This is a genomic window from Kribbella sp. CWNU-51, assembly GCF_054073265.1.
This window is the reverse complement of the sequence record NZ_JBSXMZ010000007.1, coordinates 896,032-950,888: the sequence shown is the minus strand read 5'-3', so window position 1 is coordinate 950,888 and position 54,857 is coordinate 896,032. Positions and strand designations below refer to the sequence as shown.

The following is a 54,857-nucleotide window of genomic DNA, read 5'->3' as shown; positions in this document are numbered from 1 at the left end:
AGTCTCCACGGCCTGTGGATGACGACCGCACGAAACTGCCCTCGCACACGGGAATTCGTCCACAGAGGCCTGTGGACGAAGCTGGGGGCAGACCTGCCCCGACCCCTACTGACATCCTCTTCGGGCCAAGTCCCGCACCTATCGGAATGGGCGCTATGACTGCCGCACAGATCGCCGCGCGGGCCACGTCGGACGAGCTTCAGCGACGACTTCTCGAGACTCCGATCGCCGCCGCCACCGAACGGACCCTGCTGGTGAATGAAGGACGCACGATGGGCCGCGAGTTCCCGCTGCCCGCTGAAACCCGAGTCTTCGTCGTCGCCAACCAGAAGGGCGGCGTCGGCAAGACAACCACCACCGTGAACGTCGCCGCCGGCCTCGCGCTGTACGGCGCCCGGATCCTGGTGATCGACCTCGACCCCCAGGGCAACGCCTCGACCGCCCTCGGGATCGACCACTCGGAGGGAACCCCGGGTGTCTACGAGGCGATCATCGAGAACGAGCCGTTGAGCAAGCTGCTCCAGCCGTGCGCCGAGCACCCGGGCATCATGGTGATCCCGGCGACGATCGACCTGGCCGGTGCCGAGATCGAGCTCGTCAGCATCGTGGCCCGGGAGAGCCGGCTGAAGCGGGTCCTCGACACGCACCTGGCCGAGACCGAGGCCGCGGGGGAGAAGTACGACTACGTCTTCATCGACTGCCCGCCGTCACTCGGCCTCCTGACCGTGAACGCACTGACCGCCGCCCGCGAGGTCCTGGTCCCGATCCAGAGCGAGTACTACGCGCTCGAAGGTCTGTCCCAGCTCCTCCGGCACATCGACATGGTGAAGTCGCACCTGAACCCCGGGCTCGACGTCTCCACCATCCTGCTCACCATGTACGACGCCCGCACCAAGCTGGCCGGTGAAGTCGCCGCCGAGGTCCGTGGCCATTTCCAGGACGCCGTACTGCGGACCGCGGTACCGCGGTCGGTGCGGATCTCGGAGGCGCCGAGCCACGGCCAGACCGTGCTCGCCTACGACCCGGCGTCCGCCGGAGCCCTCTCGTACCTCGAGGCGTCCCGCGAGATCGCGATGCGGAACAACTCCTGATTCGCTTGATCGCTGTGGCACCGTTTCACGTGAAACGAGCGCCCGCGGCGGACGGTGGCAGGTGCGGCAGGTCAGCAGTAGCTCAGCAGGATGTCGAACTCGAGGGAGCGCGATGAACACCCGACTCGGACGCGGACTAGGTGCGCTGATCCCCAGCAACCCGGCTCCCGGCACCAGTACGACGCTCGGCAGCAAGTCCCACTCGATCCCGGGAGCGCCGCCGATCGCGACACCGTCGACTCCCGAGTTGGCCGCCGTACCGGGGGCTGAGTTCGCGGAGATCGACGTCGACAAGATCACTCCGAACCCGAAGCAGCCGCGCAGCGTCTTCGACGAGGACGCGATGGAGGAGCTGGTCCACTCGGTCAAGGAGATCGGGCTGCTGCAGCCGATCGTCGTCCGGCGGCTCGAGAAGGACAAGTACGAACTGGTGATGGGCGAGCGTCGCTGGCGGGCGACGCAGCAGGCCGGCCTCACCACGATCCCCGCGATCGTCCGTGACACCCAGGACGACGTGATGCTCAGGGACGCGTTGCTGGAGAACCTGCACCGCAGTCAGCTGAACCCGCTCGAAGAGGCCGCGGCGTACCAGCAGATGCTCGACGACTTCGGCTGCACCCAGGAGGTGCTCGCCACCCGCATCGGTCGGTCTCGTCCGCAGATCTCCAACACATTGCGGCTGCTGAAGCTCCCGGCGTCGGTCCAGCGCCGCGTGGCGGCCGGCGTGCTGTCCGCCGGTCACGCCCGCGCCCTGCTCGGCCTTCCGAGCGGCGACGCGATCGAGCGACTGGCCCAGCGGATCGTTGCCGAGGGCCTCTCGGTGCGCACGGTCGAAGAGATCGTTGCCCTGGGCGACATGAACGGCGATGACCCGACGCCGGCGCAGCGCCGCCGCAACAAGCCGGTCGCCCCACGCCTCGTCGACCTGGCCGATCGTCTCTCCGACCGCTTCGAAACCCGCGTCAAGGTCGACCTCGGCAAGACCAAGGGGAAGATCACCGTCGAGTTCGCCTCCCTCGATGACCTCGAACGCATCGTCACGCTGATGGACCCCAACAAGCAGGACAGCCACGGCGCTTAGGATCGCGCTGACAGAGGAATCCCAGGGGTCGCGCCCCAGGACCAGGCGGGATTTGTCGACAAAGTTACTTGGTGACTCGCGGCGATGTTTCATGTGAAACATTGCGCGTGGCTTTGATGAGGTAGGTGGCGGGGAGCTGGGCCGCGGCGAGGCCGAGGCCGGGGTACATGTCGGGGGCGGGGGACTCGCGGAAAGCGGCGAGGTGGAGCCCGGCCGACATGAGGCTGGTGATGATGTCGTTCGGCGGCCAGATGAACGCGGTGAAGCCAGGGGCGGTCGGGTTGTCGCGAGCGCCGGTGGGGAGCTTGGCGTTGTCGATGGTGGCGCGGGGTGTGGAGCGGCCGAAGTAGTCGGCAGTGACGTCCAGCTGGCTCCGGCCGCGGACGGCGAGGACTTCCCAGATCGGGTGATGGTCCGCGAGCAGGACCGACCCGCCAGGAGCCAGCCGGTCGGCGACGAGGTGCGCGAAGACGGCCAGGTCAAGGACCCAGCAGATGGCGCCCCAGCTCAAGTAGATGAGATCGAAGCCGGTCAGCTCGGCTGGGAGGTCGAACATGTCCGCTTGGCGGAAGTCGACCGCGAGACCGGTGGCAGCGGCCTTGTCGCGGCCATCGAGACCGCGACCTCGGAGATGTCGACGCCGGTGACCTTGGCGCCCAGCAAGGCCCAGGACAGGGCTTGATCGCCGCAGGAGCAGGCGAGCTGGAGCACCTGCCGGCCGGCAACATCTCCGGCCGCGGCGATCTCGTCGGCCTCGAGAGCGGAGCCTCCGGAGGAGAAGAACGCCGCGGGCTCGCCGGGGCGGGCGTGGTGGATCTGGTTCCAGCTGGCGCGGTTCGACTGCGTGATGTCGTGGAGGCTGGGCACGGACCTGAAGCTAGGTCAGAAGGGCCGAGCCTCCAAGGGGATTACCGGCCGACCAGTTCGTGCGTGGTCTTCCGCTCCGCGTAGAACGAGAGGAACGGGATGGTGCCGGCCAGGGCCGTCATCACGAGGCGGGGGAACGACCAGCGGACCCGGCGATACAGGTCGAACGTGCCGACCAGGTAGACCATGAACAGGAACCCATGGAGCGGACCGATCACGTCCATCGCGCCCTGCTTGTCGGCGAAGTACTTCAGCGGCATCGCGACGAACACAAGCAGCAGCAGCATCACACCGACGACGTACGCGATCACGCGGTACCGGATGAGGGCACCCCGGACGGCCGGGGTCAGCGGCTGCGGGCTGGCGGAAGTGGCGGGATCGGCTGAGGAAGTCACGCTGAAACGGTACCGCTTGGCTCCACAGGCTCCCCGGCCTGGTCGTCCCCGGACTCCGACGCAGTGGAATCGGGATCCGGCTCGTCAGGGGTCCGACGCGCGTCCAGCACCATCCGCCACCACATCCACAACGTGAAGGCCGCGAAAACCCACCACTGGAAGGCATACGCGATGTTCCGCAGTCCGGCGTGGTCCGTCGGCGGCGCAGGTGGTTGTACGACGGCCGGCGCCGGTGAAGGTACGACGCCTGAGTCGACCGACGACTGGATCACGAACGCGTCGTACACCCGATAGTCGACAAGGTGCACGATCGTGGGGATCCGGAGCGATGACAGCACGCGTCCCTTGGCAGCGTCGTCCGAAGAGTCCTCCGCCTCGGAGGCCGTCACAGTGCCCGTGAGCGAAACAGGACCGGACGGCGGAGCGGCGGCCGGATCGGACACGGCCGGCACCCAGCCGCGGACCACCATCACCGCACCGGCAGCCGAGCCGGAGCCGGAGGAGGAGCCGGCGGACGAGACCATCAGCGGAGTCACCACCCAGAAGCCGTCTGCCGAGCCCTGGCGGCGATCGGTGATGAAGAGCTGGTCGGCGGCCGGCGCCCATGTCCCGTTCACCGTGACGCGGCGGCCGACAGCCTTCGACGGCAGACCGTCATCGAGCGAGAACAGCGACTGCATCGCAACCGGCGCGGCATCAGCCCGCTTGGCCGTCGCGGCGTCGGTCTTCGACCGGTACACGTCCAGCTGCCAGACGCCCATTGCCGACATCACCGCGGCGATCGCCAACGCGAGCAGGAGCAGCCCGGACCACCGCGGCGTCAGGATCGTCCGCCACAGCGGTCGCTCAGCCATCAAGACCTCAACGTGCCGCGGCGGCAGCCAGCAGGTCGCGGCACAGCACGCCCAGCTCGATCCCCGCGGCCTCGGCGGCGAGCGGCACCAGCGAGGTCTCCGTCATCCCCGGCGCCACGTTCACCTCGAGGAACCACGGCACACCGGCGGCATCGACCACCAGGTCGGACCGGGACAGATCCCGCAGCCCGAGCGCCTGATGGGCCGCGACAGCCGCGGACGCACACGCGTCCGCCACCGAGGCATCCAACCGAGCCGGTACGACGAACTGCGTCGCGCCGGCCGTGTACCGCGCCTCGTAGTCGTAGAACCCGGAGTCCGGCCGGATCTCCACCGCCGGCAGGGCCTTCGGCCCATCCCCGGTGTCGACCACGGTCACGGCCACCTCGGTCCCGTCGATGTACTGCTCGATCAACGCCACCGGTCCGTACGCGTAGCAGTTCACCATCGCCGACGGCAGCTCCTCGGCCGACCGCACGATCGTCACCCCGAGCGCCGAACCGCCGCGGGCCGGCTTCACCACCAGCGGCAGGTCGATCTGCTTGACGATCGCCTCCATCAGCGAGGCGGCACCGAGCTCGCGGAACGTTTCATGCCCGAGCACCACCGAGGCCGGCGTGTTCAGTCCGGCCGTCCCGACCATCGTGGAGGCCACTGGCTTGTCGAAGGCCGTCCGGCACGCGGCCGCGTCGGCTCCGACGTACGGAACGCCGTACAGGTCGAGGACCTGGCGGAGCGCGCCGTCCTCGCCGGTGACGCCGTGCAGGACCGGGAAGACCGCGTCCGGCGGATCTTCGCGGAGTCGTTCGACCAGATTGGCGTCGACGTCACGCTGCTCGACCTCGACACCCACACTGCGCAGGGCGTCGGCAACCCGCCGGCCGGACCGGAGCGAGACATCCCGCTCGTGTGACAGTCCGCCTGCCAGTACCAGCACTCGACCCAGATCACTCATCACAAATATCCCGATCACTCGTGGGCGACTCCGGCACGGTCGCCGGTCCCGAGGCCCACTGGAACGGTACCGCGACCGTCTCAGGTACCCGCCGGGCGCCCGCAGATCCATTGCGCAACCTTTGCGCAGGACCCCTAGCTAAGCTCCGGCCCAGGGGCGTCGTAGTCCCGCCCCGGACCCGGTGTCAGCGGGCCGAACGTCTCCCGCAGTTCGAGCTCCTCGTGGATCACCGCGGCCAGCCGGCCGACCCCTTCGGTGATCCGCGCGGGCGTCGGATGACAGTACGACAACCGCATGCACTGGGAGCCGAAACCGTCGGCGAAGAAGGCGGTCCCGGGCACGTACGCGACCCGGGCGGTGACCGCCCGCGGCAGCATCGCCTTCGCGTCCAGGCCGTCCGGCAGGGTGAGCCAGACATAGAACCCGCCGCCCGGCCTGGTCCAGGTCGTTGCCGCAGGCATCTTTTCGGTCAGGGCGGCCAGCATCGCGTCGCGGCGCTCCCGGTACATCTCCCGGAACTGCTTCACCTGCCCGAGCCAGTCGTGCCGGGTCAGGTACGACGAGATCGCCAGCTGGCTGAACACCGGCGGGCACAGGGTCGCCGATTCCTGTGCCAGCACAAGCTTTTCGCGGACGGCGTGCGGCGCAACCGCCCAGCCGACCCGGAAGCCCGGCGCGAACGTCTTCGAGAACGAGCCGAGGTAGATGACACCCTCGCGGTCGTCGGCCCGCAACGCACGCTGCGGCTCACCGTCGAAGCCGAGCAGGCCGTACGGGTTGTCCTCCAGCACCAGCAGATCCGCACGCTGACAGATCTCCAGCACTCGCCGCCGGCGCTCCTCGGACAGCGAGACCCCGGCCGGGTTGTGGAAGTTCGGGATCGTGTAGAAGAACTTGATCCGCTTGCCGGCCGCCCGCACCGCGGTGATCGCCTGCTCCAGCGCCTCGGGCACGACACCGTCGTCGTCCATCGCCACATGGACGACCTCGCACTGGTACGCGCGGAACACCCCAAGGGCACCGACGTACGACGGAGCCTCGCAGATCACCACGTCGCCCGGATCGCAGAACACCCGTGTCACCAGATCGACCGCCTGCTGGCTGCCGACCGTGATCACCACATCGTCCGGATGGGCGTCGATCCCCTCGAGCCGCATCACGTCGCAGATCTGGTCGCGGAGGCCCGGATCACCCTGACCAGAGCCGTACTGCATCGCGGTGGCGCCGTTGTCGATCGCCAGGTCCCGGACTGCGCTGCCGACCACGTCCAGCGGCAGGCCGCCGATGTTCGGCATGCCGCCCGCGAGGGAGACCACCTCAGGCCGGCTGGCGACGGAGAAGAGCGCCCTGATCTCCGATGCGGTCATGCCCTTGGTCCGTGCCGCGTACCGGTCGACGTAGTTGTCGAGGCGGGTCTGCCGGACATCGGGCACGTCAGTACTCACGGGGGCCACTCCAACGGTGAATCGAGGGGGAAGTCACCAGGTTACGTCGACCGACCCGAGTTGGGTCCGGGCTGTGGATCGGCGGGACGTCTCACTACCATGCCTTATAGGGGCAGGTTCGACCATGCCGCGATCTGGCTGCTGAGACGGTCGCAGCCGGTGACGCGGGGCGGTGCGGCCTGAGAGGTGGAACCGGAAGGCGGATCGGATGAGCGTGAGCAAGACAGCCGGCGTGGCACTCGGTGGACTGCTGCTGGGCGTGCTGGCCGGGTTCGCGGGCGAACTGTTCAGGCGGCAACCCGCCGCGAAGGTGCAACAGCGGTACGTCGCTCCGGAGGCGGCGGTGACACCTGACGCACGGACTCCGGCGCCGGAGCCGGCCACTCGATGAGTCGTAAAGTGATACCGACCGTGACGAACGTAACAACCAGCACGCCGGCCGACCGGACGCGATGCACCGCGGATCGGACGCGCTGATGGCTCGACGGCTCGAACCGCTCACGCTCGCCAATCTCGACGAGCTACCGATGGCGTGCCGTGACTGTGTGTTCTGGGAGCTCGACCCGGTCGCCGCCCGGCAGGCCGACCGCAACGGCGACACCGGCCTGGAGAAGGAGGCCTGGCTCTCCCAGCTCCTGCTCGACTGGGGTACGGCGGGTGTCGTGCTGTACGTCGACGACGGGCCGGCCGGGTTCGCGGTGTACGCGCCGGCGGCGTACCTGCCGAGGATCCAGGCGTTCCCGACCGCGCCGGTCAGTCCGGATGCCGTCGTCCTCGCGACCGGCCGGATCCAGCCGCGCTACCTGGGGCTCGGGCTGGGGAAGATCCTCGTCCAGGCGGTCGCGAAGGACGTGCTCAAGCGCGGATTCCGGGCCGTCGAGGCGTTCGGCGACTCCCGGTGGGACGGGCCGGGCTGCGTCTGGCCGACCGAGTTCCTCCAAGCGGTCGGGTTCGGCGTCGTCCGCGAGCATCCGCGCAATCCCCGGCTCCGGCTCGACCTGCGCTCGGCGATCACCTGGCGCAGTGAGATGGAGGCCGCGGTGGAGCGGCTGATGGGCGCGATCCGGCCCGAGCACTCACCGCCCGCGCCGGTCACGGTCCGGGACGGCCTCACCCGCGACTCGGCCACCTGACGGCAGGGCCATCATGATCTGGCGCTTCCTCGCCGACGTCGTGATGGTGGTGCACGGCGCCCTGCTGGTGTTCTTCCTGATCGGCGGCTTCCTCGCCTGGCGCTGGCCCAAGGTGATCTGGGCGCACCTGGCCATCGTTGTGTGGAACATCGTCATCGTGCTGGTCGACTTCGGTTGCCCGGTCACCGCGACCGAGAAGTATTTCCGTCGCCGCGGGGGAGAGACGCCGTACCCGGCCGGCTATATCGAGCACTACCTGGACGGGAAGCTGTGGCCGGAGGGCGCGACGCCGACCGTCGAGAAGATCGGCTTCACGATCGTCGTGATCTCCTACATCGGATTCTTCATCCTGCAGCATCGCCGGAAGGCGGCCGGGCAGGCCAACGTCAGGGGAGATTCAGTGGGACCCCGGACGTGATCGGATCCTGGCGGACCCATACTGAGAGGCGTGTCCAGCCGCGTAAGCACCCGCACGCCGGTCGACGAGTACCTGGCCGCGCTGAGCAAGTCGCTCGCCGGCCCGCGTCGCCGGAAGACGGACCTGCTGGCCGAGGCGCGTGACCACCTGACCGATGCGACCGAGGCCTTCGAGGCCGACGGTCTGGATCGCGAGCAGGCCGAGCGGGAGGCTGTGGCCGACTTCGGTGAGCTCTCCGAGGTCGTGCCGGGGTACCGGGCCGAGCTCGCGGTCAGCCAGAGCCGGCGGACCGCGATGCTGCTGTTCCTGGTGCTGATCGCGCAGCCGATCGTCTGGCAGGACGGTGTCTGGAGCTGGAACCAGGAGCCCAGCCGGCCGAACGTGCTGAACGACTTCCTCCAGACGCTGGTCCGGGGCATCGGCATGGTGGCGATCGCCGGTGCGGTCCTGGCAGTGATCGCGGCCGGCGTCGGGCTGCGCTACCCGCTCGTCCGGGATCATGTCAGCCGGGTCACGGCGTTGTTCGCCTTGGCGAGCGCGGTCGTCATCAGTGCGATCGGAGTCGGCATGGCGGCGACCAGCCCGCACCCGCCCGACGTACCAGCCTTCGGCATCGTCTGGAGTTTCGTCGTACTGCCGCTGCTCGCCGTCGGCCTCCAGGCCGGCCGTGTCCTACGCCTGGCCCGGGCGTAGCACCCCTTCCACCACAGCCCGGAAGGTCACCCACTCCTGCTTGCCTGAGGCAAGCATCTTCGTGCCGGCACTGGTGAGCTGATACGTACGGCGCTTCCGGCCGCCGACCGTGCTCCACTCGCTGGACAGGTAGCCGGCCCGCTCCAGCCGCCGCAGCGCGGGATAGAGCGTCCCGGTCGGCAGGTCGAGCTCGCCGCCGCTGCGCTCCAGCAGCGCCTCCATGATCGCGTAGCCGTGCAGGGGCTCGTCCTCGACGACCGCCAGGATCATCGGGTCCAGGTGTCCGCGCAGCGCATCCGCCTTCATGTAGGCAGTCTACTCATATGTCTGTTACTGTCGGGAGGCGACATGTAGCTACTCTACTTATAACGACATGTGAGGAGGCACGGCGATGACCGTGGACACCCCAGTACTACGACTGCCCGGGAAGGACGGTGGACGCTCCGGCCTGCTGCACCGGGTGTCAGGCTGGTCGATGCGGCACGCCGGTCTCGCGTTGGTGCTTTGGGTGGTCGCCCTCGTCGCAGTGACCGCCGCGTCGACCGTGGTCGGCGACCGGTACAAGAACGACACCTCGCTTCCCGGCACCGACTCCCAGCGGGTCACCGACATCTTTCGTGCGCACCAGCCACAGGGGGAGACGGCCTCGGTGCAGGTCGTCCTGCGTGCCGACGGCGGACTGGTGGCCGAGAAGCCGCGGGTCGCCTCGATGCTGGCCGTCGTCCGGGACCTCCCGCACGTAGCCTCGGTCGCCGACCCCTTCACCGCTCCGGGATCACTCTCGCAGGACGGCCGGACGGCGTACTCCACGGTCAGCCTGGACGTTGCCGTCGCGGATATGCCGGTGGAGGACGTGCGGACGATCATCCACCGGGCGCAGGACTTCGCCCGCACTGGATTCCAGGTCGAGGTCGGTGGTGATCTGGCCCGGTCCGCCGCGGACAGTTCGGGTGGCGCCTCCGAGGGTGCCGGCCTCCTGGCCGCGCTGGTGATCCTGGTCTTCCTGTTCGGGTCGTTGCTTGCGGCAACTCTTCCGCTGTTGACCGCGGTGTTCGCGGTCGGCAGCACGCTCGGCCTCTTGGTTCTCGCGTCGCACCTGTTCACCGTGCCCAGCTACACGGCACCGGTGATGATGCTGGTCGGACTCGGCGTGGGCATCGACTACGCGTTGCTGATCTTCTCGCGCTATCGCCATGAGTTGCTCAAGGACGGCACCGATCGGGAGACCGCGTCGATGATCTCTCTGGACACCGCCGGTCGATCGGTGATGTTCGCCGGCTGCACGGTGGTAATCGCGCTGCTCGGTCTGCTCGCACTCGGTCTCGGTTCGCTGCAAGGCGTCGCGCTCGGAGTCACGCTGACCGTGCTGACGACGATGCTGGCCGCGGTGAGCTTGTTGCCGGCGCTGCTGACGCTGTTCGGGAAGCGGATTGAGCGGAGTGTCCGCAAGCACGCCGCGAAGAAGCGCCGTACGCCCGGTGACGGCTGGCGGCGGCTGGCGGCCGCGGTGCAGCGTGGGCCGTGGGTGCCGTTGGTGCTCGGGACGGTCGCACTGATCGCGTTGTCGCTGCCGGCGTTGAACATGCGGCTCGGGTTCGCGGATGCGGGTACGGACGACCCGGCCAAGACGAGCCGGAAGGCGTACGACCTGCTGGCCGACGGCTTCGGGCCCGGCTTCAACGGTCCGCTCGTGGTCGTCTCCGAAGGAGACCAGGCCGCGACTCAGCGACTCGGGCAGACCCTGGCGGCCGATCCGGGCATCGCCGCCGTCACGCCGCCGCAACTGACGCCGGACGGCAAGATCGCGACCGTACTCGCGTTCCCGAAGTCGGCACCGCAGGACGCCGCGACCAGCGATCTCGTGAACCGGCTGCGGGACCAGACCTTGCCAGCCCTCGAGTCGCAGACCAGAGCGACGTACCTGGTCGGTGGTGCGACTGCGGCGGCCGACGACTTCGCGTCGGCGGTGAGCAAGCGGCTGCCTGTCTTCGTGCTCGTGGTGGTCGGATTGTCGGCGCTGCTGCTGATGGCGGTGTTCCGGTCGATCCTGATCCCGTTGAAGGCGGCGTTGCTCAACCTGCTCAGCATCGGTGCTTCGCTGGGAGTGATCACGCTCGTGTTCCAGCAGGGCTGGTTCGGGGCGCAGTCCGGTCCGATCGAGGCGTTCGTGCCGGTGATGATCTTCGCGATCGTCTTCGGGTTGTCGATGGACTACGAGGTCTTCCTCGTCTCGCGGATCCATGAGGAGTGGCGTCGTACCAGGGATGCTCGGGAGGCCGTGCGGGAAGGACTGGCGACCACGGGCAGTGTGATCACAGCGGCGGCCGCGATCATGATCGTGGTGTTCGGCGCGTTCCTGCTCAGCCCAGACCGGATGCTGAAGCAGTTCGGGCTCGGCCTGGCGACGGCGGTCCTGCTGGACGCGCTACTGATCCGGTGCGTCATCGTCCCCGCCGTACTGCGCCTGTTCGGCAACCGCGCCTGGTGGCTGCCGCGCCGGCTCGACCAGGTGCTCCCGAAGATCGCGCTGGAGAAGGAGTACTAGACCGTCAGTTGCCCGAAGCGAAGCATGCCGGTGGCGGCGTCCTGGTCCGGCGGGAGGTACACGCGCTGGATGGCGACGACGATCGCCTCCGCGATGACGTCCCGGAAGGCCGGGTCGGCCAGGCGGGCGGAGTCGTGCGGATTGGTGACGTAGCCGATCTCCAGCCGGACCGCCGGCATCTTGGTGCGCCGCAGCAGATCCCAGGTCTTGGCGTGGGTGCGGCAGTTCAGCAGGTCGGTGCGGGCGACGATCTCGCGTTGCACGAGACCGGCGAACTGCTCACCCACGCTCGACGAGGCGCCGTGCAGGTCATTGCCGTAGTAGTACGTCGCGACGCCCTGGGCCTCCGGGTTCATCGACCCGTCGGTGTGCAGCGAGACACACAGGTTCGCGTCCGTCTCGTTCGCGAACGCGGCCCGGGCCAGCTCGTCCGGCCCCTGATCACGCCCGCGCGACAAATACGCGCGTACGCCGGTCGCACCCAGGCGACCCTCGATCCGGGCGGCGAGGTCGTACGCGACGTCGGACTCGCGCAGGCCGAAGCCCTCCCAGCCGTGGTCGAAACCACCGTGGCCGGGATCGATCACCACGGTCTTCCCGGACAGCCGCGGTCCCGCGGCGCGAACGGCCTCGGAGGCGCGCAGGGCGTCCGGCCGGCCACCGGTCGCCATCGGCCGGATCCGCTGCAGCGCCTTGAACGTCGACGGGCCGCAGGTGCCGTCGCCCGGCAGGCCCATGTTCCGCTGGAAGTCGGTCACCGCGCGCTGGGTGTCCGCGCCGAAGATCCCGTCGATCCGGGCGACCGCGAACCCGAGCTCCTGCAGCTTCGCCTGCAACGCGAGCACGTCGTCACCGGTCAACGGGTGCGACGGCACGTAGGTCAGCAGCCGGTCGCCCAGCCGCCAGCGCGCGTCGTCGATCGCCCGGTACGTCTGCGGGCCGACGATCCCGTCGATCATCAGCCCGCGTTGCTGCTGGAACCCCCGGACAGCGTGCGCGGTCGCTTCGTCGTAGACGTCGTGACCGCCGGCCAGCAGCCCGAGCCGCTGGAGCTTGCCGACGATCTCGGCGACAGCCTCACCGCTGTCGCCGATCCTGTACACGCCGTGGGGGGCTTCCATGAATGGCTCCTTGCCGTGGCGGTCGGAGGTGTCGTACGGATCAGGCCGTGAAGTCTGCCAGTTCCTTCAGCAGCGCGGCCTTCGGCTTGGCGCCGACGATGGACTTGGCGAGCTCACCGTTCACGTAGACGTTGATGGTAGGGATACCGGTGACGCGGTAGTTGCTCGGGGTGACCGGGTTCTCGTCCACGTTCATCTTCAGGAACGTGAGCTTGTCACTGTGGTCCTGCGCCAGCTCCTCCAGGATCGGGGAGACCTGGCGGCACGGCCCGCACCACTCGGCCCAGAAGTCGACCAGCACCGGCTTGTCGCTCTTCAGTACGGTCTGGTCGAACTCGGCGTCGGTGACGGCGTTCATCTTCTCGCCCACGGGCGTAACTCCTTCAGTGGTTGTGAGGTTCAGACGGAGACAGGCTGACTGGCCGCAGCGGCCGCAGCCGTCTCGGCGTCCTCGAGAGTGGCCAGGAAGCGCTCGGCGTCCAGGGCGGCCGCACAGCCGGTGCCGGCCGCGGTGATCGCCTGCCGGTAGGTGTGGTCCACCAGGTCGCCGGCGGCGAACACGCCCGGCAGGTTGGTCTCGGTGCTGCCTTCCTTGACGAGGACGTAGCCCTCCTCGTCCAGGCGCACCTGACCCTTCACCAGCTCGGAGCGCGGGTCGTGCCCGATCGCGATGAACAGGCCGGTCACCGGCAGCTCCCGGGTGTCACCGGTCACGGTGTCCCGCAAGGTGACGCCGGTCAGCTTGTCCTCACCGTGGATCGCGGCGACCTCGGAGTTCCAGGCGAACTCGATCTTGTCGTTCGCGAACGCGCGGTCGGCCATGATCTTCGAGGCGCGCAGCTCGTCGCGGCGGTGCACCAGCGTGACCTTCTTGGCGAACCGGGTCAGGAATGTGGCCTCCTCGATGGCCGAGTCGCCACCACCGACGACGGCGATCTCCTGCTCGCGGAAGAAGAACCCGTCACAGGTCGCACACCAGGACACGCCATGGCCGGACATCCGGTCCTCGTCGGGCAGGCCGAGCTTGCGGTAGCCGGAGCCCATCGCCAGGATCACCGTGTTCGCCCGGTGCTGGATGCCCGCCGAGTCGGTGACGACCTTGATGTCGCCGGTCAGGTCCACGGCCACGATGTCGTCCGGCACCAGCTCGGCGCCGAAGCGCTCAGCCTGGGTGCGCATCTCGTCCATCAGCGCCGGGCCCATGATGCCCTCGGCGAAACCGGGGAAGTTCTCGACCTCGGTGGTGTTCATCAACGCGCCACCCGCGGTCACCGAGCCCTCGAACACCAACGGTTCGAGCCGGGCGCGCGCGGCGTACACGGCGGCCGTGTAACCGGCGGGGCCGGAGCCGACAATGATGACGTTGCGGACTGTGGAGTCGCTCATGCAGGCGTTCCTCGTGTCGTCGAGACTTCTGGTACGTCGTACTCAACGGATCCTAGAGGCCGACCATTCCCACGGTACCCATCACGAGGCCGTGGCACCGCATTGCGGTCTCAGCGATTGCGCAGTGTCACCGTGGTGTCGTAGAACGAGCTGGCGACACCGCCCGGATTGCTACATCCGGTGACCGCGAAGACCTGGATGTCGCGCGCCGATCCGCCCGGCAAACCGATCAGAACCGCGCTCCTGCCGTCGACCTTGGCGGGCTGGACGAGCTGGAGTTGCGGGTTCGGCCGGCCGGACGCGAACACCCGGGCGCAGGCCAGCTCGGTCGCCGAACCGTGCAACACGGGCTCGTTGCTGCTCTCCAGCCAGTGCTGGGCCCTCGGGCCGATGTCGCTCGTGCTCATCGTCGGAACGCCGCTCGGCAGTGCGGTCGGGTTGGTGTTGGCGGCGTTGTCGCCGGCCTGGTCCTTGGTGGTGATCACCACACCGACGCCGATCGCCGCTACCAGCACGACGGCCGCGGCAGCGCCCAGCAGCTTCGGCAGGTGCCGGCGGGGCTGCTCGCGGATCTGCGCCAGCGAGTGCACACCGACGGTTGACGCCCGCAGCACGGACTCCGAGACGATGACCGCGTCCAGGTGCTCGGCGACGTCGGTCGGCATCGGGATGTCCTCCCGGCCCTCGTCGGCAAGATCCTCGGACAGCTGGACCAGAGCGTCGTACGTCTGCTGGCAGTCCGGACAAGCCTTCACGTGTTCACGAGCGCGATGCGCCTCGGGTGCGGGCAGCAGATTCTCGATCAAGTCGGCGATGGTGTCCGTGTCCAGGTGCTCGAGGTGCTCACTGGTCGGAAGACCGGAATCGGTCATCGGGAACTCGCCCCCTCATGGGAGGAACGCGGTGTGATCATCAGAGTGCTCCGGGTAGAGGCATGGAGGCTGAGTCGCAGGTAGGCGACTTCGCTTCGACGGAGTACCCACTCATTCGGTTCCCACCGTTTCCGCGGCGGTTTTCTCCGGCACGTCGTGGGCGCCGGCCCGGGTCGTCTGCCATTGCTTGAGCAGCGGAAGCAGTCGGGCCCGGCCACGGGCACAGCGGGACTTCACCGTGCCGGGGGCGCAGCCGAGGATCGCCGCCGCCTCCTCGATCGAGTAGCCCTCCATGTCAACGAGAACGAGGGCGCTGCGCTGGTCGGAGTTGATCTGCTTCAGCGCGTTCAGCACATCCAGCCGGCGTTCGCGGACCTCGGCCGGGTCGTCCTCGGCCGGTCCGGCCAGCTCGGCGGCGCGGTCCTCGTCCTCCGGCAGCGGGTCGGCGGCCCGCACCTGGCGCCGGCGGATCCGGTCGAGGCACGCGTTCACGACGATCCGGTGCAGCCAGGTGGTCACCTTCGCGTCACCGCGGAACGAGTCGGCCCGGCGGAACGCCGAGATGAACGCGTCCTGCAGTGCGTCCGCGGCCTCCTCGGGCTCGCCGAGGGTGCGGATCGCGACGGCCCACATCCGGTCCCGGTGCCGCTTGACCAGGAACCCGAACGAGTCCGGATTGCCGGCCACGTGCAGCCGCAGCAGCTCGTGGTCGTCGAGCTGGTCGTAGCTCGTCGGCCCAGCGTGCGTGGCAGGCTCGGCCGCGCCGATCCGAGGTACGTCCGACCGGGGCGGCGGCGTGGAACCCGAGTCCAGGTGAGCCGTCATTTCTGGATTGTGACCTCCGAGATCGTGCCCCGGTACTTGCCGCCGTCTTCCTTCGGCAGCTTGGTCAGCCAGACCAGAACGTACTGCGTCTCGGTCGGCGCCGAGGGGGTAAGAGTCACCGTACCCTCGGGCTGGTCCTCTTCGGTGGCGACCGGCTTCCACCCGCTGACCGCGCCCGGCGACGTGCTGGTGTCGTCCTTCGGGATCATCAGCTGCACGCTGGAGCCGTCGCCCTCGAGCGCGACCTCCACCTTGGACACCGCGGTCGGAGCACCCAGGTCGTAGATGATGCCGACGCCCGGCTTCTGGCCACCGAGGTTCGGCCGGCTGTACGACTGGGTGGTCCAGGTCGTGCTCGCCTTGCCGTCGTAGGTGTTGCCCACGTCGTCCGGGTGTTCGCTGCCGTTGCCGTCCGGCAGCGGGTCGAAGTCCTTGGCCTTCACGATCTTGGCCGCCCCGCCCGTCGCCGACGGCGTCGTGCTGGTCTGCGGCGCGTTGGTCGTCTTGTTGTTGCTGTCGCCGCTGCCCTGGTCGTTGTTCATCGCGCCCTTGAGCAGGAACTGCGCCATCGCGACCACCGACAGCAGCGCCAGGACGGCGAGCAGGATCAGGATCCGGCCACCCCAGGAGCCCTTCGGCTTCGGCTCGTCGGCGCGGCGCCGGCCGTTCCCGTTCGACGGGGGCGGCGGCTGGCGCCGGATCGGCCGGGTCTCGGGCGCGGTCGCGTACGCCGAGTGCTGCTGGTGCCCGTTGTCCGACTCGTAGGCCGGTGGGGTCGGGTCGAGCGCCGGCGGCGGCGTCTCGGGGACGACCTGGGTGGCGTCGTCGATGCTGCCGTTCTGCCGGGCGACCTGGACGGTCTCGTCCATCTGGTTCGGCGGCTCGTGTGAGCTGCCGACGACGCCGGACAGTGCCGCGGACAGGCCGGCGGCGCTGGTGATCAGCGGGGCGTGGTGACGTGGCGGGTTGCTCAGCAGCCGGTCGCAGATGTCGTCCAGCGAGCGCGGCACGCCCGCTCGCACCTGGCGGGGACTGAGCAGCCGGCCGTGCTCGACCGGCGCGGGCTGCAGGCCCCAGGCCGGCGCCGGGCCGGGCCAGCGACCGGTGAGCGAGGCGAACAGCAGCTCACCGAGCGCGTGCACGTCCTGCTCGGGCGAACCAGGGCCGGACGACCGCAGCGCCGCCTCGGTGGCGAGGCCGACGACCTTGATCGCGCCCGCGTCCGTGACCACGACGGTCGAGGGGCTGATGGAGCCATGCGCGTGGCCGGTGCGGTGCAGGTTCTCGAGCGCTTCGGAGACCTCGCGGGCCAGCCAGCCCGCTTGCTGCCCGGTCAGCGGGCCGGTGCCGAGCATCCGCTCGAGGGGCCGGCCGCCGGCCCACTCGCGAACGCAGTACGTGACGCCGTCGTGCATGTCACAGTCGAGCACGCGGAGGAAGCGCGGGTCGGCCGCCGCGGCGGCCCGCCGGGCGGCGTCGAAGAGCAGGTTGGTCCTGGGATCGCCGACCGGCAGGACGTCCACGACGACGGCCCGGCTGAGTACCTCGTCCACTGCCCGCCACACCCGCGCACCGTCGATCTCCGCCAGTAACTCGGCGATCCGGTAGCGGCCGGCGAGCAGGGCACCAGGACTGACGGTCTGGTTCGACACGGTGTCTCTCGCCCTCCTCGATGCACTGGTCGGCCTGCGTCTGCCACTCCGGACCCTGTCGGCGGGAGTCCGTTAGCAGCCCCCATGCTAGTGCCCCCCTGACCCGACAAGTGGTGCACGAGTGCACAAGCGCCCCGGTTCAGCGGCGGCCGGGCAGTTTCCGTGTGACCACGGCCACCACGTCGTTCACTTCGTGGATGCGGAGCACCCTCGCCACCCCGGCGTACACCGGCAGCATCACGGCGGCCGCGACGGCCAGTTGGAGGATCGCGCCGATCGGTCCGGACCAGTCGACGGCCAGGCCGAGCAGCCAGAGCGCGATGCGGCCGGCGGCGACGCCGAGCACGGCGGCGATCACCATCGCGAGCAGCGGCAGCCCGATCCCGGCACCCGGAACGCGCGGCACCTTCCGCCGCAGCACCGGCCGGGACATCAGCACGGCGACCAGGTAGGCGAGCGCGAACGCCGCACCCAGGACCACACCGCTGAACCGGAGGTGCTGCGGGTCCAGCAGCACCCGGACCCCGATCAGGGCCGCCGCGATGTTCGTCGCCGCGATCACGCATTGCAGGAAGAACGGCGTCCGGGTGTCTTCGAAGGCGTAGAAGGTGCGGAGCTGGAAGTACTGGATCGTGAACGGGACGATCCCCAGCGCCAGCGTCACCAGCGTGTACGACATCAGCGTCAGGTTGTTCTTGCCGGAGCCGTAGCCGGCGATCACCGTGACGATCGGGTACGCGAACGCGATCATCGCGGCCGCCGCCGGGACGACGATGGCCAGCGTCTGCCGGATCGATCGGGCCGACAGCCGCTCGACCTCGGTCACGTCGCCGTCGGCCGCGAGCGCGGACATTTGCGGCAGCGCGGCCGTCGCCAGCGACACCGTGACGATGCCGTGCGGCACCAGGATGATCAGCATCGCGGTGCTGTACGCGAACAGACCGGCCTTGGCACCCGGGTCGTGCGACGCGCTACCTGCGATCGCGAGCCGGGTGACAACCACCAGGGTCACCTGGTTCACCACGACGAAAAGAACTGTCCAGATGCCCAATCGGGCAGTGTGACCGAGCCCGGTGCTGCGCAGACCGAACTTCGCCCGGTAAGTGTGCCCGCTCGCCCGCAGGTACGGCAGCAGCACCAGCAGCTGTACGGCGATGCCGAACGTGTGCCCGAGTCCGAGCAGCAGCTCCTCGCCGTGGCTGAAGGTGGCCGGCGGATCGCCGGTCCGGTAGATCATCAGGAAGATGACGATCGAGGCGCAGGCGACGACGTTGTTCGCGATCGGCGCCCACATCATCGGGCCGAACCGGCGCCGTGCGTTCAGCACCTGGCCGACGAGCACGAACGCGCCGTAGAAGAAGATCTGCGGCAGGCAGAGCCGGACGAACATCACCATCGCTTCCCGCTCGGGCGCGCGGGACGGGTCCTTCAGCTCTTCCGGCATGTACAGCCCGGCGATCGCAGGTGCCAGCAGCACGCACCCGACCGTCACCACCGCCAGGACGACGAAGCCGAAGGTCAGCAGCCGGTTGGTGAAGTCCTGGCCGCCGTCGTCGTGGTTCTTGATCGCGCGGACCAGTTGCGGGACCAGCACGGTGTTGAAGACACCGCCGGCCAGCAGGATGTAGAGGCTGTTCGGGATGGTGTTCGCGGCGGTGAAGATGTCGCCGCGCAGCGCGGTGCCGATCGCGGCCGCGAGCAGGGCGATCCGGACGAATCCGAGCAGGCGTGACAGCACCGTTCCGGCTGCCATCACCCCCGCGGAGCGCAGGGTGCGGTCAGCCATCCTTCGAACCGACTCCTTCTTTCAGGGACCCACCGGCTGGGGCGTCGGTGGCCGGCGGGTCGAGCGGCTCGGGGTGCAAGGCGTCCGGGGTGGCCTGCTCGTCCACCGCCGCCTCCGACGACGGAGCCGGTGACGGGTGCCGGCGTTCGGTGCGGATCCGCCGGTAGATGCGGACGAACGACGTACCGAAGAGCAGTGCGCAGGCCGCACCGACCAGGATCCAGCCGACGCTGCCGTACTGGCTGGCCTGGATCAGCAGCTCCTGGGACTTGCCGACCGGGCGGCCGGAGGCGGTGATCACCTGGGCGCCGGCCCGGATCAGGCCGTTCTGCTCGGCGCTCGCGTTGATCCGGGGGGTGAACTTCTGCTTCGGCGCCAGGATCCTGGTCTGCTGCGGTTCGATCCGCAGGTCGGTCCGGTTCGTCGGGGAGACCACGATGCCGACCCGGACGGACCAGTCGGTGTCGTTCGTGATGGTCAGCGGGAAGGTGCCCTTGCTGCCGGCGAGGTTGACCTTGATCTCCCTGCGCTCGCCGTTCACCGCGTTGTTGACCAGGTGCACCTTCGACAGCTGCAGGTTCACCGAGCCGAGCTCGATCGCGGCGAAGCGCTTGGCCTCGTCCGGGAATCCGCGCCAGCTGATCGACGCCGAGCGGAGCAACGCCTGCGGCATGGCCTCCGGCAGGTCCTCGACGGGGTTGGTCAGCAGGTCCTTGAACGTGGTGGTGGCCTGGTCGAGCTGCTTGACGCCGTCCAGCTGGTCGGCGCTCATGATCGCGTTGGACCGCGGCGCGGCCGGGGCCTTGATCACCGGCGGTCTCGGTGTGCCCGCCACGACCTGCCCGACGCTGGTGGCGTTGATCCACGGCAGCGCCAGGTCTCCGGCCAGGGCGGCGGTGGCGCGACCGGTGGAGTCCCAGCCACGGGGCGGTACGGCGACCACCGAAGCGCTGCCCTTGCCACTGGCGGCGATCAGCGCGGTCTCGGCCGCGAACCGCTGCCGGACCTGGATCGGGTTCTCGCCGGTGTCCGGATCCGGACCGCCCGCCGTCAGCGCGGAGTCGGCCACCACGGTGCGCACCGTGTCCCGCGGGCCTTCCGGCGTTCGAATGTCGTAGACCGGCGAGGTGGCCGTCAGACCGGCGCGCTCGACGGCCGGCCAGGAGCCGCTACCGACCAGGTTCAGGTCGTCGTCGGACGCTCCGGCGAAGCCCTGAGAGGCGGCCGCGAGGTAGCGGCTGGCGGCGGCGCCGCCCTCCAGCCAGAGACCGTTTGTGAAGCCGGGCGGGAGGCTGAACCTCTCGGTGGTTCTCCGCGCGTCGTAGACCAGCTCCTTGAGCGGGTCGCCGGCGTCCAGCAGGCCGGCGATGTCCGGATCGCCGTACGGGAGCAGGACGACCTGGTTTCCGCGGGCCCGGCTGGTGTCGAACGCTTTCAGCCAGGCGTCCACGACGACCCGGCCGGCACCGGGGGTGGGCTTGCCGCCGTCGCCGACGTCGTACCCGTCCTTGACGATCCTGCGGGCCTCGTCGAGCGTGGCGGGGTCCACCAGCCAGGTGACCCTGCGCTGGTTGCCGAGGGCCAGCAGCCGGCCGAGCCGGCCGGTCGGCGCCATCGACTCGGCCAGCGACTCGTTGGTGAAGCGCTTGCCCCCGAGCTGGGTCGGCCGGTGCTGCAACGGGATGATCAGTGCGGTGTTCACCGCGCGGGTCAGCGGCTGCTCACCGATCACCGGCATCAGAGTGCGGGCGCGACCGACAGTGAGCCGCTCCTGACCCTGCGGCGTACCGCGGACGACGACGCCGACCACATAGACCCCGGTCTGGTGGCTGATGCGCCACTCGTTCCACGGGACCTTGAGGCTGAACTGCAGCGATGCGTTCGGTGCCAGCGGGGCGTCGTACTGCTGGAACACGCCGGTGTCCGGCGTCGTCATCCGGCTGCAGCTGCTCCGGTCGTTCATCGCGACGTCCTGCTCCGCGGAGACGCCGGCGATCTCGGCGGCCGTGGACAGGCGGTGGGTGCGGTCGATACAGGCCAGCGCCTGCGGTGCGTCGAGCGTCTCGGTGCTGGTGTTGCGGACGGTGCCCTTGATCAGCACGTCGTCGCCGGGCTTCGGGGCGACCGGTCCGAAGGAGTCGATGGTGACCTGGACGACCGGGTCGTCGACAGGCGCCGCGACGGTCGGCGGGGTGCCGAGAGTCGCTGCCGTCGCAGCGATCAGCAGGCCCGCACCCGCCGCCGCGGAGAGCCTCAGTCGCCGTCTGAACACGCCGTCACCGTAACCTAGTTCCCCGTGTCACCCTTTGCCGACCAGTCAGCCTCCGCCGGATCGTTGTCCGCCGTCCAGCGGCGAGGCGTCCAGGCGCTCCTGGAGATCGCGCCGGTGGTGGACGAACTCGGGTCCCGATTCGACCGGGCCGGCCACGAGATCGCCTTGGTGGGCGGTCCCGTCCGGGATATTCTGCTCGGCCGGGGGAGCAAGGATCTGGACTTCGCCACGTCAGCCCACCCGGACGTCGTGGAGCGGTTGCTGGCCGGCTGGGCGGACCACGTCTGGGACATCGGCAAGGCGTTCGGCACCATCGGCTGTCGTAAGGGTGAGTGGGTTCTGGAGATCACGACCTACAGGTCGGAGTCCTACGATCCCACGTCGCGCAAGCCGGAGGTGTCGTACGGCGACAGCCTCGAGGGCGACCTGGCCCGGCGCGACTTCGCGATGAACGCGATGGCGGTCCGGCTGCCGTCGCACGAGTTCGTGGATCCGTACGGCGGGATCGCGGACGTCGCGAACCAGCGGATCCGGACCCCCGGCACCCCGGAGGACTCGTTCTCCGACGACCCGCTGCGGATGATGCGGGCGGCCCGGTTCGCCGCGCAGCTCGGCTTCACGCCCGACCCGGCGGTGGTGGCCGCGATGACCGCGATGGCCGACCGGATCACGATCGTGTCGGCCGAACGGGTCCGCGACGAGCTGATCAAGCTGATCTGCGCCGACCACCCGCGGATCGGCCTCGACCTGCTGGTGACCACCGGGCTGGCCGACCATGTGCTGCCCGAGCTGCCCGCGCTCAAGCTGGAGCGAGACGAGCACCACCGGCACAAAGACGTGTACCAGCACTCGCTCACCGTCCTCGATCAGGCCATCGATCTGGAATCCCGTCTATCTGTTCCGACGCCGGATTTCGTCGTTCGGTTCGCTGCATTGATCCACGACATCGGCAAACCGAGGACCCGGCGGTTCGAGGACGCGGGCAAAGTGACCTTCCATCACCACGATGTGGTCGGCGCGAAGCTCGCCCGGAAGCGGATGAAGGCGCTGCGGTTCAGCAACGAGCAGATCGACCAGGTCAGCAAGCTGATCGAGCTCCACCTCCGCTTCCACGGGTACGGCGACGGCGAGTGGACCGATTCCGCCGTACGGCGCTATGTCCGCGACGCCGGCGACCAGCTCGAGCGGCTGCACGTCCTCACCCGAGCCGACTGCACAACGCGCAACAAGCGCAAGGCAGAGATGCTGCGGGCCGCGTACGACGATCTCGAGGAGCGGATCGACCGGCTCCGCGAGCAGGAGGAACTCGACGCGCTGCGCCCCGACCTCGACGGCAACCAGATCATGGAGATCCTCGGCATCCCACCGGGCCGCGAGGTCGGCGAGGCCTACAAGTTCCTGATGAACCTCCGCCTCGACCAGGGCCCCCTCGGCGAGGACCAAGCCCGCGAAGCACTCCAACGCTGGTGGTCCGAGCGCGGCTAGATCTCCTGGGCCGGCTGTGTGGCGTAGGCGGTCGCGATGAGCTCCGCCGACTCCGGATGCGGTGCGTACGACGTCGTGTCCGCGCCGGCCGTGATCGACGCGACCGGGAGGGCCGGGTCTATCGAGTTGGTCAGGTAGGCAGCGTCGTACGACGGGAGGTCGGTCAGGCGGACCGGGGTCGTGTCGAAGGTGGCGAGGCCGCGTTGGAGAGTTTGCTGGCGGATTCCGGGGAGGACCGGGGCGGACGGGAACACGATCGTGGTGCCGCGGGCGAAGCAGATGTTCCAGATCGACGCCTCGGAGATCTCGCCGGAGGTGGTGTGGAAGACGGCGTCGTCGTACCCGGCGAGCTCCGCCTGGCGGCCGTAGTACGTGAGGTCGAAGGTGCCGGTGTGCTTGAGGTGCGGAAGGGCACGCTGGTGCTCGAACGCCAACAGCCGCGGCGGTTGTACGCCGGGCTCGATCGGCGGGCTGACGCGGATGAGTAGCTGTAACTCCGTGGTGCTGAAGACGTTGACGCGGAGGGACAGGTCGCCGCAGCCGGCGGGCTCGAGGGCTGCGGAGAGGTCGGCGTGGACGCGGTCCGCGGGGAGCGGCTGACCGAACACTTCGCGGGCGCTGCGGTCGAGACGCTCGAAGTGCAGGTCGAGCCCGTGCACCGCGCCGGCACGCACCTGCATCGAGGTGAAATGCCCGTAGCTGATTGCTCTGAGCAACCCCGGGTCGACGGTCCGCACAGGTTCACCGTTGAGCAGCAGCGACTCGATCACGCCCCCAGTCTGACCTCACCAGTCCACCGGGTGCTCTGGTCTACCCTCGCGCTGTGGACGTCTTGAGCATCATAGGGTGGGGCGGGTCCGCGCTGGTCGTGCTGTCGTTGCTGCAGACCCGGATCCTGCGGTTGCGCCTCCTGAACCTGATCGGCTGCGTGATCCTGGTCGGCTTCAACCTCGCGATCGGCGTCTGGCCGATGGTCGGCATGAACGCGGTCCTGGCCGTGATCAACGTGGTGCACCTGTGGCGGCTGCTCGGGCACCGGCACGACGAGGCCGAGTACACCGTGCTCCAGGTCGACGACTCCGACGCCTACCTGGATCACGTGCTCGCCCGGCACGAGAAGGACATCAGCCGCTTCAACCCCGGCTTCACGGTCGATGCGAGTCCGTATGCGTTCCTGGTCCAGCACGGCGACCGCACGGTCGGTGTCGTCCTGGCCCACGACGCCGGCGCCGGCCGCGCCCAGATCGACCTCGACTACGTGCTCCCGAAGTACCGCGACTTCACTCCCGGCGAGTTCGTCTACCGCCGCAGTGACGTCTTCACCGACCACGGCTTCCACCAGGTCCTCGCGCCTCCGCGGATGCGCGAGTCCAAGCCCTACCTCAACAAACTCGGCTTCCATCGCGACGGCGAGGACCTGGTCCTGGATCTGCGTTAGAGGTCCTTCGCGAAGCAGAGCGAGGCCTGCTCGTTCTCGAAGGGCGGGTACGGCGCGATCGGCTGGTAGCCGTGGTTCGTGTAGAGGGCGATGGCCTCGTGCTGCCGGGTGCCGGTCTCCAGGCGTAGGCGGGTCAGGCCGATGCGGCGGGCCTCTGACTCGACGGCCGTGAGCAGGGCTCGGGACAGACCCCAGCCGCGGGCGGACGGATCGACGTACATGCGCTTGATCTCGCCGAGGCCGGGGGAGACGGGTTGCAGGCCGACGCAGCCGACCGGGGTGCCGTCGAGCAGGAGCAGCGTGAACGAGATGTCCGGGTGCAGTGCGACGAGTGGCTGGTCCTCGCCGTACATCGCGGCCAGTTCGGCCTGCTGGGCGGTGGTCAGCGCCAGCAGCGCGGGGTCGGTGCCTGCGACCGCCCGGAGTTCCGTTCCCTCGATCAGTTCCGCCGTCATGCGTCCGGACGGTAGCAACACAGCATGACGCTCCTGTTTCCGTTTTCTCTCCGGCGCCAACTCACCGCGAGAGGCGGTTCGGCGCTCGGCGTGCTGTGATGACCCGATGGAGTCCCTGGAAGAGATCGCCACAGGTGTTCGGGCCGGCCGGGTCGATCCGGTCGCACTGGTCGAGGAGGCGCTACGGCGGGCCGACGAGAGCGCCGAACTGAACGCCGTCGTCCATCTGGACGTCGAGGGTGCGCGGAAGGCGGCGGCGGGCCACGACCGGACCGGGGCGCTCGCCGGCGTGCCAGTGCTGGTCAAGGAGATCGTCGAGGTGGCCGGGCTGCCTTATCGCTGCGGGTCGGCCGCGATGGACGAGATCGGCCGGCAGGACGCCGACGTGGTGCGCCGGCTGCGGGCGGCCGGTGCGATCGTCATCGGGCTCAGCTACACGCACGAGTTCGCCTACGGATGCACAGGTACGTCGAACCGGGTCGGGCCGTGCCGCAATCCGCACGACCCGGCGCGGATGACCGGTGGCTCCAGTGCGGGCGCGGGTGCCGCGGTCGCGGCCGGGGTGGTTCCGTTGGCGATCGGCACCGACACCGCCGGATCGGTCCGCATCCCGGCGGCGTTGTGCGGAGTCGTCGGCTTCAAGCCGTCGTACGGCACGCTGTCGACGGATCGCGTCTTCCCGCTGTCCCAGAGCCTCGACCACGTTGGTGTCCTGACGCGGACTGCTGCCGACGCCGCTTACGCGCTCGAGGCTCTCACCCGCGTTCCGCTGGCTGCGGGGCGACCGACGCGGCTCGGAGTGGTGACGAACCCGGAGTATCTCGACTTCACCGCCGAGGTCGGTGCGGCGTGGTCGGCCGCGCTTGCTCGTCTCGCCGCGGCCGGGGCGGAGCTCGTCGACGTCGCGCTGCCCGACTGGCAGGACAGCTTCACGACCGCCGCCGCGATCCAGGGACCGGAGGCCGTGGCGAACCACACCGGCCGATCCACTGCGCAGTACCAGCCCGACGTCCAGGAACGGCTCCGCGAGGCGGCCCAGATCACCCGTGCGGAGTACGACGCCGCCAGGACAGAAGCGGCCGCGATCACCGCTGAGGTGAACGGCGTGCTCGGCCAGGTCGACGCCGTACTCATGCCGACCGTCCTCTGCACCGCACCGCTGATCACCGACGTCGACACACCCGAAGGCAGCAAGGCGGTCCGCTCCCAACTCCTCAAGAACACCCGCCTCGCCAACCTGACCCGGCACCCGGCCGTCAGCCTGCCCCTCCCGACCGACGGCCTCCCAGTAGGCCTCCAAGTCATAGCCGCCACCAACAACCAAGCAGCCACCACCACCCAATGGATCGAAAGCCGGTTGTCCTGATCAGCGGTAGAGGCGGATGTCGGCGAGGGTCCACCAGTTGGGAGCCGTGCCGGTCGCGGTGATGCGCAGGTAGCGCGCGGACGTCGGGCGAAGGTCGACCGTGGTCAGCTGAGCGGTCGAGGTGCCGGTGGCGACCGTCCGCCAGCGGACGCCATCGTTGCTCACGGCAACGTCGTAGCCCCGGGCGTAATCGCTGGCGTTCCCGCCGCTGTCCAGGGCGACCTGGCGGAACGTCTTCGCCTTGCCGAGATCCACCTGCACCCATTGACCCGGCGACTGGGCCTGCTTGCTCTGCCACACCGTGGACCCGTCGGCGTCGATCGCCAGCCCTGCCTCGGTGCCGTTCACCGATGCGGTCGCCGTCGCGCCGTCCAGCGAGACCGGGTGCGGCACGTCCGCCGACATGCGGTCCCAGGTGAAGGTTGCGATCGAACCACCGGGCAGCTCGTATTCGAAGGACTTGTCGCCGATCGCCACCGCGAAGCTGCGCGGGTCGTCGTTCTCGTTGTGGACGAGGAGCGCAGTCGAGCCATCCGGGTTCCGGAAGGCGGCGGACATCAGTTGCCCGTTCCACCCGGTCGTCCCGTACGACGTACTCCCGATCCGGACCGCGCCCGCTTTCACGAACTTCGACAGGTGCCCGATCGTGTAGTACTCGGCGTCGGTCGTGACCGTGCCGTCCGGTTGCAGCGTGACCAGGCCGGTGCAGGTGTCGCAGCCACCGAGGTGCGGGCCGCCGGTGGAGTCGAGGGCGATGTTCCAGTTGACCACCGACTTCGCCCAGTTGCGCGTGGTGCCGAGCATCAGGGTGCGGGCGTGCCACGTCAGCGTGCCGCGGAAGATCTGCGGCGGGGTGTCGGTCGGCCCGTGCGACCCAGAGCACTCGGTGAACCAGATCCCCTTCGACGGGAACGCGTTGTGCAAGTCGGTCTGCTTGGACGGATCGCCGGAGTAGCAGTGGTACGCCGTACCCGCGATCCACTTGGCCGCCGGTGTCTGCAGCAGCTTGTAGGGATAGTCGGTCTCGGGGTCCTCGCCGGGCGGCGTGGACGCGATGTCACCGGGGTGCGTGGTCCAGTTGTGGTCGTAGCCGAGGATCTTCGTCCGCGGGCTTGCCTTGTGCAGCAGCGGGCCTAGCGCCTCGATCACCGCTGCCTCTTGGCGCACGGGCATGTCCGTGCCCGGGTACGCACTCGGCTTGCGGTTCTGCGGCTCGTTCTGCACGGAGAGGAAGTCGACAGGCACGCCGGCCTTCGCGTAGGCCTGGACGAACTTCACCAGGTAGCGGGCGTAGGCGTCGTACACCTTGGGGTCGTCCTTGAGCCGGCCGCCGACCAGCGAGTCGGCGGTCTTCATCCAGGCCGGCGGACTCCACGGCGTAGCCATCACCTTGACCGCCGGGTTGAGCTGCTTGGCGCGCCGGAGCAACGGGAGGACCTGCTGCTGGTCGTGCGCGATGCTGAACTGCGTCAGCCCGAAGTCGGTCTGCCCGACCGGTACGTCGTCGTACGTGTAGTGCTCGGCCTCAGCGGTGAAGTCGGACGACCCGACCGGCTGCCGCAGGAAGCTCACGCCGATGCCCTGTTTCGGATCGAAGAGTTTGCGCAACGTCTGCTCGCGGTCCGCCGGGCTGAGCCGGTAGAGCACGTTCGCGGACGAGTCGGTGATCGAGGCACCGAAGCCGTCCATCGTCTGGTACGACGTCGTCGGGTCGACCGTGATCGTCGTACGGTCGCTCGCCCCGCGCTGGAACGTGACCGGCGCGCGCTCGTGCAACAGCTCCGCCCGGTCGGGCGTCGTGACCCAGACCTGGGCCTGGGCCGACGGGGGATGGGCCTGGGCGGCGGGACCGGTGAGCGAAGCTGTGGCCAGGGCCAGGGCGACGCCGAATGCCTGTGTTCTCATCGCAGCTCCTCGAATGAAACAAACGGCCACAGGACACGCCCCCCTCCTGCCCCTGTCAAGATCTGGCAGCGGTGGCCTAGAGTGCTGAGCGTGAAACAAGGCGATGTAACAAATGCCTAGGGATCGGGCTACCGTCCGCGAGGTTGCCGCAGCGACCGGAGTCTCGATCGCGACGGTGTCCCGGGTGCTCAACCAGCAGGGCAGTGTGGCGCCGGAGACCCGGCTGCTGGTCGAGCGCGCGGTCGAGGAGCTCGGCCTGCGCGCCCCGAGCCCGCGCGGCGGTACGGCGAAACCCGTCACCGGCGCCGTGTACGTGCGCTGCCCTTATGTACTCACGGACTACTTCGGCCTGATCGTGTCGTCGATCGCGGAGACGCTCGACCGGCACGGACGGCAGGTCGTCCTCAGTGCGGGTGAGGCGGCGCAGCACGAGCAGGTGTTGTCCCGGCTGCCGGCGCAACGCGAGATCGGCGGCGCGATCCTGATCCTGCCGCCGGAGCCGGGGGCGGAGCTGGTCCGGCTCGGTGCGCGCCGGTTCCCGTTCGTCGTCGTCGATCCACGGACGACGCTGCCGCGCGACATCCCCTCGGTCTCCGCCGCTCACCACGCCGGCGCCCGTCAAGTCACCGCCCACCTGACCTCGCTCGGCCACACGCGGATCGGCGTCATCGCGGGCCCGCGCGAGTGGCTCGCCGCGGACGCCCGGCTGAGCGGTCACTCCGCCGCTCTCGCCGCTGCAGGCATCCTGCCGGACCCCACGCTGGTGAAACACGTCGAGCCGACCATCGCCCACGGCTACCGAGCCGCCGCCGAACTCCTCGACCTCGATCCCCGCCCCACCGCCTTGGCCGCGTTCAACGACAAGACCGCGATCGGTGCGCTGCAGGCGGCCGCCGAACGCGGACTGTCCGTCCCTGCCGATTTATCGATAGCGGGCTTCGACGACATCGACCTGAGCCGCGCGACCACACCTCGACTCACGACGGTCCGGCAGCCGTTGCAGGAAATGGGCCGGATGGCGGTCAGTCTGCTGATCCGCCTGCTGGACCGCCACGAGGTCGAGGCGTTGCACGTCGAGCTCGCGACCAAGCTGATCGTCCGCGGGACCACCGGGCCGAGAGTGTCCACTATCAGGGCGTAGGAGTGCGCGAAACGGCTCGATTGTGGCAGGTTTTAGTCATGAACCTTCGGATCGGCATTGCCGGGATCGCCATCGAGTCCAGCACGTTCTCGCCGCACCGCGCCGGCCTGGCGGATTTCGACGTACGCCGTGGGGAGGACCTGTTGCGGCGGTACGACTTCCTCGGCAAGGAGTGGGCGCAAGGCGTCGACTGGGTGCCGCTGCTCCACGCGCGCTCACTGCCCGGTGGCGCCGTCCTGCCGGAGGTGTACGACGACCTGTCCGCCGAGATCATCGACAAGATCGGGTCGGCCGGTGAGCTGGACGGGTTCTTCTTCGACATCCACGGGGCGATGAGCGTGGTCGGGCGGCAGGACGCGGAGGGCGATCTGGGCACCCGGGTCCGGGCCGCGCTCGGGCCCGACGTCCTCGTCTCGACCTCGATGGACCTGCACGGGAACGTCTCCCGCGAGCTCGGCACGGCCGTCGACCTGATCACCTGCTACCGGATGGCGCCGCACGAGGACGCGATGGAGAGCCGGGAGCGCGCGGCCCGCAACCTGGTCGAGCGGCTCCGGTCCGGGCTCGGTAAGCCCGGCAAGGCGTGGATCCAGGTGCCGGTGCTATTGCCCGGCGAGAAGACCTCCACCCGGCTCGAGCCGGCCAAGTCGATCTACCGGCGGGTCGCCGAGATCGCCGACGAGCCCGGCGTACTCGACGCCGCGGTTTGGGTCGGCTACGCCTGGGCCGACGAGCCGCGGTGCCGCGCGGCCGTGGTCGTCACGGGCGACGATCAGCAACTGATCACCGAACGCGCCGCCGAGCTGGCCCAGGCGTACTGGGGTGCACGCGACGCCTTCGCGTTCGTCGCGCCGACGGGCACGTTGGAGGAGTGCGTGGCCGCCGGTCTCGCGAGTACGGCGCGGCCCTTCCTGATCAGCGATTCCGGCGACAACCCGACCGCCGGTGGTGCCGGCGATGTGTCCTGGACTCTCGGCCAACTGCTCACGGTCGACGAGCTGACCAGCGGCAACGCGACCGCGATCCACGCGAGCATCACCGACCCCGATGCGGTCGCCGCCTGTGTCGCGGCCGGCGTCGGCAACCCGGTCCAGGTCTCCGCGGGCGGCAAGGTCGATTCCGGTCCGGCAGGCCCGGTCGAGCTGGCCGGCACGGTGTTCTCGCTGTCGGAGGACCCCGTCGGCGGGACGGTCGCGGTGGTCAAGGCCGGCGGCCTGCACTCGATCCTCACGTCCCGCCGCAAGCCGTACCACCACATCGCCGACTTCACCCTCCTCGGCCTCGACCCGGCCGCCACCGATCTGGTGATCGTCAAGATCGGCTATCTCGAACCGGAGCTCTACAACCTCGCCAAGGATTGGCTCCTGGCCCTCACCCCCGGCGGTGTAGACCAAGACCTCCTCCGCCTGGGACACCACGGCGTCCTCCGCCCCCTCTTCCCCTTCGACCCCGACATGCCCACCCCCAACCTCAGCCCGGAGCTCCTCCCGCCGCCCGAGTAACGCGCCGGCCTCCCGGCGTACGCTCGTGGGCGGGGGTGCCATGAGTGCTGGTGGCGGTGGCGAGCCGGGGCAGCCGGTTCGCGGGGAGTCTCGGTGGCCGAGTCTGGCCGCCGTGGTGGTGGCCATCTTGTTGACGCTCGCGCGGCCGAAGGAGATGCGGGTGGCGCCGGCGTGGACGCTGCCGGCGGTCGAGGTCGTGCTGCTTGCGGTGCTGATCGTGCGGGACCCTGGGCGGATCGACAAGCGGTCGTCGTTCTTGCGCGGTGTGTCGATCACGGTCGTGGCGGTGCTGGTGCTGGACGCCCTGCTGGCGACGGTGCGGCTCGTCGCGACGCTGATCCACGGCGGGTCGATCACGAACTCACCCGAGGCGCTGCTCGCTGCCGGCGGTATCGTCTGGTCGTCGAACCTGCTCGCGTTCGCCTTGCTGTACTGGGAACTGGACGCCGGCGGTGCCGCCAACCGCGCCCACCGGATGCCGCAGTACCTCGACCTCGCCTTCACGCAGCAGCTCAGCCCGGAGGTCGCGCGACCAGGCTGGCGACCCGTATTCGTCGACTACTTGTACCTGGCGCTGACCACATCCACCGCATTCAGCCCGACCGACGTGATGCCGCTGGCCCGCTGGGCCAAGATGGCCATGGGCCTGCAGTCCCTGATCTCGCTGACCGTCGTAGGCCTCGTTGTAGCCCGCGCAGTCAACGTCTTCACCTGACGCTGTCAGGTGTCGGGAGCGAAAGTCCTACAACTTGCGCAGCGTGTGGAGGGCTTCGATGGCGTGGTCGACGAGGAACTTGTCGGAGTACGGGCGCTCGTCCTCCGGGAGGCCGGACCACTCGATCGCGAGATCTTCGGCGTACGCGAGCCAGGCGTGGACGCGCATGTACTCGGGGGATGCGGGCTCGTCGGCGACCTCCGGCGTACCGATGTAGGTGAGGATGCGCTTGGTCAGCCCGGCGCGGGTTTCGTCGTAGACCTCGACGGCGTAGTCGTCGCCGCCGGCGGCTCCGCGGACGAAGGAGATGTACGCCGTCCGCCGCCGGCTGATGAACGCGACGAACTGCATCAGCATCTCCCGGAGCTTCTCCTCCGGCGGCAGGGACTCGTCCGGCTTCGTCACCCGGAGCAGGCGACGGCCGGCCGCCGAGATCACGGCGACGTAGTAATCGCGCTTGCTCGGGAAGTAATGGAACAGCAGGCCGCGGGAGATCCCGGCCTGGCCCGCGATCGCGTCGATCGACAGCTCGTGGATCGGCTGCGTGCGCAGCATCATCAGCCCGATCTTGACCAGTTGCTTCTTCCGGTCCTCCGCTGACAGTCGGTGATCCATCTATTGAGCATTGCTTAGCGGCTGAGCTACGGTCAAGACGACCTAAGGAGTCTTGATGGGATTCGAACCTTCCGCCCGCGCGACTGAGCTGATCGGGCGGGCAGCGGAGTTCATCCGGACCGAGATCGAGCCGGTCGAGGCCGGGCTGCAGGCCGCGATCCGGGCGGCCGGCGACCCCTGGCAGCCGCAGCCCGTGATGAAGGAGCTGCAGACGAAGGCCCGCAAAGAAGGCCTGTGGAACCTCTTCCTTCCGCCCGCCGAGCCGGGCAACGAGGAGTACGGCGAAGGCCTGTCGAACCTCGACTACGCCCCGATCGCCGAACTCACCGGTCGATCCTTCATCGCGCCGTACGTGTTCAACTGCAACGCACCGGACACCGGCAACATGGAGGTCCTGCTCCGCTACGGCAGCCCGGACCAGAAGAAGCGCTGGCTGGAGCCGTTGCTCGACGGCACGATCCGGTCCGCGTTCTGTATGACCGAGCCGGACGTCGCGTCGTCCGATGCCACCAACATGGCCGCGACCGCGATCGTCGACGGTGACGAAGTCCTCATCAACGGCCGCAAATGGTGGAGCACCGGCGTCGGTCATCCGGACTGCGAGCTGCTCATCTTCATGGGCCTCACCGACCCCGAGGCCCACCGGTACGCGCGGCACACGATGGTGCTCGTCCCCCGCGACACCCCAGGCGTGAAGGTCGAGCGCCTCCTCCCCACGATGAGCCGGTACGACGAGCCGCACGGCCACGGCGAGGTGTCGTTCACCGCGGTCCGGGTGCCGGCGTCGAACATCCTGGTCGGACCGGGCAAGGCGTTCGAGATCGCGCAGGGCCGGCTCGGACCGGGCCGGGTGCACCACTGCATGCGACTGATCGGGCTGGCCGAGAAGGCGCTCGAGCTGGCGATCGAGCGCGGCACCAGCCGGACCGCGTTCGGCAAGCCACTCGTGAATCTCGGCGGCAACCGTGAGCGCATCGCCGATGCCCGGATCGCGATCAACCAAGCCCGATTGCTCGTGCTGCAGACGGCGTACCTGCTGGACACGAAGGGGCTCGCGGGCGCGTTGAGCGAGGTGAGCCAGATCAAGGTCGCCGTCCCGCGGATGGCGCAGGACGTGATCGACATGGCGATCCAGTTGCACGGCGGTGGTGGGCTGTCCGAGGACTTCCCGCTCGCGGCGGCGTGGACGAGTGCCCGGTCGTTGCGACTGGCCGACGGGCCGGACGAGGTGCATCGTGGGGTGATCGCCAGAATCGAACTGGCGTCGTACCTAGGGCGGGAGACGAAGTGAGCCGGATCCTCGTCACCGGTGGCGCGAGCGGGCTCGGCGCCGCGTTGGTCGCCCGGTTTGTTGCCGACGGCCACCAAGTGCTCAGCACCGACGTCGCGTCCGACGGCACCGACGACGGGGCGACGTACCGGCAGCTCGACGTCCGCAGTCCGGCGGACTGGGCCGCGGCGGTCGAATGGTGCGAGCAGAACTGGTGCGGCCTGGACATCCTGGTGAACAACGCCGGGATCGCGACCGGCGGCCGGATCGAGGTCGAGTCACTCGACGAGTGGGATCGCGTCGTCGACATCAACCTGATGGGTGTGGTCCGCGGCTGCCGCGCGTTCACACCGCTCTTCAAGCGGCAGCGGTCCGGCCACATCGTCAACACAGCATCAGCGGCGGGGCTCGTCCACCCGCCGATGATGAGCTCGTACAACACGGTCAAGGCCGGAGTTGTCGCGCTCTCGGAGACCCTGTCGCACGAGCTGCATCCGTACGGCGTGACCATCTCGGTGGTCTGCCCGTCGTTCTTCCGGACCAACCTGGCCGACTCGATCCGCGGCGCGGACACCGCCATGGGCGCGACCGCGCGCCAGCTGATCGAGAAGTCGCCACGGTCGGCCGACGACATCGCGGCCGCGGTGATCGCGGGGATCAAGAAGAAGCAGTTCCTGATCATCCCCGATCGGCCGGCCCTCCTGGCGTGGCGCACCAAGCGCTTCGCCCGTCCGCTGTACGACCGGCAGATGCGCAAGATCGCTGCCCGGGCGCGGGCTCGGGCCGAGGCCGCCGATGGGTGATGGCGCGCGGGCGGTCCGGGACGAGGACGCCTTCGACGTGCCGGCGGTCGATGGTTGGCTCCGGCAACAGACAGAGCTTCCGCCCGGGCTCCCTGAGGTGAAACAGTTCTCCGGCGGCGCGTCGAACCTGACCTATCTCCTGCGGTACGGCGATCACGAGCTGATCCTGCGCCGCCCGCCGGCCGGGACGAAGGCCAGAGGCGCCCACGACATGGGCCGCGAATACCGGATCCAGGCCGCGCTGAAGCCGGTGTTCCGCTACGTTCCGACGATGGTTGCCCATTGCAACGACGACGCGGTGATCGGCTCCGAGTTCTACGTGATGGAGCGTGTTATTGGGACGATCCCGGGCCATCACGAGCTGGGCGTCGACCTGACGCCCGCCCAGACCCGGCAGCTGGGTTTCACCTTGATCGACACGCTCGCCGAGCTGCACGCCGTCGACGCCGAGGCCGCCGTCCTGACCGACCTCGGTCGTGGCGAGGGGTACGTCGGACGCCAGGTCACGGGTTGGTCGGAGCGCTATCGCAAGGCGAAGACCTGGAACGTGCCCAGCTACGAGCGTGTGATGGCCTGGCTTGCGGAGAACCAGCCGGCCGACGTCCGGACTTGCGTTATCCACAACGACTTCAGGCTCGACAACGTCGTACTCGCGCCGGACGATCCGCTGCACGTGGTCGGCGTACTCGATTGGGAGCTCGCGACACTCGGCGACCCGCTGATGGATCTGGGGGGTGCGCTGGCGTATTGGGTGCAGGCGGACGACGACTGGGCGTTCCGCCGCTTCCGGCTGCAGCCGTCGGACGCGCCCGGCATGATCAGCCGCGACGAGATCGTCGCGTACTACACCGAGCGGTCGGGACTCAAGCCGGAGAACTGGGCGTTCTACGAGGTGTTCGGGCTGTTCCGGCTGGCGGTGATCGCGCAGCAGATCTACTACCGCTACCACCACAAGCAGACGCGCAACCCGCGGTTCAAGAGCTTCTGGCTCCCGGTAAACCTGCTCGAGCGGCGCTGCCGCGGGATTATCCGGCAGGCGTAGCCTGTCCGGGGCGGTGGGGCGGGGAAGGAAATAGCATGGCAGTCATCTATCTGATTCGGCATGCGCAGGCGTCGTTCGGGGCGCGTGACTACGACAAGCTCTCGGAGCAGGGCGAGCAGCAGGCGGTGCTGCTCGGCAAGGCACTCGCCGCACGAGGTGTGCGGCCCGACCTGGTCGTCTCCGGGTCGATGTCGCGGCAGCTGATGACGGCGCAACTCGCGTTGGCGGCCGCCGGCCTGGAGGGGCGGGCCGAAGTGGATGTGGGCTTCGACGAGTTCGACCACGAGCAGGTGATCCTCGCGCACAAGCCGGCGTACCGGCGCCGGGCGGTGATGCTCGCGGACCTGGCCCGGACCGGGAATCCGCACCGCGCGTTCCAGGAGATGTTCAGCGCGGCGACGGAGCGCTGGATGCGCGAGGGCGACGGCTACACCGAGACCTTCCAGGCGTTCGCGGACCGCGTCGAGGCCGCGGTACGACGGACAGCGGGAAGCCTCGGCAAGGGCGAGACGGCGGTGGTGTTCACGTCCGGCGGGCCGATCACGTCGGTGGTGAGCCGGATACTGACCGACGGCGGCGACGGGCTGTGGCTGAAACTGAGTCCGTTGACGATCAACACCGCGATCACCAAGGTGCTGGCCGGACTGAGTGGACTGACCGTGGTCAGTCACAACGAACACGGGCATCTCGACGGTACCGGGATGATCTCCTACAGATAGGGCTGCGATGCGACGGAACATCCTGATCACCGGCGCCAGCGCCGGACTGGGCGCGGAGATGGCCCGGCAGTTCGCCGCCAAGGGCCACAACCTGGCGCTCACCGCGCGACGCGAAGAGCGGCTCGAGGCGCTGCGGACCGAGCTGACCGAGCGTTATCCACAGGCACAGATCGTCATCCACAGGCTCGATGTGACCGATCACGACCAGGTGTTCGAGGTGTTCCGCAAGGCCGACGTGGAGCTCGGCCAGCTGGACCGGGTGATCGTGAACGCCGGCCTGGGCAAGGGCGCGCCGCTCGGCACCGGCCGGTTCGACGCCAACCGCGAGACCGCGCTGACCAACTTCGTCGGCGCGCTCGCCCAGGCGGAGGCGGCGATGGAGCTGTTCCGAGCCCGGAACGCGGGCCACCTCGTCTTCATCTCGTCCATCTCGGCGCTGCGCGGCCTGCCCAAGACGGTGACGACGTACGCCGCGACCAAGGCCGGGCTGGCGTCGCTCGCCGAGGGGCTCCGGATGGAGTTGCTCGGCAAGCCGATCAAGGTCAGCACGATCTTCCCCGGTTACATCCGGTCCGAGATGAACGAGCACGTCGCGAACACCCCGCTGATCGTCGACACTGTTTCCGGCGTCCGTGCGATCGTCGCCGCGATCGAGGCCGAGAAGGCGAAGGCGTACGTACCGCCGTGGCCGTGGAGCCCGCTCGCCCGGGTGATGCGGTTCGCACCACTGCCGTTGCTGAAGAGGATGATCTGAGATGCGCTGGGGCCTGACCGTTCCACTGACCGGGGTACCGCTGCGCGACCACCGGCCGCTGATTGCCGAGCTGTCCTCGCTGGGGTACACCGACCTCTGGTCCGCCGAGGTCGCCGGCGCCGACGCGTTCACACCGCTGGTACTCGCGTCCGAGTGGGACGACCGCTTGCGGTTGGGAACGGCCGTCGTACCCGTGCACACGCGCGGACCGGCCGCGCTCGCGATGAGTGCGGCGGCGCTCGCGGACCTCGCGCCGGGGCGGTTCGTGCTCGGGATCGGGGCGTCGTCAGAGACCATCGTGACCGGGTGGAACGGGATCGCGTACGATCCGCCGCTGGCGCGGACCCGCGACGTACTGCGCTTCCTGCGGCATGCGTTCGCGGGAGAGAAGGTGGACGGGGAGTTCGACAGCTTCACCATCCAGCGGTTCCGGCTGGAGAAGGCGCCGGACGTGCCGCCGTCGATCATGCTCGCCGCGCTGCGGCCGCAGATGCTCAAGCTTGCGGCGCGCGAGGCGGATGGCGCGATCACGAACTGGCTGTCCGCGGACGACGTACGGAAGGTCCGCGCGGAGCTCGGCCCGGACAAGGAGCTGGCGGCGCGGATCTTCGTCTGTGTCACCGAGGACTCGGAGATGGCCCGCAACATCGGCCGCTTCCTGATCGCCACCTACCTGACCGTCCCCGGCTACGCCGCCTTCCACGACTGGCTTGGTCGCGGGGCCGCGATGAAGGAGATGCGTGAGGCGTGGGCCGCCGGTGACCGCAACGCCGCGATGGCCGCCGTACCCCTCGAGGTCCTCGACGACCTGATCGTCCACGGCACTGCCGAGCAATGCCGTGACCACATCAACCGCTATGTCGACAACGGCCTCGACACCCCGATCATCGCCACCCTCCCCACCGGCACCGACCTCCTGGAGACCGCCCGCGCGCTCGCGCCGCTCAACTAGGCGCCACTTGGCGGCCGACCTCGCTGCCGTGTACGCTGTGTACACAGTGAAGGGATGGTCATGAGCTCCACGGTCGATTACCGCAGTGCCCGCGAGGCGCGTGAGCATTTCAAGGAAATCCTCGATGCCGCCGACGACGGTCGCCCGGCGACGGTCACTCGAGACGCGCGCCGGGTCGCAGCCGTGGACGCAGACCGGCTGGTGCACTTCTTGACCCGGGTTCGCCCCTCCGGTGCTCAGGTGGTCGCGGAGAACGACGGTTGGTCACTCTTCATTCCGGGACTCCCCGTTGCGGCAGACGGTGCCACGCTCGACGAGGCCGCGGAGGAGATGATCGACGCGCTCCGCGACTACGCCGAGGAGTGGGCCGACCACCTTCGCCTGGCCCCCAACCATGCCGAGAACTGGGGCATGGTGCAGATCGTCGCCCTTTCGTCGGACGAGCAGCTGCGCGACTGGCTGCTCGCCTGACGCGCACCGTGAGCGAGCAACGCCGTCCGGTCACTCGGACGGACCACCAGAACTTCTGCCTCACCGAAGGCTGGACCGAACGCAAGCGCGCGACGGGCAAGCGCGGAACCCACCACGTCAACTACGAGTTCGCGCTGCCGGACGGGCTGATCCTCTACACGAGGATCAGTCACCCGGTCGATCGCACTGACTATGGCCCGTCCATCTGGTCGCATATTCTCCGTGACCAACTCGCCGTCACGGCCGAAGAGTTCTGGGCGTGCGTCGAAGACAAGATCATCCCGGACAGACAAGGCCCGCAGGTTCCCGCCGAGACGATCCCCGCGGGAGTCGTCCGAACACTCGTCACCGAGGCGCACATCCCGGAAGTCGAAGTACTGGCCATGACAAAGGCCGAGGCTGTCGAACGACTCGCCCTGTTCTACACGACTGGCCAGTGAAGACACCGATTCAGCCACTAGCTCACCGCGCTCAGTGTGGCAGTCGGTGTTCCTCGAGCCAGGTTCTGGCGCGGCGGTTGGAGGCTCGGGACAGCCAGGCGTCCTGGATCACCTCGGTCAGCTCCTGCTTGGTGAGTTCGCCGATGCGACTGCCGCGGACCAGGACCGAGGGATGGCCGTCGAAGTGCGGGGTGCTGAAGAACGGGTTCGACTCGTCCGCCACCAGCGCCAGCTTCTCGTCCTGAGACTCGACCCAGAACACGATCACATCGTCGTACCGCTCGCCGGTGTCGGGATCGAAGGCGTCCGGCCGCCGGCTCCGGAAGAACACGAACGACTTCCCACCCACCTGATAGACCGGCCGCTCGGTGTCTTCCTTCTGCCACACGGTGACATGCGGCATCCCGAGGGCGATCTCGTGCACATCTGCAACGCGTGCTTTCCGGCCGGCCACAGGCTGAGGTTAACCAGCCGGGATCCAGATCGTGAAGGCCGATCCGGAGCCGAGGCGGCTGGTCACTGTGATCCGGCCGCCGTGGGCCCCGGCAAGGTGCTTGGTGATCGCTAGGCCCAGTCCACTGCCGCCCGTCGACCGGCTGCGGGATTGCTCGGCGCGGTAGAAGCGGTCGAACAGATGTGGCAGGTGTTCGTCCGCGATCCCGGTGCCGTTGTCGGTGACGGTCAGGTTGTAGCCGCCGTCGCCCCGTCGTACGCCGACCACGACCTTGCCGCCGGGCGGCGTGAAGCGGATGGCATTCGAGACCAGGTTGCCGAGCGCCTGCCGGATCCGCGCGCTGTCGACGGAGGCCGTCGCAGCCTCTTGTACGTCGGCTGTCAGCGCTACCCCGGCCGTGTCGGCGGCAGGCTGGTGCGCCAGCACGACCTGTTGCGCCAGCTCGGTCAGATCACGTGGGGCGGGATGCAGCCGGAGCATGCCGGCGTCGGCGAGCGCGAGGTCCTGCAGGTCGGCCACCAGGTGCTCGAGCAGTTCGGTCTCCTCCAGCAGCGACGTCACCAGCTCCCCATCCAGCGGTACGACGCCGTCCTCGGACGCGACCAGATAGCCCTTGATGTTGGCCAACGGCGTCCGCAGTTCGTGGGCGACGTCGCTGACCATCGCCTTGCGCTGGAAGTCGTGCCGCTGGATCGCCTCCGCCATCTCGTTGAAGGCGTTCCCGAGCCGGGCCACCTCGTCCCTCCCGGTCACCGGGACCCGGGCGGCGTGGTCGCCGTTCCGCATCCGTTGGGCCGCGCCGGTGAGCGCCACGATCGGGCGGACCAGCCGGCGACCGGCGAAGATCATCACCAGCGCCGCGATCAGCAGTACGCCGAGCGCGGTCGCCGCGGTCCGCAGCATGCCCTCGCCGGAGAACACGTTGAACGTGCTCTTCGCACCCAGATACAGCTTCGCGGGCGGAGCGACGTACGGCGTCAACGCCTCCGAGCGGGCCTGGGTCGTGCAGGTCACGAACGCCTCGGACACCGCACCCTTGGTCTTGGGCTCGGCCGTCTTCAGACCGTCGTAGTCGGCGATCGTGTACTTCTCACCGGCGGCGTCGAGGCAGGCGGTCGCACGGCGGAGCTCGTCGTCGTTCACGATCTTCGCCTTCGCGCTGGGCGCGTTCAGGCCCGGCGGCATGCACCGGTCCGACCCCGTGACTCCGGGCTTGGAGACCTGCATCTGGCTGACGCCGTTGGCGAGTTTGCCGGACTCGATCAGCACCTGCGGTGAGGCGTCGCCCCCGTTCGCCACGGACGCCGCAATGCCCTGGGCCTGGAAACAGTCGACCGCCTTCTGCGCGAGCTTCTCTCGCTCCTGGTTCTCCTGCTCGGTCAGCCCCCAGACCGGGTACGGCGAACCTATCCCGGCCGACGTGATCACATCGGCCCGGCCTGACACGGTCATCTTGCGCACCGCGGACAGGCTGAGCGCGCCCGCGAACTTCAAAGTGCCGTCGTTGCGGGCGTCGATGGTTGCCGCCGGCACCGAGGGCAGCTCGGGACCCGCGCCGAGCACCCGGGCCGAGTCGGCGATCACGCTGCCGTCCGGTTCGGTCACGGCGATCCGGCGGCCGAGCTTGCCGGCCAGATCGTGCACCAGCTTGTCCACCCCGGACCAGGTCGGGTGATCCGACGCGTACTTCGACAGCTCGCCGTAGATCTGCCCGTCGACCTGGAGCTGACCGGTGTTCGCGTCGATCTCACCCTGCAGCTTCTCCGAGGTGCTGTAGGTGGCGATCACCGCGGTCGCGATGACCGCGCCGAGGGCGACCGCCAGCGCCAGGCCGAGGAACCGAATCAGCACGCTACGACGCATCGACCTGTACCTTGTCCGCGAGCTTGTAACCGACGCCATACACGGTCTTCAGGTACGCCGGTGCGGCCGGCGACGGCTCGATCTTCTTCCGCAGGTTCATCACATGGACGTCGATCGTCCGGTCGAAGACGTAGTGGTCGAAGCCGAACGCGTGCTCGAGCAACTGCTGCCGGGAGAAGGCCCGCCCGGGGGAGGCAGCCAGGCAGGCCAGGATCTTGAACTCGGCCGGCGTCACGTCGACCAGCCGGCCGGCCAGCCGGATCTCGTGCCGGATCGGGTCGATCTCCAGCTCGCCGACCCGGTACACCTCGCCCTCGGCCCGGCTCCGGGTCCGCCGCAGGACGGTCCGGACCCGGGCGACGAGCTCGCGCGGGTTGTACGGCTTGGTCAGATAGTCGTCCGCGCCCAGGTCGAGACCGAGCAGCAGGTCGTCCTCGGTCGAGCGGGCGGTCAGCATGATGATCGGCACCTCGTCGTCGGCCCGCAGTACCCGGCAGACGTCCAGGCCGTCGACCTTCGGCATCATCACGTCGAGCACGAGCAGGTCGGGGCTGCGCCGACGGGCCTCGTCGATCGCGGCCCGTCCGTCGTGCACGACGACGGTCAGGTGCCCCTCCCGCTCGAGATACCGCCGAATCAGCTCCGCCTGCTTCAGATCGTCTTCGGCGACGAGGATCCGCGCTGGCATACCCATCAATGTCCCCGAGTTTGATGAGAATCCGATGAAGATCGACTGAGAGCATCGGGTGCAAATCGGTCCTTCACAGGTTCTTCACCGCCGGCCCCTCAAGCTCGACCGCCATGAAGACCTCACGGAAAGCACTCGCCCTGGTGGCGGTCCTGGCGCTGGCCGGGTGTGGGAACAACCCGACCCCGGCCGCGTCCGGGGACCAGAACAGTGACAAGAGCCCCCTTGCGGAGTACATGGGCGAAGGCTTCACGTCGTCCGGCGGCGGGATGCGGATCGCGGTCCGGGCCGGCGGCGGTCAGCAGCCGTCGGAGGAGGAGCTGGCCAAGCAGCGCAAGGTCGAGGACGCCACCGCCGCCTGCATGAAGGCGGCCGGGTTCGAGTACGTCGCGGTCCCGCCGGAGTCGAACCCGAAGAGCAAGTTCGCCGACGCGTTCAACTTGCCACCGGACAAGTTCGCCGAGCAGTACGGCTACGGCATCAGCACCATCGACTGGTCCAAGGCCGGCGCCGACGACACCAACCCCAACACCAAGATCCGCAACGCCCTCTCCCCGAACGCGAAGAAGGCCTACGACAAGGCGCTGAACGGCCCGAACGCGGTCGGCAACGGCAATGTCGTGATCGCCCCGAAGGAAGGCGACGGCCCGAGTTCGAGCGGCAAGATGGACCTGGGGTGCCGCGGCAAGGCGGTCGAGGAGGTCTACGGCAAGGGCAAGGACCGGACCGCCGACTTCAAGAAGTTCGACAGCCTGTTCAAGGACATCCAGGCGCTGTCGAAGCGGATCGAGGCCGACCAGCGGGTGGTGGACGCGACCAAAGCCTGGTCCGACTGCATGGCCGACGCCGGTCAGCCCGGCTTCAGCAAGGTGGACGCGCCGCGCGAGAAGGTCCAGCAGAAGCTCGACGCGCTGACCGGCAACCAGGCACCGCCGAAGAACGGCCAGGGCAAGACGCTGCAGGGTCCGCCGTCGTTCGACAAGGTCGACGCGACCAAGCTGGCCGACCTGCGCAAGTTCGAGATCGACCTCGCGGTCGCGGACCAGAAGTGCAAGGCCAAGGTGTACGACGCGTCGTACAAGAAGGTGCAGTACGACCTGGAGAAGGAGTTCGTCAGCCAGCACAAGACCGAGCTCGAGTCGTACCGCGACGAGATGGCGAACCGGTGACCGCTTCGACCAAGTCCCGGCGGCGGGTCCTGGTCGGGGTCTGCGCGGTGGCCGCCGTCTCGCTCGGCGTGGGCGTGGCCGCGGGCAGTCGGATCACGTCACCGGAGGACGCGGCCGCCAAGACCGCAGCCCCGAAGGCCTCCCAGATCACCGTGCCGGTGGCGAAGAAGGCGCTGTCCAGCAAGGTGATCGGCCGCGGTGACGCCTCGTTCGACGGCGCGGTGAACATCCGGGTCGAGACCAGCGGGCTGACCACGCCGGCCATCGTGAACGGGAAGGTGCCGGCGGTCGGGTCCACCATCACCGAGGGCAAGGCGTTGCTGGAGATCACCGGCCGCCCGGTGATCGGACTGGCCGGCGTACTGCCGATGTACCGGACGTTGAGTCCGGGCAGCAAGGGACCCGACGTACTCCAGCTCGAGCAGACCCTGGACCGGCTCGGTCTCGACCCGGGCACGGTCGACGACGAGTACGACACGGACACCTCGCAAGCGGTCGAGCGGCTCTACGAGAAGGCCGGGTACGACGCTCCCGCGCCGGACGAGCGACTCACTCAGGCCGTCGACCAGGCGAAGAAGCAGGTCGACGCGGCCAAGAACCAGCTCCGCCAGGCGAGGGCTCAGCTCAAGCAGGCGAAGGACGCGAAGGCCAAGGACACCTCGGTGCAGCAAGGGGCGGTCGACGACGCGGAGGAGAACCTCGCCGATGTCCAGGAGACCCGGAACGAGGCCGAGTTCAAGGCCGGCACCCCGCTCCCGGTGTCCGAGATCGTGTACGTGAAGACCCTGCCGCGCCGGGTCGACGACGTGAAGGTCGAACGCGGCGGCACGGTCAATGGCGTGGTCATGTCGGCCAGCGGCGCGTCGCTGGTGGTCACGGTCAAGGTCGACGCGGAGACAGCCCAGCGCCTGAAGGCGGGCATGGCCGCGACCCTCGACCTCGGCGAAGGTACGGCGGTCGCCGCGAAGGTCCGCCGGATCACCAAGAACGGCAACCAGTACGACGTCGTGGTCGCACCCAACGCGCTGACCGCAAGCCAGCTGGCGCTGCTCCGTGACGCGAACGTGCGGGTGACGATCCCGGTGAAGAGCACCGGCGGCAAGGTCCTCGCCGTACCCGTGGCGGCGTTGTCGTCCGGTGCGGACGGCGGGTCGCGGATCGAAGTACTGCGGAACGGGAAGACGGAGCTCGTGCCGGTCACGGTCGGACTGTCCGCCGACGGGTACGCGCAGGTCACGCCGGCCGGCGACGCCAGGCTGTCCGAGGGCGATCAGGTGGTGGTGGGACGATGACCGCCACCGCGGTTGCCTTGCCGGCGCCGGTCGTCGAGATGATCGGCGTACGGCGATTCTTCCCCGGACCACCCGAGGTCCAGGCGATCCGGGAGGTCGACCTGACGATCGGCCAAGGGGAGTACCTGTCGATCGTCGGACCGTCCGGGTCCGGGAAGTCGACATTGCTCCATCTGCTCGGGTTGCTCGACAACCCGACCGGTGGTGTCTACCGGCTGGACGGCGTGGACACGATGAGCTTGCGCGAGCGGCGTCGCGCCGTACTGCGTGGTGAGCGGATCGGGTTCGTGTTCCAGTCGTTCCATCTGCTCGACCATCGGACTGTGCTGGAGAACGTCGCCCTGTCGATGGTGTACGTCGGAGTGCCGCGGCGCGAGCGGATGGCTCGGGCCCGGGTCGCGCTCGAGCGGGTCGGGCTCGCGCACCGGATGGAGTTCGCGCCGACCACGCTCTCCGGTGGTGAGCGGCAGCGGGTGGCGATCGCGCGGGCGCTGGTCGCCGAACCGAGTCTGTTGCTCGCCGACGAGCCGACCGGCAACCTGGACAGCGCCAACGCGGACGCGATCCTCACGGTGTTCGACGAACTGCACGCCGAGGGGATGACGCTGGCGGTCATCACCCACGACGACAACGTCAGCCGCCGGGCGCAACGTCAGGTCCGCATCGTCGACGGAACCCTCCAGTGGTAACCCCAGCAGGCCCCCCGGATCCCGCCGGCGGGCCGTCCACCTCCCCGCCCCACCCCGGGCCGGGAGCGCCGCCGCCCTCACCGGCGCGCTCCCGGCGCCGGGTCCGGCCTCGGCTCGCCCTCGCCGGCCTCATCCGCCGTGGTGCCTCCCTCGGCCCCACCCGGTCTCGGGGCCGAACTCGTCCCAGCGTCCGGGACCTCCTCGACGAGGCGCTGGCCGGGGTGGCCGCCAGGCCGACCCGCCTCGTCCTCACCACCCTGGGCACCGTGCTCGGGATCGCCGCCTTGGTCGGGACGGTTGGGCTTGGGCAGACCGCGTCGGGTCAGATCACCCAGCGATTCGACCTCGCGGCTGCCACGCGGGTCGTCGTCCAGCCGGATGACAAGGGCGGTCAGGAAGGCGAAGCCGCCACGCAGTTGCCGTGGGATGCGCCGGAACGGATCCAGCGGCTCAACGGAGTGGAGGCGGTCGGCACGGTCAGCAACCTCGACGTGGGTGACGACCTCGTCCGCAGCGTGGAAGCGCTCGACGATCAGCGCAACGGTCATGCGCTGCAGGTGATGGCCGGTTCGGCCGGGTTGTGGGACGCGGTCCGGGCGGTGCTGTCGACCGGCCGGTTCTTCGACACCGGCCACGATCGGCGCGCTGACAAGGTCGTTGTCCTCGGCAAGCATGCCGCCGAGCGGCTGGGGATCAACCGGGTCGACTCACAGCCGGCGATCTTCATCGGCGCCGAGCCCTACACGGTGATCGGCATCCTCGATTCCGTCTCCGGCCGGGCCGAGCTCAACGATGCCGTGATCATGCCGAACGGTGCGGCGAAGGCGGCGTACGACCTGGAATCCCCGGACGCGGTCGAGATCCGGACCCAGGTCGGTGCGGCGCAGTTGATCGCCGAGCAGGCGCCGATCGCGATCGAGCCGAACAACCCGAGCACGCTGCGCGTCGATGCCCCGCCGAAGCAGGGCGCCGTACGCAAGGGGGTCGAGTCCGACCTGAACGCGCTGTTCCTGCTGCTCGGCGCGGTCGCGCTGCTGGTCGGCGGTCTCGGGATCGCGAACGTCACGCTGCTGTCGGTGCTCGAACGGATCTCCGAGATCGGCTTGCGCCGCGCCCTCGGGGCCGCCCGACGGCACATCGCGGTGCAGTTCCTGGTGGAGAGCGTGATCGTCGGCTTCCTCGGTGGATTACTCGGTACGGCGGTCGGCGTACTGCTCACCGTGGGAGTGTCGTGGATCCGGGACTGGACGCCGATCCTGGACAACCGGCTTGCGTTCGGGTCACCCCTGCTGGGTGCGTTCATCGGCCTGGTCGCCGGCACGTACCCCGCGTGGAAGGCCTCCGCCATCCAGCCCATCACCGCCCTGCGCGGTACCTGAGTCATCCCGGCTGAGCCGCGCGTAGACCAGCGCGGTGGCGGCGAAGCCGAGGACGATGAAGGCGAGGACCGCGTACGACTTCCCGTCGTCGGGCAGGATCCACGCGCCGAGCGCGGCCGCGGAGACCTGCCCGACGTTGTAGATCATGTCGTACAGCGCGAACACCCGGCCGCGGTAGACATCGTCGACACCCGTCTGGACGAGGGTGTCGACGCTGATCTTCACGCCCTGCGCGCAGAAGCCCATCAGGAAGCCGCCGACGATCAGCGCCGGCTGGGTGTAGAGCCCGACCGGCACGGCGGTCACCACCGCGGCCGCGACGAACAGCCAGGTGATCCACTGCCGCAGTGTCATCACGCGGGTGCCCCACGGGGTGACGAGGGCGGCGAGGAACAAGCCCGCGCCGACCGCGCCGGTCGCGATTGCGAGTGCGCCGAAGGCCTGGTCGAGCTGATCGGGTCCGTAGAAGTAGTTGCGGTACAGCAGGATCATCGAGACGGTGATCAGCCCGAAGAAGAAGCGCAGCGAGCCGATCGCGCCCAGCCCGAGGGCCGCTTGCTTGCGCGTGCTCAGGTACCGGGCGCCGTCGATCAGGCCGGAGGCGATGGTCCTGAGCGCTTCGACGATGCCGGGTTCGTCGCCGTTCAGGTCCGGGCCGAGTTGGTCGCGGCGTAGCCGGAGCGCGAGCAGGGCGGCGGCGGTGTAGACGACGACCGTCAGTCCGAGGACCGCGAGATCGGAGTCGCCGATCAGCTTGACCCCTGCGCCGACCCCGCCGCCGATGAGGAAGAACGCCGTACCGGAGGTCGGGGTGACGGCGTTGGCCATCACCAGTTCGTCCCGCTCGACCACGTGCGGGAGGCCGGCCGACAGGCCGGAGAGCAGGAAGCGGTTCACGCCGAGGGTCAGGAGCACGGCCAGGTAGAACGGCACGCCCGCGTTACCGGTCGCGACGATGGCGCCGACTCCGACCACGAGGACGGCTCGGGTGAGATTCGCGCCGAAGAGGATCTGCCGTCGCGACCACCGGTCCAGCAGTACGCCGGTGAACGGCCCGAGGACCGAGTACGGCAGCAGCGCGACCGCGAACAGCCCCGCGATCGCCGCCGCGTCCGGCGCCCGCTCGGGCGAGAACAGCACGTACGACGCCAACGCGACCTGGAACACGCCGTCCCCGAACTGCGACGTCAACCGCACTGCGAACAACCGGCGGAAATCCCGGCGCTTCAGCAGCGTCCACAGATCCCGGATGAACCGCACGCCTGCACTGTAGCCGCCGCGGATGTCCGGACCGGCCGGGCGGCTACTCCTTGGTGTGCAGGCGTTCGGCGGCGGTCTCGCCCTTGGTGCCGACCGGGACGACGCCGGCGACCTTGCCGAGACCGAGCAGCGGCATGTTGCCGTAGATGGTCTCGGTGTTCCCCGCCGGGACGACGTACGTCTCGTGCCAGATGCCGGCGGCGCCGCTCTTGTACGACTGCTTGAAGTAGTCGAGCCAGGCCGGCCGGTGGGTCCGGTTGCTGTCGTTCGCGAAGCTCTGCAGCTTCTCGATCGACTCCCAGTACTGGATCAGGGTGACGCCGCGCCACGTCGGCAGCGTCCGGAACCCGAGCAGGCCGCTGTCCGGATCCTTCGACAGCTCACGCAGCATCGGTCCCATCGCCCTGGCGACCGGCAACCACGCCTTGAACCCCCGCAGCGAGTTGATCCGCAGACCGATCAGGAACACCACGACGTCCCCGTCGTACGCCGCCGTGTGCCGTCCCTCCACCACGCTCATCCGCCCCACCTCTCCTGGTCATCCCTGTCGAGGTACAGCATGAACAACGATCAGGCGGACGGCACCCCTGTTGCTCGGGTCACGCCGTGGTGCGGACAGCCTGGCGGGCGCGCAGGCGGTCGCGTTGCTCGACGAACCGGGCGGCCTGGGCGTCCAGGCCGGCCATGAAGTCGGCGAGCTCGTCGCGGGCCTTGGCTCCGTCGCCGGTGAGATCCTCGCGGTCGAAGACCTTCCACATCCGCAGGATCGGCGCGACCACCTCGTCATGATGCAGGCGCAGATCGTAGATGCCGGCCTTGGCGATCGTCACCGAGTTGCGGGTGAATCCCTCCATCGTCGCCCCCGGCATGGAGAAGTCCTTCACCTCGTTGGTGACCGCTCGCATGGTCTCGTTCGGCGCCGTCTCGAACGCCGCGGCGACCAGGTTCCGGTAGAAGATCATGTGCAGGTTCTCGTCGGTGGCGATCCGGGCCAGGAGTTGGTCCGCGATCGGGCAGCCGGTGGCCTTACCGGTGTTGCGATGGGAGACCCGGGTGGCCAGCTCCTGGAAGCTCACGTATGCGATCGCCTCGAGCATGTTCTTCTCGACGACGTGACCGGCGGTCATGTGCCTCATCCGGGCGTTCTCCAGCTCGACCGGGTCCACCCCGCGGGTGACCACGAGGTAGTCACGCAGCGCGATGCCGTGCCGGCCCTCCTCGGCGGTCCACCGGCCGACCCAGGTGCCCCACGCGCCGTCGAGGCCGAACTGGGTGGCGATCTCCCGGTGGTACGAGGGCAGGTTGTCCTCGGTCAGCAAATTGGTGACCATCGCGACCTTGGCGACCGGATCGAGCCGGGACTGCTCCGGCGACCAGTCCTCACCACCGAGGAAGGCGAAGTCGCGCCCCTCGCTCCACGGCACGTAGTCGTGCGGATTCCAGTCCTTGGTGATGGCCAGGTGCCGTTCGAGGTTGTCCTCGACGACGGGTTCCAGCTCGTGCAGCAGGTTCGTCACCAGCTTGTCGTTCACCGGGGGTCTCCTTCGTCGGCGGTTCCCCCCACCCTACGGCACCGTAAGTTACGGCACCGTAGGTTGTGGGCCGTCGCACAGCCGGGCGCCGCGGCTATGGTGGCCCGATGGATCGGAGTTCCTTCCCGCACTTTCTGGCGATCACGCTGCGGTGGAAGGACAATGACGTCTACGGGCACGTGAACAACGTCGAGTACTACAGCTTCTTCGACACCGTGATCAACGACTTCCTGATCCGGTCCGGCGGACTCGACATCCACGGCGGCGACGTGATCGGGCTGTGTGTGGACTCGCAGTGCACGTTCAAGCAGGCACTGGAGTTTCCGGGCGTCGTCGACGCGGGATTGCGGGCCGCACAGCTGGGTAACTCCAGTGTGCGGTACGAGATCGGCCTGTTCCGGGAGGACTCGGACCTGCCGGCCGCGACCGGGCGGTTCGTGCACGTGTTCGTCAATCGTGCGGACCGCCGCCCGGTGCCGGTCCCCGATCGCATCCGGGAGGCACTCGAAGGGATCACGGGATGATCGTGCGCGGCGCCGTACTGCGGGAGATGCGACTGCCTCGCCCGTACGCCGAGTCGCGGCCGCTGAGCGTGGAAGAGGTCGAGCTGGCCCCGCCCGGCCCGGGTGAGCTGCTGGTCCGGATCCGCGCGGCCGGCCTGTGCCACTCAGACCTGTCGGTGATCGACGGCTCCCGTCCGCGAGTGCTGCCGATGCTCCTCGGCCACGAAGCCACCGGCGAGGTGCTCGAGTCGGCGGCGCCCGGGTTCGCGCCGGGCGACGTGGTCGCCTGCGCCTTCGTCCCCGCCTGCGGTAGCTGCGGCCCCTGCGCCGAAGGCCGAGCCGCCCTCTGCGAGCCGGGTGCCGCGGCAAACACCGCCGGCACCCTCCTCGGCGGCACCCGAAGGCTGAACAGCGTCCACCATCACCTCGGCGTGTCCGGATTCGCGGATCATGCGGTCGTGTCCGCGCATTCGGCGGTGAAGATCGATCCGTCGCTCCCGCCCGAGATCGCGGCGCTGTTCGGGTGCGCGGTGATGACGGGCGTGGGAGCTGTCGTCAACACGGCGCAGGTCAGAGCCGGCCGGAGCGCGGTCGTCTTCGGCCTCGGTGGTGTCGGGCTCTCGGCGCTGCTCGGTGCGGTCCTGGTCGGTGCGCATCCGATCGTCGCGGTCGACGTCGTACCGTCGAAGCTCGAGCTGGCTCGGTCACTCGGCGCCACGGTGACTGTGGACGCTCGGGATGCCGACGCCGTCGAGCAGGTCCGGGCGGCGACCGCGGGCGGAGCCGACTACGGATTCGAGACCGTCGGGAGTGCGAAGGTGCTCGAGCAGGCGTACGCCGCCACCCGCCGGGGTGGGACCACGGTCACGGTGGGGCTGCCGGATCCGTCGCAGTCGTTCAGCGTCCCCGCGGTCAGCCTGGTCGCCGAGGAGCGCACGGTGAAGGGGTCCTACCTCGGCTCGGCGGTGCCGTCGCGTGACATCCCGCGCTATGTCGCGCTGTACCAGGCCGGCCGGCTGCCGGTCGACCGCCTGCTCACCGCGACGGTCGGGCTCGACGAGCTCAACCGGGCCTTCGACGACCTCGCGGCCGGCGCGTCGATCCGTCAGGTATTGCTCTTCTGAAGGTTCTGCGCGGCCTTCAGGAAGGTCTGCTCCTCGCGGGCCCGCGCCTCGGGCGTGAACTCGGCGCCGAAGTCGTCCGGGGTGGCGACCTGCCGGATCTCCAGTCCGGTGCCCCGACCGGTGCCGGCCGGGCCCTCGTCGGCGGCCATGCAGCGCCAGCCCCACTCGAGGGCCTCTTCGCGGGAGGCCACCTCGATCAGGCAGAACCCGGCGATCAGCTCCTTGGTCTCGGCGAACGGGCCGTCGACCACCCGGCGCTTGCCGCCGTCCAGCTGGAGCCGGACGCCGTTCGAGCTGGGCAGTAGCCCGTCGCCGGCCAGCAGGACGCCCTTCTCGGCCATTTCGGCCATCACCAGACCCATTTCGGTCAGGCTCTTCTCACTCGGCATCGCTCCGGCCTCGGATTCCTCGCTGGCCTTGAACACCATCATGAAGCGCATCGGAACCTCCGCAAGTCGGCGTTAAATCCCGAGACGAATCTATACAGCGCGAGGGCCGGTCGGGCAGGCTACCGAAAGTACGTGCCCGCATACGAGATGTGAAGCCGTGCCCGCCCACCGCCCGTGGTCGGTCGGAGTCCCTGAGGAGGACCCCAGCAATGCACACCCGCCCCCGCCGCGTCGGCGCCCTCGTTGGCGCCGGCGCTGTTGTCTTCGGTGCGCTGGCCGTCGTGGCCGGTAACCAGGCCGACGCCCAGCAACCCGCCCCAGCCCCCATCGACCAACTGCTCGGCCAGGAGCTCCAGGGCACGGCCGCCCTGGGCAAGGTCCAGTCGCGACTGTCCGAACTCGCCGGCCGCAACGGTATCCCGGCTGCTCAGCTGGAACAGATCCTGGCCACCGACAAGACCAGTTGGCTGGACCGCGACGGCAAGCTCTTCTACCGCGAACCCGTCGCCGGGACTGCTGCCCGCCGGGCCGCCGCCGCGCCGTCCCCGCGCTGGGCGGCGAAGGCGGTCGCCGCTGCGACCGGTCCGGCCTTCGAGCTGCACAGCAAGCCGGGCTCCAACCGGGTCATCTACCTGGACTTCGACGGCCACACCATCACCGGTACGGCGTGGAACACCGGAGGCAAACCGGCCACGGTGAACGTCTCGGCGTACGACACCGACGGGAACCCGAACAGCTGGAGCACCGCCGAGCAAGACGTCGTCCGTGATGTCTGGGCGCGAGTGTCCGAGGACTATGCGCCATTCGACGTGGACGTGACCACGCAGGAGCCGGCCGCCGCGGCGATCACCCGGTCCGGTGCGTCCGACCAGCAGTACGGCACCCGGGTCCTGATCGACCCGACCACCTGGTACCAGTCCGGCTGCGGATGCGGCGGCGTCGCGTACGTCGGCGTCTACGACAACACCAGCCAGCACTCGTACTACCAACCGGCCCTGGTCTTCACGAAGGGTGTCGGCACCGGTGCGAAGAACATCGCCGAGGCCGCGTCGCACGAGGCGGGTCACAACGTGGGCCTGAGTCACGACGGTACGGCGTCCGTCGGGTACTACGCGGGTCACGGCGCGTGGGCTCCGATCATGGGCGTCGGCTACTCCAAGGCGATCAGCCAGTGGAGCAAGGGCGAGTACTCCGGCGCCAACAACAAGGAAGACGATTTCGCCGTCATCGGCCAGAACGGTCTGGCGCTGCGAGCCGACGACCACGGCAACGGCACCGCCGACGCCACCGCGCTCACCCTCGGCGCCGGCGTGAAGGGCATCTACGCCAACGACTCCGACGTCGACACCTTCCGGATCGACCTGGCGGCCGGCACCTTCACCTTCGCGGCGAACGCGGCCGCGTCCGGCGCGGACCTGGACATCAAGCTCCAGTTGCTGAACTCGGCCGGCACTGTCGTCGCCACCGCGGACCCGGCCGCCGGGCAGTCCAACTCCGCCACTCCGACCGGCCTGAGCGCGAGCATCAGCCGCCAGGTCACCGCAGGTCGTTATTACCTGCGGGTCGAGAACACCGGCTACGGCAACCCGCTGAACACCGGCTACTCGACATACGGCAGCCGCGGCGCCTACACGGTCCGCGTCACGGCCGGCTGAATCACCTGAGCTGTCCGGGGCCGTCGTTCCCACCGAGATCGACGGCCCCGGGCCTTTGGGGGGATCTGCCCGGGGGGATACCGCCCTATCCCTGGAGGACCTTGTGAACAGACTCCGCCGCACCGGTGCACTGACCTGCGCCGGTGCTGTCGTGTTCGGTGCGCTGGCCGTGGTGGCCGGCAACCAGGCCGACGCCCAACAGCCTGCTCCGACCCCGATCGATCGTCCGACCCCGATTGCCCAGCTGCTCGGTGAATCCACGCCCGGTGTCGCCGCGCTCGGCAAGGTGCGGTCCCGCCTGACCGAGGTTGCCGCTGGCAACGGGCTCCCCGTGGCCCAGCTCGAGCGGATCCTGGCCACCGACAAGACCAGCTGGCTGGACGCCGACAGCCGGCTGTTCTTCCGCGAGCCGACTCTCACCGCGACGCAGAAATCGGCTGAAGCGTCTCCCCGCTGGGCCGAGCAAGCAGTTGCCGCTGCGACCGGTCCGGCCTTCGAGCTGCACAGCAAGCCCGGCTCCAACCGCGTGATCTATCTGGACTTCGACGGCCACACCATCACCGGTACGGCGTGGAACGCGTCGAAGGGGATCGATCCGGTGAACGTGTCGCCGTACGACACCGACGGCGATCCGGCGACCTTCAGTACGGCCGAGCAGGACGTCGTACACGAGGTGTGGGCGCGGGTTGCGGAGGACTACGCCACCTTCGACGTGGATGTGACCACCCAGGAACCGCCGCAGTCCGCGATCGACCGGTCCGACGTGTCGGACCAGCAGTACGGAACGCGGGTGCTGATCGACCCGGACACCTGGTACCAGTCCGGTTGTGGATGTGGCGGGGTTGCGTACGTCGGCGTGTACGACAGCACCAGCCAGCACGACTACTACCAGCCGGCGCTGGTGTTCACGAAGGGTGTCGGCACCGGCGCGAAGAATCTGGCCGAGGCCGCTTCCCACGAGGCCGGTCACAACGTCGGCCTGAGCCACGACGGCACGTCCAGCGTGGGCTACTACCAGGGCCACGGCGCCTGGGCTCCGATCATGGGTGTCGGGTACTACCGCGGCATCAGCCAGTGGAGCAAGGGTGAGTACGCCGACGCCAACAACACGGAAGACGACTACGCGGTCGTCGGCACCCACGGCTTGGCTCTGCGCGCCGACGAGGCCGGTGACACCACCGGCGACGCGGCCGCGCTGACCGTCGGCACGCCGGTGTCCGGGGTGATCGCCGCGGAGTCCGACACGGACGTGTACCGCGTCGATGTCGGTGCCGCTGGCAACTACACCGCGACCGCGAGTGCCGCGCCGACCGGCGGTGACCTCGACATCAAGCTGGACCTGCTGGACAGCTCGGGCGCGGTCGTCGCCTCGGCAGACCCGGCCTCGGGTCAGGCCGACGCCGGTACGCCGACCGGCCTCGGCGCGAGTGTTAGCAGCACGCTCCAGGGGGTACGTGCTACATGCGGATCGACAACGTGGGCTACGGCGACCCGCTGAACACCGGCTATTCCACCTACGGCAGCCGCGGCGCCTACACCCTCGGGATCACGCCCTCCTGAACCCTGTGGCTGGCCGGTCTCTGGCGGGCCGGCCAGCCCCAGGCCACCTCAAGCGATCAGGCCACGTCGAGCGGTCAGGTCACGTCGAGCGGTCAGGTCACGTCGAGCGGTCAGGCCGGGATCAGGTGGTTGACCGCCAGCTGAGCGAGCGCCGCGGCCTGGTCGCCGAGCACGACGTCGTCGAAGCGGACCACGCTGGAGTGATTGGACGGCGCGTCGTCCGCGTCGACATCGTCGGGACGCGCACCGAGCATCACGAACGTGCCCGGCACCTCCTGCAACACCATCGAGAAGTCCTCCGACCCCATCAACGGGTTGTCCAGCGGCTGGACCCGCTCCGCACCGAGCAACTGCTGCAGCACCGCCGACGTCTCCGCCGTACGCTCGGCGTCGTTGACCGTCACCGGATACTGCGGGACGAAGTTGGCGTCGACCGTGCAACCGTGGGCCGCCGCGATCTTCTCGGCCAAGCTCGGCAACTCGTGCGACAACTGCTGGAACGTCGCATCCGACAACGTCCGCACGGTCGCGCCGAGCCGGGCCGTGTTCGGGATGACGTTGATCGCGACACCGGCCTCGAGTTGCGTCACCGTGATCACCACTGGGTCGAAGACATTCATCCGCCGCGTCGCATACGTCTGCAACGCCAGCACGAGCTCGGCCACCACGGGCACCGGGTCGATCGTCCTGTCCGGCGACGAACCATGGCCGCCCTTGCCTCGCACGGTGATGTGCAGCTGGTTGGAGCCGGCCATGATCGTCCCGGGCCGCGTCTGGAAGATCCCGCTGGCCTCCTGCGACCAGACATGGATCGCGTACGCCGCGATCGGCTTGTC

General features: G+C 69.1%; 56 protein-coding genes (1 of these 56 running past the window's edge). 29 read left to right on the top strand and 27 right to left on the bottom strand.

The window, feature by feature from the left end; translation table 11 throughout:
- Positions 1-155 precede the first annotated feature (155 nt).
- Positions 156-1,091, top strand: a complete 936-nt coding sequence (locus ACXC9Q_RS13110; RefSeq protein WP_457056744.1) for an AAA family ATPase — start codon at positions 156-158, stop codon at positions 1,089-1,091.
- A 112-nt stretch (positions 1,092-1,203) separates the two neighbouring features.
- Positions 1,204-2,172 (top strand): ParB/RepB/Spo0J family partition protein, encoded by a 969-nt coding sequence (locus ACXC9Q_RS13105; protein ID WP_457056743.1) that lies wholly within the window; start codon positions 1,204-1,206, stop codon positions 2,170-2,172.
- Positions 2,173-2,236: 64 nt separating this feature from the next.
- On the opposite strand, the gene ACXC9Q_RS13100 is transcribed toward ACXC9Q_RS13105, so the two are convergent.
- The 6 genes from ACXC9Q_RS13100 to ACXC9Q_RS13075 form a co-directional block, all read right to left on the bottom strand.
- Complete coding sequence (locus ACXC9Q_RS13100) at positions 2,237-2,728, bottom strand: hypothetical protein (protein WP_457056742.1); 492 nt, start codon at positions 2,726-2,728, stop codon at positions 2,237-2,239.
- Positions 2,704-3,039: a hypothetical protein gene (locus ACXC9Q_RS13095; RefSeq protein WP_457056741.1), complete on the bottom strand. Its 336-nt coding sequence runs from the start codon at positions 3,037-3,039 to the stop codon at positions 2,704-2,706. Before ACXC9Q_RS13095 ends, ACXC9Q_RS13100 begins: the two co-directional genes overlap by 25 nt.
- 41 nt (positions 3,040-3,080) lie before the next feature.
- Complete coding sequence (locus ACXC9Q_RS13090) at positions 3,081-3,434, bottom strand: DUF3817 domain-containing protein (protein WP_457056740.1); 354 nt, start codon at positions 3,432-3,434, stop codon at positions 3,081-3,083.
- On the bottom strand, positions 3,431-4,288 hold the full coding sequence (locus ACXC9Q_RS13085; RefSeq protein ID WP_457056739.1) for an SURF1 family protein: 858 nt from the start codon (positions 4,286-4,288) through the stop codon (positions 3,431-3,433). The genes ACXC9Q_RS13090 and ACXC9Q_RS13085 overlap by 4 nt, the downstream gene beginning before the upstream one ends.
- 7 nt (positions 4,289-4,295) lie before the next feature.
- Complete coding sequence (locus ACXC9Q_RS13080; protein WP_457056738.1) at positions 4,296-5,243, bottom strand: D-alanine--D-alanine ligase family protein; 948 nt, start codon at positions 5,241-5,243, stop codon at positions 4,296-4,298.
- 134 nt (positions 5,244-5,377) lie between these two features.
- Positions 5,378-6,688 carry an aminotransferase-like domain-containing protein gene (locus tag ACXC9Q_RS13075; protein ID WP_457056737.1) on the bottom strand — a complete coding sequence of 437 codons (1,311 nt, stop codon included), beginning with the start codon at positions 6,686-6,688 and terminating at the stop codon, positions 5,378-5,380.
- A 208-nt stretch (positions 6,689-6,896) separates the two neighbouring features.
- On the opposite strand from ACXC9Q_RS13075, the gene ACXC9Q_RS13070 reads away from it, so the two are divergent.
- The 4 genes from ACXC9Q_RS13070 to ACXC9Q_RS13055 all read left to right on the top strand — a co-directional run bounded on the left by ACXC9Q_RS13070 (position 6,897) and on the right by ACXC9Q_RS13055 (position 8,932).
- Positions 6,897-7,079, top strand: coding sequence for a hypothetical protein (locus ACXC9Q_RS13070; RefSeq protein ID WP_457056736.1), 183 nt, complete (start codon positions 6,897-6,899; stop codon positions 7,077-7,079).
- Between the two features lie 85 nt (positions 7,080-7,164).
- Positions 7,165-7,821: a GNAT family N-acetyltransferase gene (locus ACXC9Q_RS13065; RefSeq protein ID WP_457056735.1), complete on the top strand. Its 657-nt coding sequence runs from the start codon at positions 7,165-7,167 to the stop codon at positions 7,819-7,821.
- A gap of 13 nt (positions 7,822-7,834) precedes the next feature.
- The gene (locus ACXC9Q_RS13060) at positions 7,835-8,239 is read left to right on the top strand and encodes a DUF2784 domain-containing protein (protein ID WP_457056734.1); all 405 of its coding nucleotides are present in this window, start codon (positions 7,835-7,837) and stop codon (positions 8,237-8,239) included.
- 30 nt (positions 8,240-8,269) lie between these two features.
- The gene (locus ACXC9Q_RS13055; RefSeq protein ID WP_457056733.1) at positions 8,270-8,932 is read left to right on the top strand and encodes a permease prefix domain 1-containing protein; all 663 of its coding nucleotides are present in this window, start codon (positions 8,270-8,272) and stop codon (positions 8,930-8,932) included.
- Here ACXC9Q_RS13055 and ACXC9Q_RS13050 read toward each other — a convergent pair.
- On the bottom strand, positions 8,912-9,238 hold the full coding sequence (locus ACXC9Q_RS13050) for a PadR family transcriptional regulator (protein ID WP_328524843.1): 327 nt from the start codon (positions 9,236-9,238) through the stop codon (positions 8,912-8,914). The genes ACXC9Q_RS13055 and ACXC9Q_RS13050 overlap by 21 nt on opposite strands.
- Positions 9,239-9,323: 85 nt before the next feature.
- Between ACXC9Q_RS13050 and ACXC9Q_RS13045 the strand changes: the two genes are divergently transcribed.
- Positions 9,324-11,477 (top strand): MMPL family transporter, encoded by a 2,154-nt coding sequence (locus ACXC9Q_RS13045; protein WP_457056732.1) that lies wholly within the window; start codon positions 9,324-9,326, stop codon positions 11,475-11,477.
- Here ACXC9Q_RS13045 and ACXC9Q_RS13040 read toward each other — a convergent pair.
- The 8 genes from ACXC9Q_RS13040 to ACXC9Q_RS13005 form a co-directional block, all read right to left on the bottom strand.
- Positions 11,474-12,598, bottom strand: a complete 1,125-nt coding sequence (locus ACXC9Q_RS13040; protein ID WP_457056731.1) for an N-acetylmuramoyl-L-alanine amidase — start codon at positions 12,596-12,598, stop codon at positions 11,474-11,476. The genes ACXC9Q_RS13045 and ACXC9Q_RS13040 overlap by 4 nt on opposite strands.
- A gap of 40 nt (positions 12,599-12,638) precedes the next feature.
- Positions 12,639-12,956: a thioredoxin gene (trxA, locus tag ACXC9Q_RS13035; protein WP_442914170.1), complete on the bottom strand. Its 318-nt coding sequence runs from the start codon at positions 12,954-12,956 to the stop codon at positions 12,639-12,641.
- Positions 12,957-12,997: 41 nt separating this feature from the next.
- Positions 12,998-13,984: a thioredoxin-disulfide reductase gene (trxB, locus tag ACXC9Q_RS13030; protein ID WP_457056730.1), complete on the bottom strand. Its 987-nt coding sequence runs from the start codon at positions 13,982-13,984 to the stop codon at positions 12,998-13,000.
- A gap of 110 nt (positions 13,985-14,094) precedes the next feature.
- Positions 14,095-14,856 carry an anti-sigma factor family protein gene (locus ACXC9Q_RS13025; protein ID WP_457056729.1) on the bottom strand — a complete coding sequence of 254 codons (762 nt, stop codon included), beginning with the start codon at positions 14,854-14,856 and terminating at the stop codon, positions 14,095-14,097.
- Between the two features lie 111 nt (positions 14,857-14,967).
- A complete protein-coding gene (sigM, locus tag ACXC9Q_RS13020; protein WP_457056728.1) occupies positions 14,968-15,681 on the bottom strand; it encodes an RNA polymerase sigma factor SigM in 714 nt (237 codons plus the stop codon).
- Complete coding sequence (locus ACXC9Q_RS13015; protein ID WP_457056727.1) at positions 15,678-17,333, bottom strand: protein kinase family protein; 1,656 nt, start codon at positions 17,331-17,333, stop codon at positions 15,678-15,680. The genes sigM and ACXC9Q_RS13015 overlap by 4 nt, the downstream gene beginning before the upstream one ends.
- Positions 17,334-17,472: 139 nt before the next feature.
- Positions 17,473-19,119 (bottom strand): murein biosynthesis integral membrane protein MurJ, encoded by a 1,647-nt coding sequence (gene murJ, locus ACXC9Q_RS13010; RefSeq protein WP_457056726.1) that lies wholly within the window; start codon positions 19,117-19,119, stop codon positions 17,473-17,475.
- Positions 19,112-21,391 carry a DUF6049 family protein gene (locus ACXC9Q_RS13005; RefSeq protein WP_457056725.1) on the bottom strand — a complete coding sequence of 760 codons (2,280 nt, stop codon included), beginning with the start codon at positions 21,389-21,391 and terminating at the stop codon, positions 19,112-19,114. The genes murJ and ACXC9Q_RS13005 overlap by 8 nt, the downstream gene beginning before the upstream one ends.
- Before the next feature lie 63 nt (positions 21,392-21,454).
- Between ACXC9Q_RS13005 and ACXC9Q_RS13000 the strand changes: the two genes are divergently transcribed.
- Positions 21,455-22,876 (top strand): CCA tRNA nucleotidyltransferase, encoded by a 1,422-nt coding sequence (locus ACXC9Q_RS13000; protein ID WP_457056774.1) that lies wholly within the window; start codon positions 21,455-21,457, stop codon positions 22,874-22,876.
- Here ACXC9Q_RS13000 and ACXC9Q_RS12995 read toward each other — a convergent pair.
- Positions 22,873-23,646: an aminotransferase class IV gene (locus tag ACXC9Q_RS12995; protein ID WP_457056724.1), complete on the bottom strand. Its 774-nt coding sequence runs from the start codon at positions 23,644-23,646 to the stop codon at positions 22,873-22,875. The genes ACXC9Q_RS13000 and ACXC9Q_RS12995 overlap by 4 nt on opposite strands.
- 53 nt (positions 23,647-23,699) lie before the next feature.
- Between ACXC9Q_RS12995 and ACXC9Q_RS12990 the strand changes: the two genes are divergently transcribed.
- Entirely contained in the window at positions 23,700-24,314 is a 615-nt protein-coding gene (locus tag ACXC9Q_RS12990; protein ID WP_457056723.1) for a hypothetical protein, read from the top strand.
- Here the strand turns inward: ACXC9Q_RS12990 and ACXC9Q_RS12985 are convergent.
- On the bottom strand, positions 24,311-24,769 hold the full coding sequence (locus ACXC9Q_RS12985; protein ID WP_457056722.1) for a GNAT family N-acetyltransferase: 459 nt from the start codon (positions 24,767-24,769) through the stop codon (positions 24,311-24,313). The genes ACXC9Q_RS12990 and ACXC9Q_RS12985 overlap by 4 nt on opposite strands.
- 106 nt (positions 24,770-24,875) lie before the next feature.
- Here ACXC9Q_RS12985 and ACXC9Q_RS12980 point away from each other — a divergent pair, with 106 nt between their 5' ends.
- A complete protein-coding gene (locus ACXC9Q_RS12980; protein WP_457056721.1) occupies positions 24,876-26,135 on the top strand; it encodes an amidase in 1,260 nt (419 codons plus the stop codon).
- Here the strand turns inward: ACXC9Q_RS12980 and ACXC9Q_RS12975 are convergent, their stop codons facing one another.
- Positions 26,136-28,040: a discoidin domain-containing protein gene (locus ACXC9Q_RS12975; RefSeq protein WP_457056720.1), complete on the bottom strand. Its 1,905-nt coding sequence runs from the start codon at positions 28,038-28,040 to the stop codon at positions 26,136-26,138.
- 112 nt (positions 28,041-28,152) lie between these two features.
- Here ACXC9Q_RS12975 and ACXC9Q_RS12970 point away from each other — a divergent pair, with 112 nt between their 5' ends.
- The 3 genes from ACXC9Q_RS12970 to ACXC9Q_RS12960 are packed head-to-tail and all read left to right on the top strand — an operon-like array spanning position 28,153 to position 31,398.
- Positions 28,153-29,181, top strand: coding sequence for a LacI family DNA-binding transcriptional regulator (locus tag ACXC9Q_RS12970; RefSeq protein ID WP_457056719.1), 1,029 nt, complete (start codon positions 28,153-28,155; stop codon positions 29,179-29,181).
- A gap of 38 nt (positions 29,182-29,219) precedes the next feature.
- On the top strand, positions 29,220-30,683 hold the full coding sequence (locus ACXC9Q_RS12965; RefSeq protein WP_457056718.1) for a M81 family metallopeptidase: 1,464 nt from the start codon (positions 29,220-29,222) through the stop codon (positions 30,681-30,683).
- Between the two features lie 40 nt (positions 30,684-30,723).
- Positions 30,724-31,398: a hypothetical protein gene (locus ACXC9Q_RS12960; RefSeq protein ID WP_457056717.1), complete on the top strand. Its 675-nt coding sequence runs from the start codon at positions 30,724-30,726 to the stop codon at positions 31,396-31,398.
- Positions 31,399-31,425: 27 nt separating this feature from the next.
- Here ACXC9Q_RS12960 and ACXC9Q_RS12955 read toward each other — a convergent pair whose 3' ends face one another.
- On the bottom strand, positions 31,426-32,013 hold the full coding sequence (locus tag ACXC9Q_RS12955) for a TetR/AcrR family transcriptional regulator (RefSeq protein WP_457056716.1): 588 nt from the start codon (positions 32,011-32,013) through the stop codon (positions 31,426-31,428).
- 55 nt (positions 32,014-32,068) lie between these two features.
- Between ACXC9Q_RS12955 and ACXC9Q_RS12950 the strand changes: the two genes are divergently transcribed.
- From ACXC9Q_RS12950 to ACXC9Q_RS12915, 8 genes are read left to right on the top strand one after another with little or no spacing between them, the layout of a single operon-like run.
- Positions 32,069-33,304 carry an acyl-CoA dehydrogenase family protein gene (locus ACXC9Q_RS12950; protein ID WP_457056715.1) on the top strand — a complete coding sequence of 412 codons (1,236 nt, stop codon included), beginning with the start codon at positions 32,069-32,071 and terminating at the stop codon, positions 33,302-33,304.
- Positions 33,301-34,086: an SDR family NAD(P)-dependent oxidoreductase gene (locus ACXC9Q_RS12945; RefSeq protein ID WP_457056714.1), complete on the top strand. Its 786-nt coding sequence runs from the start codon at positions 33,301-33,303 to the stop codon at positions 34,084-34,086. Before ACXC9Q_RS12950 ends, ACXC9Q_RS12945 begins: the two co-directional genes overlap by 4 nt.
- Complete coding sequence (locus ACXC9Q_RS12940; protein WP_457056713.1) at positions 34,079-35,128, top strand: phosphotransferase family protein; 1,050 nt, start codon at positions 34,079-34,081, stop codon at positions 35,126-35,128. Before ACXC9Q_RS12945 ends, ACXC9Q_RS12940 begins: the two co-directional genes overlap by 8 nt.
- Positions 35,129-35,163: 35 nt before the next feature.
- Complete coding sequence (locus ACXC9Q_RS12935) at positions 35,164-35,847, top strand: histidine phosphatase family protein (protein ID WP_457056712.1); 684 nt, start codon at positions 35,164-35,166, stop codon at positions 35,845-35,847.
- Positions 35,848-35,854: 7 nt separating this feature from the next.
- Positions 35,855-36,601: an SDR family oxidoreductase gene (locus ACXC9Q_RS12930; RefSeq protein WP_457056711.1), complete on the top strand. Its 747-nt coding sequence runs from the start codon at positions 35,855-35,857 to the stop codon at positions 36,599-36,601.
- 1 nt (position 36,602) lies between these two features.
- Positions 36,603-37,553, top strand: a complete 951-nt coding sequence (locus ACXC9Q_RS12925) for an LLM class F420-dependent oxidoreductase (protein WP_457056710.1) — start codon at positions 36,603-36,605, stop codon at positions 37,551-37,553.
- Between the two features lie 60 nt (positions 37,554-37,613).
- Complete coding sequence (locus ACXC9Q_RS12920; protein ID WP_457056709.1) at positions 37,614-38,024, top strand: type II toxin-antitoxin system prevent-host-death family antitoxin; 411 nt, start codon at positions 37,614-37,616, stop codon at positions 38,022-38,024.
- An 8-nt stretch (positions 38,025-38,032) separates the two neighbouring features.
- Positions 38,033-38,464, top strand: a complete 432-nt coding sequence (locus ACXC9Q_RS12915; RefSeq protein ID WP_457056708.1) for a hypothetical protein — start codon at positions 38,033-38,035, stop codon at positions 38,462-38,464.
- Between the two features lie 31 nt (positions 38,465-38,495).
- Here ACXC9Q_RS12915 and ACXC9Q_RS12910 read toward each other — a convergent pair whose 3' ends face one another.
- From ACXC9Q_RS12910 to ACXC9Q_RS12900, 3 genes are read right to left on the bottom strand one after another with little or no spacing between them, the layout of a single operon-like run.
- Positions 38,496-38,918: an MmcQ/YjbR family DNA-binding protein gene (locus ACXC9Q_RS12910; RefSeq protein WP_457056707.1), complete on the bottom strand. Its 423-nt coding sequence runs from the start codon at positions 38,916-38,918 to the stop codon at positions 38,496-38,498.
- A gap of 9 nt (positions 38,919-38,927) precedes the next feature.
- Positions 38,928-40,781, bottom strand: coding sequence for a sensor histidine kinase (locus ACXC9Q_RS12905; RefSeq protein ID WP_457056706.1), 1,854 nt, complete (start codon positions 40,779-40,781; stop codon positions 38,928-38,930).
- The gene (locus tag ACXC9Q_RS12900) at positions 40,771-41,469 is read right to left on the bottom strand and encodes a response regulator transcription factor (protein ID WP_329483088.1); all 699 of its coding nucleotides are present in this window, start codon (positions 41,467-41,469) and stop codon (positions 40,771-40,773) included. The genes ACXC9Q_RS12905 and ACXC9Q_RS12900 overlap by 11 nt, the downstream gene beginning before the upstream one ends.
- Before the next feature lie 113 nt (positions 41,470-41,582).
- On the opposite strand from ACXC9Q_RS12900, the gene ACXC9Q_RS12895 reads away from it, so the two are divergent.
- From ACXC9Q_RS12895 to ACXC9Q_RS12880, 4 genes are all read left to right on the top strand, one after another.
- Positions 41,583-42,638, top strand: a complete 1,056-nt coding sequence (locus ACXC9Q_RS12895) for a hypothetical protein (protein WP_457056705.1) — start codon at positions 41,583-41,585, stop codon at positions 42,636-42,638.
- Positions 42,635-43,930, top strand: coding sequence for a peptidoglycan-binding protein (locus ACXC9Q_RS12890; protein ID WP_457056704.1), 1,296 nt, complete (start codon positions 42,635-42,637; stop codon positions 43,928-43,930). Before ACXC9Q_RS12895 ends, ACXC9Q_RS12890 begins: the two co-directional genes overlap by 4 nt.
- Positions 43,927-44,619: an ABC transporter ATP-binding protein gene (locus ACXC9Q_RS12885; RefSeq protein ID WP_328524813.1), complete on the top strand. Its 693-nt coding sequence runs from the start codon at positions 43,927-43,929 to the stop codon at positions 44,617-44,619. The genes ACXC9Q_RS12890 and ACXC9Q_RS12885 overlap by 4 nt, the downstream gene beginning before the upstream one ends.
- Before the next feature lie 221 nt (positions 44,620-44,840).
- Positions 44,841-45,998: an ABC transporter permease gene (locus ACXC9Q_RS12880; protein WP_457056703.1), complete on the top strand. Its 1,158-nt coding sequence runs from the start codon at positions 44,841-44,843 to the stop codon at positions 45,996-45,998.
- Here the strand turns inward: ACXC9Q_RS12880 and ACXC9Q_RS12875 are convergent.
- The 3 genes from ACXC9Q_RS12875 to ACXC9Q_RS12865 all read right to left on the bottom strand — a co-directional run bounded on the left by ACXC9Q_RS12875 (position 45,900) and on the right by ACXC9Q_RS12865 (position 48,790).
- The gene (locus tag ACXC9Q_RS12875; RefSeq protein ID WP_457056702.1) at positions 45,900-47,258 is read right to left on the bottom strand and encodes an MFS transporter; all 1,359 of its coding nucleotides are present in this window, start codon (positions 47,256-47,258) and stop codon (positions 45,900-45,902) included. The genes ACXC9Q_RS12880 and ACXC9Q_RS12875 overlap by 99 nt on opposite strands.
- Positions 47,259-47,301: 43 nt before the next feature.
- Positions 47,302-47,778: a DUF4188 domain-containing protein gene (locus tag ACXC9Q_RS12870; RefSeq protein WP_328524810.1), complete on the bottom strand. Its 477-nt coding sequence runs from the start codon at positions 47,776-47,778 to the stop codon at positions 47,302-47,304.
- A 79-nt stretch (positions 47,779-47,857) separates the two neighbouring features.
- The gene (locus tag ACXC9Q_RS12865; RefSeq protein WP_457056701.1) at positions 47,858-48,790 is read right to left on the bottom strand and encodes an acyl-ACP desaturase; all 933 of its coding nucleotides are present in this window, start codon (positions 48,788-48,790) and stop codon (positions 47,858-47,860) included.
- A 107-nt stretch (positions 48,791-48,897) separates the two neighbouring features.
- Here ACXC9Q_RS12865 and ACXC9Q_RS12860 point away from each other — a divergent pair, with 107 nt between their 5' ends.
- A complete protein-coding gene (locus ACXC9Q_RS12860) occupies positions 48,898-49,314 on the top strand; it encodes an acyl-CoA thioesterase (RefSeq protein WP_457056700.1) in 417 nt (138 codons plus the stop codon).
- Positions 49,311-50,417, top strand: coding sequence for a zinc-dependent alcohol dehydrogenase family protein (locus ACXC9Q_RS12855; protein WP_457056699.1), 1,107 nt, complete (start codon positions 49,311-49,313; stop codon positions 50,415-50,417). The genes ACXC9Q_RS12860 and ACXC9Q_RS12855 overlap by 4 nt, the downstream gene beginning before the upstream one ends.
- On the opposite strand, the gene ACXC9Q_RS12850 is transcribed toward ACXC9Q_RS12855, so the two are convergent.
- Positions 50,399-50,857, bottom strand: a complete 459-nt coding sequence (locus tag ACXC9Q_RS12850; protein ID WP_457056698.1) for a YciI family protein — start codon at positions 50,855-50,857, stop codon at positions 50,399-50,401. The genes ACXC9Q_RS12855 and ACXC9Q_RS12850 overlap by 19 nt on opposite strands.
- Before the next feature lie 158 nt (positions 50,858-51,015).
- Between ACXC9Q_RS12850 and ACXC9Q_RS12845 the strand changes: the two genes are divergently transcribed.
- Positions 51,016-52,461: a M12 family metallo-peptidase gene (locus tag ACXC9Q_RS12845; protein ID WP_457056697.1), complete on the top strand. Its 1,446-nt coding sequence runs from the start codon at positions 51,016-51,018 to the stop codon at positions 52,459-52,461.
- Between the two features lie 103 nt (positions 52,462-52,564).
- Complete coding sequence (locus tag ACXC9Q_RS12840; RefSeq protein ID WP_457056696.1) at positions 52,565-53,959, top strand: zinc-dependent metalloprotease family protein; 1,395 nt, start codon at positions 52,565-52,567, stop codon at positions 53,957-53,959.
- Positions 53,960-54,131: 172 nt separating this feature from the next.
- Here the strand turns inward: ACXC9Q_RS12840 and ACXC9Q_RS12835 are convergent, their stop codons facing one another.
- On the bottom strand, positions 54,132-54,857 hold the 3' portion of the coding sequence (locus ACXC9Q_RS12835; protein WP_457056695.1) for a M20 metallopeptidase family protein. It continues 462 nt past the right edge of the window; 726 of the gene's 1,188 nt are visible here — the last part of the coding sequence; its start codon lies off the right edge, out of view; it ends in the stop codon at positions 54,132-54,134.

What these genes read in the sequence shown, in the direction of transcription:
- ACXC9Q_RS13110 (WP_457056744.1), top strand. Translation starts at nt 156, where the DNA reads ATGACTGCCGCACAGATCGCCGCGCGGGCCACGTCGGACGAGCTTCAG.
- ACXC9Q_RS13105 (WP_457056743.1), top strand. Translation starts at nt 1,204, where the DNA reads ATGAACACCCGACTCGGACGCGGACTAGGTGCGCTGATCCCCAGCAAC.
- ACXC9Q_RS13100 (WP_457056742.1), bottom strand. Translation starts at nt 2,728, where the DNA reads ATGTTCGACCTCCCAGCCGAGCTGACCGGCTTCGATCTCATCTACTTG.
- ACXC9Q_RS13085 (WP_457056739.1), bottom strand. Translation starts at nt 4,288, where the DNA reads ATGGCTGAGCGACCGCTGTGGCGGACGATCCTGACGCCGCGGTGGTCC.
- ACXC9Q_RS13080 (WP_457056738.1), bottom strand. Translation starts at nt 5,243, where the DNA reads ATGAGTGATCTGGGTCGAGTGCTGGTACTGGCAGGCGGACTGTCACAC.
- ACXC9Q_RS13070 (WP_457056736.1), top strand. Translation starts at nt 6,897, where the DNA reads ATGAGCGTGAGCAAGACAGCCGGCGTGGCACTCGGTGGACTGCTGCTG.
- ACXC9Q_RS13065 (WP_457056735.1), top strand. Translation starts at nt 7,165, where the DNA reads ATGGCTCGACGGCTCGAACCGCTCACGCTCGCCAATCTCGACGAGCTA.
- ACXC9Q_RS13060 (WP_457056734.1), top strand. Translation starts at nt 7,835, where the DNA reads ATGATCTGGCGCTTCCTCGCCGACGTCGTGATGGTGGTGCACGGCGCC.
- ACXC9Q_RS13050 (WP_328524843.1), bottom strand. Translation starts at nt 9,238, where the DNA reads ATGAAGGCGGATGCGCTGCGCGGACACCTGGACCCGATGATCCTGGCG.
- ACXC9Q_RS13045 (WP_457056732.1), top strand. Translation starts at nt 9,324, where the DNA reads ATGACCGTGGACACCCCAGTACTACGACTGCCCGGGAAGGACGGTGGA.
- ACXC9Q_RS13040 (WP_457056731.1), bottom strand. Translation starts at nt 12,598, where the DNA reads ATGGAAGCCCCCCACGGCGTGTACAGGATCGGCGACAGCGGTGAGGCT.
- trxA (WP_442914170.1), bottom strand. Translation starts at nt 12,956, where the DNA reads ATGAACGCCGTCACCGACGCCGAGTTCGACCAGACCGTACTGAAGAGC.
- trxB (WP_457056730.1), bottom strand. Translation starts at nt 13,984, where the DNA reads ATGAGCGACTCCACAGTCCGCAACGTCATCATTGTCGGCTCCGGCCCC.
- ACXC9Q_RS13025 (WP_457056729.1), bottom strand. Translation starts at nt 14,856, where the DNA reads ATGACCGATTCCGGTCTTCCGACCAGTGAGCACCTCGAGCACCTGGAC.
- sigM (WP_457056728.1), bottom strand. Translation starts at nt 15,681, where the DNA reads ATGACGGCTCACCTGGACTCGGGTTCCACGCCGCCGCCCCGGTCGGAC.
- murJ (WP_457056726.1), bottom strand. Translation starts at nt 19,119, where the DNA reads ATGGCTGACCGCACCCTGCGCTCCGCGGGGGTGATGGCAGCCGGAACG.
- ACXC9Q_RS12985 (WP_457056722.1), bottom strand. Translation starts at nt 24,769, where the DNA reads ATGACGGCGGAACTGATCGAGGGAACGGAACTCCGGGCGGTCGCAGGC.
- ACXC9Q_RS12980 (WP_457056721.1), top strand. Translation starts at nt 24,876, where the DNA reads ATGGAGTCCCTGGAAGAGATCGCCACAGGTGTTCGGGCCGGCCGGGTC.
- ACXC9Q_RS12975 (WP_457056720.1), bottom strand. Translation starts at nt 28,040, where the DNA reads ATGAGAACACAGGCATTCGGCGTCGCCCTGGCCCTGGCCACAGCTTCG.
- ACXC9Q_RS12970 (WP_457056719.1), top strand. Translation starts at nt 28,153, where the DNA reads ATGCCTAGGGATCGGGCTACCGTCCGCGAGGTTGCCGCAGCGACCGGA.
- ACXC9Q_RS12965 (WP_457056718.1), top strand. Translation starts at nt 29,220, where the DNA reads ATGAACCTTCGGATCGGCATTGCCGGGATCGCCATCGAGTCCAGCACG.
- ACXC9Q_RS12960 (WP_457056717.1), top strand. Translation starts at nt 30,724, where the DNA reads ATGAGTGCTGGTGGCGGTGGCGAGCCGGGGCAGCCGGTTCGCGGGGAG.
- ACXC9Q_RS12955 (WP_457056716.1), bottom strand. Translation starts at nt 32,013, where the DNA reads ATGGATCACCGACTGTCAGCGGAGGACCGGAAGAAGCAACTGGTCAAG.
- ACXC9Q_RS12950 (WP_457056715.1), top strand. Translation starts at nt 32,069, where the DNA reads ATGGGATTCGAACCTTCCGCCCGCGCGACTGAGCTGATCGGGCGGGCA.
- ACXC9Q_RS12940 (WP_457056713.1), top strand. Translation starts at nt 34,079, where the DNA reads ATGGGTGATGGCGCGCGGGCGGTCCGGGACGAGGACGCCTTCGACGTG.
- ACXC9Q_RS12935 (WP_457056712.1), top strand. Translation starts at nt 35,164, where the DNA reads ATGGCAGTCATCTATCTGATTCGGCATGCGCAGGCGTCGTTCGGGGCG.
- ACXC9Q_RS12930 (WP_457056711.1), top strand. Translation starts at nt 35,855, where the DNA reads ATGCGACGGAACATCCTGATCACCGGCGCCAGCGCCGGACTGGGCGCG.
- ACXC9Q_RS12925 (WP_457056710.1), top strand. Translation starts at nt 36,603, where the DNA reads ATGCGCTGGGGCCTGACCGTTCCACTGACCGGGGTACCGCTGCGCGAC.
- ACXC9Q_RS12920 (WP_457056709.1), top strand. Translation starts at nt 37,614, where the DNA reads ATGAGCTCCACGGTCGATTACCGCAGTGCCCGCGAGGCGCGTGAGCAT.
- ACXC9Q_RS12905 (WP_457056706.1), bottom strand. Translation starts at nt 40,781, where the DNA reads ATGCGTCGTAGCGTGCTGATTCGGTTCCTCGGCCTGGCGCTGGCGGTC.
- ACXC9Q_RS12900 (WP_329483088.1), bottom strand. Translation starts at nt 41,469, where the DNA reads ATGCCAGCGCGGATCCTCGTCGCCGAAGACGATCTGAAGCAGGCGGAG.
- ACXC9Q_RS12895 (WP_457056705.1), top strand. Translation starts at nt 41,583, where the DNA reads ATGAAGACCTCACGGAAAGCACTCGCCCTGGTGGCGGTCCTGGCGCTG.
- ACXC9Q_RS12885 (WP_328524813.1), top strand. Translation starts at nt 43,927, where the DNA reads ATGACCGCCACCGCGGTTGCCTTGCCGGCGCCGGTCGTCGAGATGATC.
- ACXC9Q_RS12870 (WP_328524810.1), bottom strand. Translation starts at nt 47,778, where the DNA reads ATGAGCGTGGTGGAGGGACGGCACACGGCGGCGTACGACGGGGACGTC.
- ACXC9Q_RS12860 (WP_457056700.1), top strand. Translation starts at nt 48,898, where the DNA reads ATGGATCGGAGTTCCTTCCCGCACTTTCTGGCGATCACGCTGCGGTGG.
- ACXC9Q_RS12855 (WP_457056699.1), top strand. Translation starts at nt 49,311, where the DNA reads ATGATCGTGCGCGGCGCCGTACTGCGGGAGATGCGACTGCCTCGCCCG.
- ACXC9Q_RS12850 (WP_457056698.1), bottom strand. Translation starts at nt 50,857, where the DNA reads ATGCGCTTCATGATGGTGTTCAAGGCCAGCGAGGAATCCGAGGCCGGA.
- ACXC9Q_RS12845 (WP_457056697.1), top strand. Translation starts at nt 51,016, where the DNA reads ATGCACACCCGCCCCCGCCGCGTCGGCGCCCTCGTTGGCGCCGGCGCT.